53 protein-coding genes and 1 pseudogene (1 of these 54 cut by a window edge) are annotated in these 56344 nt (G+C 54.7%); 27 read left to right on the forward strand and 27 right to left on the reverse strand.

Annotated elements, in window-relative coordinates; genetic code table 11:
- Positions 1-347: 347 nt before the first annotated feature.
- Positions 348-1847, reverse strand: a complete 1500-nt coding sequence (locus ACOTYH_RS00005; RefSeq protein ID WP_045911706.1) for an aldehyde dehydrogenase family protein — start codon at positions 1845-1847, stop codon at positions 348-350.
- A gap of 241 nt (positions 1848-2088) precedes the next feature.
- Here ACOTYH_RS00005 and feaR point away from each other — a divergent pair, with 241 nt between their 5' ends.
- Positions 2089-2997, forward strand: a complete 909-nt coding sequence (gene feaR, locus ACOTYH_RS00010; protein ID WP_015570600.1) for a transcriptional regulator FeaR — start codon at positions 2089-2091, stop codon at positions 2995-2997.
- On the opposite strand, the gene ACOTYH_RS00015 is transcribed toward feaR, so the two are convergent.
- Genes ACOTYH_RS00015 through ACOTYH_RS00025 form a run of 3 tightly spaced genes read right to left on the reverse strand, consistent with a single transcriptional unit; the run spans position 2998 to position 6150 of the window.
- Positions 2998-3315 carry a YdbL family protein gene (locus ACOTYH_RS00015; RefSeq protein ID WP_023296550.1) on the reverse strand — a complete coding sequence of 106 codons (318 nt, stop codon included), beginning with the start codon at positions 3313-3315 and terminating at the stop codon, positions 2998-3000.
- 7 nt (positions 3316-3322) lie between these two features.
- The gene (locus ACOTYH_RS00020) at positions 3323-3514 is read right to left on the reverse strand and encodes a YnbE family lipoprotein (protein WP_003857369.1); all 192 of its coding nucleotides are present in this window, start codon (positions 3512-3514) and stop codon (positions 3323-3325) included.
- On the reverse strand, positions 3511-6150 hold the full coding sequence (locus ACOTYH_RS00025) for a YdbH family protein (protein WP_086626315.1): 2640 nt from the start codon (positions 6148-6150) through the stop codon (positions 3511-3513). Before ACOTYH_RS00025 ends, ACOTYH_RS00020 begins: the two co-directional genes overlap by 4 nt.
- Positions 6151-6360: 210 nt before the next feature.
- On the opposite strand from ACOTYH_RS00025, the gene ACOTYH_RS00030 reads away from it, so the two are divergent.
- A complete protein-coding gene (locus tag ACOTYH_RS00030) occupies positions 6361-7350 on the forward strand; it encodes a 2-hydroxyacid dehydrogenase (protein ID WP_017384525.1) in 990 nt (329 codons plus the stop codon).
- 179 nt (positions 7351-7529) lie between these two features.
- On the opposite strand, the gene ACOTYH_RS00035 is transcribed toward ACOTYH_RS00030, so the two are convergent.
- Complete coding sequence (locus ACOTYH_RS00035) at positions 7530-7703, reverse strand: GnsA/GnsB family addiction module toxin (RefSeq protein WP_006808842.1); 174 nt, start codon at positions 7701-7703, stop codon at positions 7530-7532.
- 291 nt (positions 7704-7994) lie between these two features.
- Entirely contained in the window at positions 7995-8273 is a 279-nt protein-coding gene (locus tag ACOTYH_RS00040; RefSeq protein WP_003857380.1) for a DUF1471 domain-containing protein, read from the reverse strand.
- Positions 8274-8500: 227 nt separating this feature from the next.
- Here ACOTYH_RS00040 and ACOTYH_RS00045 point away from each other — a divergent pair, with 227 nt between their 5' ends.
- Positions 8501-9091, forward strand: a complete 591-nt coding sequence (locus ACOTYH_RS00045) for a DUF4142 domain-containing protein (RefSeq protein ID WP_421637478.1) — start codon at positions 8501-8503, stop codon at positions 9089-9091.
- Positions 9092-9165: 74 nt separating this feature from the next.
- Here ACOTYH_RS00045 and ACOTYH_RS00050 read toward each other — a convergent pair whose 3' ends face one another.
- Positions 9166-11262, reverse strand: coding sequence for a pyrroloquinoline quinone-dependent dehydrogenase (locus ACOTYH_RS00050; RefSeq protein WP_033486759.1), 2097 nt, complete (start codon positions 11260-11262; stop codon positions 9166-9168).
- Positions 11263-11272: 10 nt separating this feature from the next.
- On the reverse strand, positions 11273-11638 hold the full coding sequence (locus ACOTYH_RS00055) for a hypothetical protein (protein ID WP_032104048.1): 366 nt from the start codon (positions 11636-11638) through the stop codon (positions 11273-11275).
- A 632-nt stretch (positions 11639-12270) separates the two neighbouring features.
- Here ACOTYH_RS00055 and ACOTYH_RS00060 point away from each other — a divergent pair.
- Both ACOTYH_RS00060 and ACOTYH_RS00065 read left to right on the forward strand, forming a co-directional pair.
- The gene (locus tag ACOTYH_RS00060; RefSeq protein WP_020480531.1) at positions 12271-13533 is read left to right on the forward strand and encodes an amino acid permease; all 1263 of its coding nucleotides are present in this window, start codon (positions 12271-12273) and stop codon (positions 13531-13533) included.
- A gap of 87 nt (positions 13534-13620) precedes the next feature.
- Positions 13621-13860: a DinI family protein gene (locus ACOTYH_RS00065; protein ID WP_003857390.1), complete on the forward strand. Its 240-nt coding sequence runs from the start codon at positions 13621-13623 to the stop codon at positions 13858-13860.
- Between the two features lie 320 nt (positions 13861-14180).
- On the opposite strand, the gene ACOTYH_RS00070 is transcribed toward ACOTYH_RS00065, so the two are convergent.
- The 3 genes from ACOTYH_RS00070 to fhuE form a co-directional block, all read right to left on the reverse strand.
- Positions 14181-14927, reverse strand: coding sequence for a molybdate ABC transporter permease subunit (locus ACOTYH_RS00070; protein WP_017384530.1), 747 nt, complete (start codon positions 14925-14927; stop codon positions 14181-14183).
- Between the two features lie 14 nt (positions 14928-14941).
- Positions 14942-15856, reverse strand: a complete 915-nt coding sequence (locus ACOTYH_RS00075) for an extracellular solute-binding protein (RefSeq protein WP_047056683.1) — start codon at positions 15854-15856, stop codon at positions 14942-14944.
- Between the two features lie 598 nt (positions 15857-16454).
- Positions 16455-18623 (reverse strand): ferric-rhodotorulic acid/ferric-coprogen receptor FhuE, encoded by a 2169-nt coding sequence (fhuE, locus tag ACOTYH_RS00080; protein ID WP_421637600.1) that lies wholly within the window; start codon positions 18621-18623, stop codon positions 16455-16457.
- Positions 18624-18787: 164 nt separating this feature from the next.
- Between fhuE and ACOTYH_RS00085 the strand changes: the two genes are divergently transcribed.
- Complete coding sequence (locus ACOTYH_RS00085; RefSeq protein ID WP_332999099.1) at positions 18788-19846, forward strand: hypothetical protein; 1059 nt, start codon at positions 18788-18790, stop codon at positions 19844-19846.
- 261 nt (positions 19847-20107) lie between these two features.
- Here the strand turns inward: ACOTYH_RS00085 and dcp are convergent, their stop codons facing one another.
- The gene (gene dcp / locus ACOTYH_RS00090; RefSeq protein ID WP_310865251.1) at positions 20108-22141 is read right to left on the reverse strand and encodes a peptidyl-dipeptidase Dcp; all 2034 of its coding nucleotides are present in this window, start codon (positions 22139-22141) and stop codon (positions 20108-20110) included.
- Positions 22142-22284: 143 nt separating this feature from the next.
- Here dcp and ydfG point away from each other — a divergent pair, with 143 nt between their 5' ends.
- Together ydfG and ACOTYH_RS00100 are read left to right on the forward strand one after the other, a co-directional pair.
- Complete coding sequence (gene ydfG, locus ACOTYH_RS00095; protein WP_015570609.1) at positions 22285-23031, forward strand: bifunctional NADP-dependent 3-hydroxy acid dehydrogenase/3-hydroxypropionate dehydrogenase YdfG; 747 nt, start codon at positions 22285-22287, stop codon at positions 23029-23031.
- Between the two features lie 90 nt (positions 23032-23121).
- Positions 23122-23808 (forward strand): GntR family transcriptional regulator, encoded by a 687-nt coding sequence (locus ACOTYH_RS00100; protein ID WP_003857403.1) that lies wholly within the window; start codon positions 23122-23124, stop codon positions 23806-23808.
- Between the two features lie 35 nt (positions 23809-23843).
- Here ACOTYH_RS00100 and ACOTYH_RS00105 read toward each other — a convergent pair whose 3' ends face one another.
- Complete coding sequence (locus tag ACOTYH_RS00105; RefSeq protein WP_032104056.1) at positions 23844-24275, reverse strand: universal stress protein; 432 nt, start codon at positions 24273-24275, stop codon at positions 23844-23846.
- Positions 24276-24562: 287 nt separating this feature from the next.
- Here ACOTYH_RS00105 and ydfZ point away from each other — a divergent pair, with 287 nt between their 5' ends.
- Positions 24563-24766: a putative selenium delivery protein YdfZ gene (ydfZ, locus tag ACOTYH_RS00110; protein WP_003857405.1), complete on the forward strand. Its 204-nt coding sequence runs from the start codon at positions 24563-24565 to the stop codon at positions 24764-24766.
- Between the two features lie 44 nt (positions 24767-24810).
- On the opposite strand, the gene ACOTYH_RS00115 is transcribed toward ydfZ, so the two are convergent.
- The 7 genes from ACOTYH_RS00115 to ACOTYH_RS00145 form a co-directional block, all read right to left on the reverse strand.
- Complete coding sequence (locus ACOTYH_RS00115; RefSeq protein ID WP_058689352.1) at positions 24811-26274, reverse strand: mannitol dehydrogenase family protein; 1464 nt, start codon at positions 26272-26274, stop codon at positions 24811-24813.
- Between the two features lie 223 nt (positions 26275-26497).
- Entirely contained in the window at positions 26498-28036 is a 1539-nt protein-coding gene (locus ACOTYH_RS00120) for an MFS transporter (protein WP_015570613.1), read from the reverse strand.
- A 27-nt stretch (positions 28037-28063) separates the two neighbouring features.
- Complete coding sequence (uxaC, locus tag ACOTYH_RS00125) at positions 28064-29470, reverse strand: glucuronate isomerase (protein WP_058689351.1); 1407 nt, start codon at positions 29468-29470, stop codon at positions 28064-28066.
- The gene (locus tag ACOTYH_RS00130; protein ID WP_017694076.1) at positions 29467-30852 is read right to left on the reverse strand and encodes an MFS transporter; all 1386 of its coding nucleotides are present in this window, start codon (positions 30850-30852) and stop codon (positions 29467-29469) included. Before ACOTYH_RS00130 ends, uxaC begins: the two co-directional genes overlap by 4 nt.
- 73 nt (positions 30853-30925) lie before the next feature.
- Positions 30926-31945: a Zn-dependent oxidoreductase gene (locus ACOTYH_RS00135; protein ID WP_058689350.1), complete on the reverse strand. Its 1020-nt coding sequence runs from the start codon at positions 31943-31945 to the stop codon at positions 30926-30928.
- A gap of 14 nt (positions 31946-31959) precedes the next feature.
- A complete protein-coding gene (gene manD, locus ACOTYH_RS00140) occupies positions 31960-33174 on the reverse strand; it encodes a D-mannonate dehydratase ManD (protein WP_017384541.1) in 1215 nt (404 codons plus the stop codon).
- Between the two features lie 111 nt (positions 33175-33285).
- Entirely contained in the window at positions 33286-33612 is a 327-nt protein-coding gene (locus ACOTYH_RS00145) for a YnfA family protein (protein ID WP_003857412.1), read from the reverse strand.
- Positions 33613-33762: 150 nt separating this feature from the next.
- Here ACOTYH_RS00145 and ACOTYH_RS00150 point away from each other — a divergent pair, with 150 nt between their 5' ends.
- A complete protein-coding gene (locus ACOTYH_RS00150) occupies positions 33763-34101 on the forward strand; it encodes a DUF1283 family protein (protein ID WP_006808856.1) in 339 nt (112 codons plus the stop codon).
- The gene (gene speG, locus ACOTYH_RS00155; protein ID WP_003857416.1) at positions 34101-34661 is read left to right on the forward strand and encodes a spermidine N1-acetyltransferase; all 561 of its coding nucleotides are present in this window, start codon (positions 34101-34103) and stop codon (positions 34659-34661) included. The genes ACOTYH_RS00150 and speG overlap by 1 nt, the downstream gene beginning before the upstream one ends.
- Positions 34662-34678: 17 nt before the next feature.
- On the opposite strand, the gene ACOTYH_RS00160 is transcribed toward speG, so the two are convergent.
- Complete coding sequence (locus ACOTYH_RS00160; RefSeq protein ID WP_058689348.1) at positions 34679-35389, reverse strand: YnfC family lipoprotein; 711 nt, start codon at positions 35387-35389, stop codon at positions 34679-34681.
- A gap of 192 nt (positions 35390-35581) precedes the next feature.
- Between ACOTYH_RS00160 and ACOTYH_RS00165 the strand changes: the two genes are divergently transcribed.
- The 7 genes and pseudogenes from ACOTYH_RS00165 to ACOTYH_RS00195 all read left to right on the forward strand — a co-directional run bounded on the left by ACOTYH_RS00165 (position 35582) and on the right by ACOTYH_RS00195 (position 41977).
- Positions 35582-36436 carry a benzoate transporter gene (locus ACOTYH_RS00165; RefSeq protein ID WP_003857421.1) on the forward strand — a complete coding sequence of 285 codons (855 nt, stop codon included), beginning with the start codon at positions 35582-35584 and terminating at the stop codon, positions 36434-36436.
- A gap of 102 nt (positions 36437-36538) precedes the next feature.
- Entirely contained in the window at positions 36539-36844 is a 306-nt protein-coding gene (locus tag ACOTYH_RS00170; protein ID WP_003857424.1) for a DUF1161 domain-containing protein, read from the forward strand.
- 130 nt (positions 36845-36974) lie between these two features.
- On the forward strand, positions 36975-39413 hold the full coding sequence (gene ynfE / locus ACOTYH_RS00175; RefSeq protein ID WP_077580273.1) for a selenate/tellurate reductase subunit YnfE: 2439 nt from the start codon (positions 36975-36977) through the stop codon (positions 39411-39413).
- A 10-nt stretch (positions 39414-39423) separates the two neighbouring features.
- Positions 39424-40041, forward strand: a pseudogene (locus ACOTYH_RS00180) (DMSO/selenate family reductase complex B subunit).
- A gap of 1 nt (position 40042) precedes the next feature.
- Positions 40043-40897 (forward strand): dimethyl sulfoxide reductase anchor subunit family protein, encoded by an 855-nt coding sequence (locus tag ACOTYH_RS00185; RefSeq protein ID WP_063413486.1) that lies wholly within the window; start codon positions 40043-40045, stop codon positions 40895-40897.
- 44 nt (positions 40898-40941) lie between these two features.
- Positions 40942-41556, forward strand: a complete 615-nt coding sequence (dmsD, locus tag ACOTYH_RS00190) for a Tat proofreading chaperone DmsD (protein WP_032104932.1) — start codon at positions 40942-40944, stop codon at positions 41554-41556.
- 109 nt (positions 41557-41665) lie between these two features.
- Complete coding sequence (locus ACOTYH_RS00195; RefSeq protein WP_017384548.1) at positions 41666-41977, forward strand: YebG family protein; 312 nt, start codon at positions 41666-41668, stop codon at positions 41975-41977.
- Between the two features lie 114 nt (positions 41978-42091).
- Here the strand turns inward: ACOTYH_RS00195 and ACOTYH_RS00200 are convergent, their stop codons facing one another.
- From ACOTYH_RS00200 to ACOTYH_RS00210, 3 genes are all read right to left on the reverse strand, one after another.
- On the reverse strand, positions 42092-42406 hold the full coding sequence (locus ACOTYH_RS00200; protein WP_063136273.1) for a hypothetical protein: 315 nt from the start codon (positions 42404-42406) through the stop codon (positions 42092-42094).
- A 38-nt stretch (positions 42407-42444) separates the two neighbouring features.
- Positions 42445-43122: a type A chloramphenicol O-acetyltransferase gene (gene catA, locus ACOTYH_RS00205; protein WP_015570622.1), complete on the reverse strand. Its 678-nt coding sequence runs from the start codon at positions 43120-43122 to the stop codon at positions 42445-42447.
- 85 nt (positions 43123-43207) lie between these two features.
- Positions 43208-44092 carry a LysR family transcriptional regulator gene (locus ACOTYH_RS00210; protein ID WP_421637601.1) on the reverse strand — a complete coding sequence of 295 codons (885 nt, stop codon included), beginning with the start codon at positions 44090-44092 and terminating at the stop codon, positions 43208-43210.
- Between the two features lie 114 nt (positions 44093-44206).
- On the opposite strand from ACOTYH_RS00210, the gene ACOTYH_RS00215 reads away from it, so the two are divergent.
- The 8 genes from ACOTYH_RS00215 to clcB all read left to right on the forward strand — a co-directional run bounded on the left by ACOTYH_RS00215 (position 44207) and on the right by clcB (position 52571).
- Positions 44207-45334 carry an alpha/beta hydrolase gene (locus ACOTYH_RS00215; RefSeq protein WP_193548115.1) on the forward strand — a complete coding sequence of 376 codons (1128 nt, stop codon included), beginning with the start codon at positions 44207-44209 and terminating at the stop codon, positions 45332-45334.
- Between the two features lie 57 nt (positions 45335-45391).
- Positions 45392-46576, forward strand: coding sequence for an MFS transporter (locus tag ACOTYH_RS00220; RefSeq protein WP_421637479.1), 1185 nt, complete (start codon positions 45392-45394; stop codon positions 46574-46576).
- A gap of 146 nt (positions 46577-46722) precedes the next feature.
- Positions 46723-47472, forward strand: a complete 750-nt coding sequence (locus tag ACOTYH_RS00225) for a YoaK family protein (RefSeq protein WP_058689345.1) — start codon at positions 46723-46725, stop codon at positions 47470-47472.
- Positions 47473-47722: 250 nt separating this feature from the next.
- Positions 47723-48433, forward strand: coding sequence for an osmoprotectant ABC transporter permease OsmY (gene osmY, locus ACOTYH_RS00230; RefSeq protein WP_032648184.1), 711 nt, complete (start codon positions 47723-47725; stop codon positions 48431-48433).
- 18 nt (positions 48434-48451) lie between these two features.
- A complete protein-coding gene (gene osmX / locus ACOTYH_RS00235) occupies positions 48452-49351 on the forward strand; it encodes an osmoprotectant ABC transporter substrate-binding protein OsmX (protein WP_017694085.1) in 900 nt (299 codons plus the stop codon).
- An 8-nt stretch (positions 49352-49359) separates the two neighbouring features.
- Positions 49360-50007, forward strand: a complete 648-nt coding sequence (gene osmW, locus ACOTYH_RS00240; RefSeq protein ID WP_006808875.1) for an osmoprotectant ABC transporter permease OsmW — start codon at positions 49360-49362, stop codon at positions 50005-50007.
- Positions 50007-51155, forward strand: a complete 1149-nt coding sequence (gene osmV / locus ACOTYH_RS00245; RefSeq protein ID WP_003857446.1) for an osmoprotectant ABC transporter ATP-binding protein OsmV — start codon at positions 50007-50009, stop codon at positions 51153-51155. The genes osmW and osmV overlap by 1 nt, the downstream gene beginning before the upstream one ends.
- A 105-nt stretch (positions 51156-51260) precedes the next feature.
- Positions 51261-52571 carry a voltage-gated ClC-type chloride channel ClcB gene (gene clcB / locus ACOTYH_RS00250; RefSeq protein ID WP_032648179.1) on the forward strand — a complete coding sequence of 437 codons (1311 nt, stop codon included), beginning with the start codon at positions 51261-51263 and terminating at the stop codon, positions 52569-52571.
- Here the strand turns inward: clcB and bioD are convergent.
- The 3 genes from bioD to ACOTYH_RS00265 form a co-directional block, all read right to left on the reverse strand.
- The gene (bioD, locus tag ACOTYH_RS00255) at positions 52506-53201 is read right to left on the reverse strand and encodes a dethiobiotin synthase (RefSeq protein WP_015570628.1); all 696 of its coding nucleotides are present in this window, start codon (positions 53199-53201) and stop codon (positions 52506-52508) included. The genes clcB and bioD overlap by 66 nt on opposite strands.
- 129 nt (positions 53202-53330) lie before the next feature.
- Positions 53331-54551 carry a sugar metabolism global transcriptional regulator Mlc gene (gene mlc / locus ACOTYH_RS00260; RefSeq protein WP_003857451.1) on the reverse strand — a complete coding sequence of 407 codons (1221 nt, stop codon included), beginning with the start codon at positions 54549-54551 and terminating at the stop codon, positions 53331-53333.
- Positions 54552-54672: 121 nt separating this feature from the next.
- Entirely contained in the window at positions 54673-55578 is a 906-nt protein-coding gene (locus ACOTYH_RS00265; protein WP_017694088.1) for a LysR family transcriptional regulator, read from the reverse strand.
- Positions 55579-55699: 121 nt separating this feature from the next.
- Here ACOTYH_RS00265 and ACOTYH_RS00270 point away from each other — a divergent pair, with 121 nt between their 5' ends.
- Positions 55700-56344: the 5' portion of an MFS transporter gene (locus ACOTYH_RS00270; RefSeq protein ID WP_045907537.1), read on the forward strand. It continues 609 nt past the right edge of the window; the window shows 645 of its 1254 coding nt (coding positions 1-645); it begins with the start codon at positions 55700-55702; its stop codon lies beyond the right edge, outside the window.

A 56344-nucleotide genomic window follows, 5' to 3' on the forward strand; every position in this document is an offset into this window, starting at 1 on the left:
GCGGAATCGGTGGTCGCTGTAAGTTACGCCGGGTGGCGCTGCGCTTACCCGGCCTACAAAACCAACCTTTTTCTCGATCCCGTAGGCCGGGTAAGGCGTAGCCGCCACCCGGCGTTTTTTTAATACCGCACACACACCGACTTGGTTTCACACCAGCCGTCCAGCCAGGCGGGGCGGTAAACATCGCCCGGGCCGGTGCGGCGCGGGACAGGGCGAAGGTGGTCGGGCGGGATCGGTGGTCGCTGTAAGTTACTCCGGGTGGCGCTGCGCTTACCCTGCCTACAAAACCAACCTTTTTCCTCGATCCCGTAGGCAGGGTAAGGCGTAGCCGTCACCCGGCGTTTTTTTTAATACCGCACACACACCGACTTGGTTTCACACCAGCCGTCCAGCCAGTCGGGGCCGAAATCGCGCCCGGTGCCGGACTGCTTCATGCCGCCGAACGGCAGGTTGGCGTCTATCAGCGTGTGGCTGTTCACCCACACGGTTCCGGCCTGTAACCTGTCGGTATACGCCAGCGCTTTACTGATGTTCTGCGTCCAGACGCTGGCCGTTAAGCCATATTCAGTGTCATTCGCCAGCTGAAGCGCCTCTTCCCCATCGGCCACACGAACCAGGTTCACCACCGGCCCGAAGACCTCTTCACGCGTCAGTCGCAGATGATTATCCGGGTTGACCACCAGCGTTGGCGAAACGTAATAGCCTTTGCCGTCTGGGCCCCGGTTCCCGGCGATCAGCTCCGCATTGTGCGCCTTCGCCTCATCCAGGAACGCCTGAACCTTATCGCAGTGGGCGCGCGACACCAGCGGGTTGATAAACGCCTCCGGCGACATGCCCGGCCCGACGCTGAGGGATTTCACGGCCTGTTCAAACCCGCTGACCAGCGTGTCGAACAGCGGAGCCTCAATATAAATGCGCGAGCTGGCCGCGCAGACCTGCCCCTGGTTCAGGAAGCTGCCGGTCATCAGCCCTTCAATCACCCACGCCGGATCGGCATCTTTCAGCACGATGGCCGGGTTTTTGCCGCCCAGCTCCAGCGTCACGCCCGTTAGCGTGTCCGCCGCCGCGCGGGCAATCTGCTTGCCCGTCGCCGTCGAACCGGTAAAGCTCACTTTGGCAATGCGCGGGTGCGAGGTCAGCGCCGCGCCACAGACGGCGCCACTGCCGGTCACCACGTTGAACACACCCTCCGGGATCCCCGCCTCGCTCGCCAGTTCCGCCACCCGTAACAGGGTGAGCGGCGTGGTTTCCGACGGTTTGATCACGATGGAGCAACCTGCCGCCAGCGCGGGCATCACTTTCCACATGCCAATCATCAGCGGGAAGTTCCACGGCACAATCCCCGCCACGACTCCCACCGGCTCTTTACGCGTCCACGCCTGATAACGCGCGCCCTGCGGCAGTGGAATCGAGAGATCGAGGGTTTTACCGGCAATTTTGGTGGACAGCCCTGCCGTGTAGCGCATCCAGTTCAGGGTGCAGCCCACCTCGAAGGCGCGGGAAATGTTAATCGATTTCCCCTGCTCCAGGGTTTCGAGCTGTGCCAGCTCTTCGCCATGCTGTTCCACCAGATCCGCAAACCGCAGCAGGATGCGTTCCCGCTCTGCCGGCAGCCGTCCGGCCCAGCTTCGGGCGACAAAGGCGCGCCAGCCAGACATCACCGCACGATCGACATCATCGACGCTGGCATCGGCGGTAGAGGCAATAACCTCTCCGGTCGCCGGGTTATAGACGTTCAGACGCTTTTCGCTATCGGATGCCGCCTGACGCCCTTCGATCCACAGGCCGTGCTGGCGATCTAAAAACTGCTGCACGCCCGGCAGGATGGCGACATGTGATTCGGACATAGAATACTCCTTCGTTATGCTTCGCAGGGTGTGTATGCAGTCTAAGAGGGGATTCGCATTCCTGCTTTTGTCTGTGTGACATTCGCTTTGCCAGCTGTGACAGGGTCCGCAAATCGTGATAATTCCCGCTTATATCGCTGTAACCGTTGAGTGTTCTTTCCTATAGTCAGCCTCGTAGCCCTGACAAAATGCAACATAAATGCAACAATGCGAAAACAGTGACGGTGCAGCGAGAACATCAATGGCGTGTGCAAGCGAACAGGACAATTTTCAGCAGTGGCTGGCGCAAATTAACCAGGTTTGTGGGCGCTTTGCGGCACGTCCGTTAGAGGGGGCGTTTCTCGGCGAGCTGGAAACCAGCTACACCCAAAGTCTGAAGCTGAGCACGGTGACCGCCGCAGGCGTTAACCTGTTTCGCACCCGTCAGGAGATCAAAAACGGCAACGACGCCTGGTTCTACACCGTGTTTCAGCTGGAAGGCAGCGCCGGAATCGAACAGGACGACCAGCGCGCGATGCTGAAAGCCGGGGATATCACGCTGATTGACGCCTCCCGCCCGTGCTCCATTTACTGGCAGGAGCGTTCCCGCCAGATTTCGCTGCTGCTCCCGCGACAAATCATTGAGCAACACGCGCGTTTTCAGGAAGTGAGGTGCGCGCTGCCCCTCTCCCGCAGTCTGCCTACCGTACAGCTGAGCTACCGACTGCTACAGGAGAGCATGGGCAATGCCGATCTCAGCGCCAGTGAAAGCGAAGCGGCGCTTGAGGCGATGGTGTGTCTGCTGCGTCCGGCCTTCCAGCAGCGTGACGAGGTGCTGCCGCGCAAGGAGCGTCAGTTCCGCCACGTTCTGTCCCTGATTGATGATCATATTCAGTCGGAGGCGTTAAGACCGGAGTGGATAGCTTCAGAGAGCGGCATGTCCGTGCGTAGCTTGTACCGCATGTTTGCCGGGAAAGGGCTGGTGGTAGCGCAGTATATTAAGAACCGTCGCCTCGATTTATGCGCTCAGGCGCTGCGTTCCATCAGCGATGACGAAAAGCTGGCGGGGATTGGCTACAGCTGGGGTTTCACCGACCATAGCCATTTTTCCACCGCCTTTAAGCAGCGTTTCGGGGTTTCGCCGGGCGAATACCGCAGGCGTTACCGCTAGCTATTTTTTCAGCCACTTGCCGTTAATTCCCTTCACGTACTCACCCGGCTGCGCGCGGGCCACCAGCTTTTGTCCCGCCATTTTCGCCACCTCGTCGACGGGTAAATTATTACTGTCAGCCAGCTGCTGGTAACTTTCCGTGCGTGCGGCGTTGATACGGTTCACCAGCGCCAGGGTTTCAGCGTCGTGCTGAACGGGCGCAAGATAGCCGCTCAGGGTTTCCCCTACGCGCCCCTGGGCACGCGCATCGTTGAGCGTAAGCGTGGCGGCGTGAACGTTCATCCCCAGCGCCAGTAACATCAGAGCAAATCGTTTCATGACATCCTCAGAACAGATCGCTGCGGGATTTCAGCAGGGCTTCAACGTCTTTATCCACCTTGATATGGATTTCATGCTCGATTTTCACGTTCATGTTGATGGTGATCGGCTCTTTGGGCGCCGCCACTTCAATGCGCGGCGTGCAGCCTGATAGCAGCGCGACGACGGCCACGGTGAGTACACCAGCCCTCTTTTTCATTGTTGTTCCTCACTTTCCTTGCCTGTCGAACTGCGGAGAAGGGGTATCGCCGCATGTTGCTCAAACCATGTTTGCAGATTGTCCCCAAAGCGCAGGCTGCGCCAGAGGGTAAAAATGTTCTCTTCATGGGTGTAATTCAGGTTTACGAAACTGCTTTTACCTTCGACGCGGCTGGTGCCTTTAATGGCCGCCTGCATGGTTAACACACCCAGATTATCCACATTGAGTTTTGTCCACGACTGCGAAATTTCCATATAGCGGAGCCAGTTGATCGCCGCCCCGGCAACCATGTTGTCTTTCACAATGGCATCCGCCGTGTCCTGGTCGATGCGCAGCGTCATCGGCCCCGGGTTGGTCAGCCAGCCATCTTTAATGATCCATTTTTCATTGTCCAGCCAGAACGGCAGCGCGCCGCTCACCGGGCCGGACATGGCAAACTGCTTCGGATTCACCGCGCTTATCAGTTCGCTGGAGGAAATATTATCCACGCGCAGTAAAGCCGGATCGTGCTGCGGCATTCTCAACTGCTGCATGGTGATTTTCCCGCCGAGCGCTTCCACCTTCACGTTGGTGAGCAGGAGCGGGTTCGCTTCGGTCCAGGGATAATCGCCCTGGAGATCCGCGGTGATATTTCGGGCTGTGACCAGGTTTTTCACCTCGTCGATTCGTAACGTTACCGGCCCGCGCGTGCCCAGCGACCAGGTACCCTGGCTTAAGCGGAACGGAAGAACAAAATCCACGCCGTTGATCTCGTTATCCGGCATCCACGCGCTGCCCGCTTTCAGCACCCCGTGCCCCCCGGCCTCAAACCCCTGATCGGGGGCCGCGGAGAAAGCCACCTGCGCGTACATTTCGCCGCCGCGCAGGGTCATTTTCCAGTCTGGCGGGATCAGCGGCTGAAACACCGTAAGAGACTGTTTTGGCCACCAGGCCTGACCGCGAAGGCGTTCGCCGTCCCAGCGTCCATTCACCTGGACCGGGCCGATGTCGTCCGCATGCAGGTTCCCTTTAAACTGGAACACCGTCGGGTCTGTCCCGTCAACACTGAAGGTCAAAACGGACGGCGGCAGCACGCTTCCGCCTGAAAAGCTTGTTTGCCCGGCGTTAAGCGCGAGCGCGCCGCTAAAGGTGGGGTTATCCGGGTCCCGCGACCAGCGCACCGGGTGATCCAGCACCAGGCGTGGCTTGCTGACCAGCATCGTACCATACTGCAATTTGTCGAACCCCGTGGAAAGATCGGTCAGTTCGATAACGTTGTCGCGCCACTCCCCGGTTCCCCGGACATCCCAGCGCGCGTTCATTGGCGTGAAATTCCCTTTACCCCAGTAGCGCCACTGCCACAAACCGTTGTCCGGTAAAAAGTCGTTAGCCTGGCCGTCCAGATGCAGCTCAAAATCGCCCATCTCGTTTTCATGCGCCCGCAGAATGGCTTGCAGGCGGCCGTCCACGCCCTTCTGCGTGAGCTTCACGCCCGCCAGCGGCCAGCGGATCTCATCGATATCCAGCGAGTCGATGATGCGCCCGCGCGAGCGCAATAAAGCGCCGGGTTCAAACGTAAGCTGCGGATCGTAAAGGCTGCCGGTCAGCATCGCCGGGAGCCTGGCATACAGGATCAGATCGTTTTGCTTGGCTTCCCCGCTCAGGTGCAGCGGCATAGCGCTGTTATCCATACTGAGCGAGCCGGGACCGATATTCAGCACCGCGTTGCCCTTACCCGCATCCCCCTGGGTCAGCACGTTGAGCCGCCCCGTGAAGGTGGCTTTCTCCAGCCCCTGCTGCCAGTTATCCACTTTCAGCCCGACGCGTCCGCTCATTGGCACGCCGGAGGCTAACCAGTTCCAGCGTCCGTCGCTGATGGTCAACTGCTGAGCGGTGATCTGCCACGGTAAATCGAGCAGCGGATCGGGGTTGTCCCGCGCCATGACCACCAGCTGGCCCTGATTGTCCTCCCAGTCCAGTTCGGCATCGACCAGCGAGGATAACTGTGGCACGTTAAAGGTCGCGACCGTATGCCCTTTCACCGGCACGCCGTCCGGCACCAGCGGCAGGGTAAATTCACCGACCAGCTTCACGGGCTGCGGCTGATCCGGCAGTTGCACATCGAACTGGCTGATGGAAAGGGTCTGGCCGCGTAACTGCCCCTTAATGCTCACCTGCTCGCCGTTATAGGTGATGTCCTGGCGGGCTGGCGTCAGTGAGGCATGCAACTCACCCTCCCACTGCTGCCAGGGAGAAAGGGTAAAGCGATGGATGGTCAGCCAGGTGTTGGGCAGGATGGCCTGCCACTGCGCCAGCGTTTTCGGCGCCACCGTAGATGGCGCCGATTGCGGTAATTTGCTCAGGCAGACAGAGTTAAGTTCAAGTGCGCCAATATCCAGATCCCAGCGGCTGGGGTGTGACAGAGTCACGTTTTCCACGCGGGCAATTTCACACTCTTCTACCAGATAGCGGAGATCGGGGATGATCAGGGCGTGACGCGTGAGCCGTGGGCTTTTTTCAAACGCGATGCGCGTTCCAACGGGGAGCCAGATCCCGGCGAGCGTGGGTACCCACTGGGCGAGCGTCATCAGCAGCGTCAGCGGCACAAGAAATAGCAGCAGTAATAGCGCGATTGCGGCTTTGTATTTACCCTTCATGGGCAGTTAATATCCTGATTTTGCGAAAAAAATAAGCCGTTCTTGCCGCTCATTGTCGCATGTTTAGCCAGTCAGTTGAAGGTAATGCCATTTTTAAGAGTAGATGCTCTACAATAATTCATAGAACTTATTGATTTCAATGAATTTTGAAAAATTGTAAGATAATTTTAAACATGCTAACGTGGTTCCAAAATCACTGGAGAAAGTCTTATGAAACTCGCGGTATATAGCACAAAGCAGTACGACAAAAAGTATCTGCAACATGTTAACGAGACGTACGGTTTCGATCTTGAATTTTTCGACTTTCTGCTAACTGAAAAGACGGCTAAAACCGCCCACGGCTGCGAAGGCGTGTGTATCTTCGTTAACGACGACGGTAGCCGACCGGTGCTGGAAGAGTTAAAAAAACAGGGCGTGAAATACATTGCCCTGCGCTGCGCGGGCTTTAACAACGTCGATCTCGATGCCGCCAAAGAGCTGGGTCTGAAGGTCGTTCGCGTCCCGGCCTATTCTCCGGAAGCCGTGGCAGAACATGCGGTCGGGATGATGATGTCGCTCAACCGTCGTATTCACCGTGCCTATCAGCGAACCCGTGATGCTAACTTCTCTCTGGAAGGGCTGACCGGCTTTACCATGTACGGTAAAACCGCAGGCGTGATCGGTACCGGCAAAATTGGCGTGGCCGCCCTTCGCATCCTGAAAGGATTTGGCATGCGCCTGCTGGCGTTTGATCCGTACCCAAGCGCCGCTGCGCTGGAGCTGGGCGTGGAGTATGTCGATCTGAAAACGCTCTTCTCGCAGTCTGACGTTATCTCCCTGCACTGTCCGCTGACCCCGGAGAACTATCATCTGCTTAATCAGTCGGCGTTCGACCAGATGAAAGACGGCGTGATGATCATCAATACCAGCCGCGGCGGGCTGATCGACTCTCAGGCGGCTATCGAAGCGTTGAAAACGCAAAAAATCGGCGCGTTGGGTATGGATGTGTACGAGAACGAACGCGATCTGTTCTTTGAGGATAAATCTAATGACGTGATCCAGGACGACGTGTTCCGTCGCCTGTCTGCCTGTCACAACGTGTTGTTCACAGGGCACCAGGCGTTCCTGACCGCCGAAGCGCTGATCAGCATTTCGGAAACCACGCTGGGGAATTTGCGTCAACTCGAAAAGGGCGAAGCGTGCCCGAACGCGATAGTGTAAGCCTGGTAAGCCGGGTGGCGGCTACGCCCTGCCCGGCCTGTGGATTGCGTTAATTGTAGGCCCGGTAAGCGCAGCGTCACCGGGCTTTTTGGGCTTCAATCCTGCCACGCGCAGGATAGTCCTGGCTGACGTTTGCCGCTCTGCTTTATCCAGTGTCCCGAAACAGGTAATAATTTTGATTAAATAAGTTTGATTTTTACCTCATATCCCTCGAGGCCTGTCATGGCTTCACGAGCGATAAACTCAATTTCAGACACTTCCTGCCCTGTTTTTTTACGTAACTCTGAAATTTTTTTGGTTATAAGCGCTGAAATTTCTTCTTCTGCCTTTTGCGTCAGTGCGTCAACGTTCATGTTTACCTCTTGCAACCGTTTACTGTTTCCATTCTCCAGCAGGCGACAGCTAACGATTAACTGCCTTTCACCATAACTGTATGTAAAGAGTAGACTATCTGTGTAACGTATGCTGCCGTCGCATTTAATTGCATTATTTGAACAGGGTGTTATTGTCCCAAAGCCTTAGAGCACAAAACAGATAAACATAAGAAAAGGTTTGACTCACACTCGCCCCGCATCAGGGGCATTTTTTTGGCTGCCTGTAAGCAAAAACCCGCCATAAGCGGGTTTTTGTGTTATTCGAGAAAATTATTTAAAGACTTCTGCGACGGCCTGGAAGTTTGGGCCATGCTCGCGGGCAGCGATGATGACGTAGTATTTCCCGCCCTTCTCGTCTGCCAGTTTTGAGAGTTTTTGATGAAGATCTGAAGGTGAAGAAATTTGTCCACCTGAAGCCCCTACAGATACATTACCAAGGTATTCAAGCTTGAAGTGGTGCGCTTCATCCTTGGAAATCATATCTGCCGCAGATGCGCCGAAGCTTGCTACTGTTAAAGCCAATACACTCCCTAATAGTGCTTTTTTCATATCATTCCTCCTGTTGATGAATCTATATATTTAACATTAGCAGCAAATATGTAAATGATCCGTATCAATATTGTAGAAGGATTGAGCATCACGACCAGCCATCACTGACCTGAACAGCGGGTGCAGCAGGTTCATCTACTATACTGACCTGTGCAGTCGTCATTTATCTGCCGGTTGCGCCTGAAGCAATTGAAACTTACCTGTACCATGACCATCAGGAGAACAATATGCACACGAGTAAAACCCTGAAAAGGCTGCTAGCCGTATCAGCAGTTGCAGCAATGTTCAGCACCGTTGGCGTACAAGCCCAGACAATCAGCGCCGCGCAAACTCAAACTGCGGGCCAGGCTCAACCGGACGCCAGACTCAGCTCCGGCGACGAGAAAGCATTGAAGGACATGGCGCAGGCCAATATCAACGAAGTTGCCGCCGCCAGGCTCGCCCTGGACAAGGCCCAAACCAGTGAAGTGAAAACATTCGCCCAGAAAATGGTCGACGATCACGGCGCCGCGCTGACCAAAGTCAAGACCGTTGCCCAGAAAAAGGGCGTGGAGCTGCCGACCGAACCAGACGCCGCGCATAAAGCCCTGAACTCAAGGCTGGAAAACCAGCGCGGTGACGCTTTTGACAAAATGTATATGGAATATGCTGGCGTGAAGGACCACGAGAAGGTGCTGTCGAAGCTTAAAAGCGACGCCAGTAAAATCGACGATCCGGATGTGAAGGCTCTGGCCAACGAGCACACTCCGGTCGTTGAGCAGCATCTGAAGTCCGCCGAGCAGATGTCAACACGTGCTGGCGCATCAGCCGATAAATAACGCGTCGGTAAAACGACTACTGCAAAATAAAGTGGGGCCCGCAGGCCCCACGCTTATTTCCCCTTCCTGATGAATTATTCCGGCAAGGCGTAGACCACCACCTGATCGCCCACCTGATCCTTCAGGATCGTATTCCCGCCAGCCACGAAGGCCACATACTGGCGACCTTTATATTCATAGACGGACGGGTTCGCTACCGCCGGAGCTTCGGCCTGATCGGACCACAGCTCTTCACCGCTCTCTACCGAGTAGGCACGCACTTTGGCATCCATTGAAGCACCGATGAAGATCACGCCGCCCGCCGTCACTGCCGGACCACCAATGGTAGGCGAACCCCAGCTTTCCGGCATGAAAAAGCCATACTGCTGGGAGGCGCCAACCGGACGACGCCATTTCACATCGCCCGTGTGCATGTCCAGCGCCACGATTTCACCAAACGGCGGTTGCCAGCACGGCATGCCAAGCCAGTTGCTCGCCACCAGCAGACGCATACCGTACGGGGCGCCTTCCTGTGGGGCAAAGCCGCTTTCGTTGCCGGAGTCTTTGTCTGCGTTATCGTAATCCTCACGGCTGTACAGCTTCACGTACTGGACGATATGCGAGGTGTTGACGATGGCGATCTGTTTTTGCGGATCGAACGCCACCCCACCCCACTGGACGCCGCCGGCGCTATCGGGATAGGTGAGCGTGCCTTCGCCTTTGGTGGTTGGCGGGGTATACATTCCCTCATAGGTCAGGTTATCCCACAGGCGGGAGCACTGGCCGCCACCGACGATATCCGCCAGCTTCCAGATTTCCGGTTTTTTCGACTGGTCGAGCAGCGGCGCGGGTTTGGTCGGGAATGGCTGCGTGGGCGAGAGAACTTCACCCTGAACCGACCCATCACCCTGCGGAACCGGACGTTCTTCGATTGGCCATACGTCCTCCCCCGTCAGGCGGTTAACCACAAACAGGAAACCCTGCTTGGTGGCCTGCACCAGCGCCGGGATCTGCTTGCCGTCTACGGTGATGTCCATCAGCGTCGGGGCGGAGTTGATATCGTAATCCCAGACGTCGTGGTGTACCCACTGACGGGACCAGACCACTTTACCGGTGTTGATGTCCAGGGCGGTGGTCGAGGTGCCAAGCGGAATAGCGTCCACGCGGTTGCCGCCCCAATAGTTGGGAGACGGCGATGAGACCGGGAGATAGACCAGCCCGTTAGCCTCGTCGGCGGACATGTGCGTCCAGACGTTGGCGGTACCGGTACGCTTGCGGATCTCTGCCGGGATCGCCTCAAAGGTCCACTCAAGCTTACCGGTCTGGGCGTTGACTGAAAATACGGTGCCCGGAGGGGCTTCGGCATAGGCCCAGTCCTTCCCGGCCCAGCCCACCAGCAGATGGTTGCCGACAACGGTTGGCGGTTGCAGGACAGAGAGCGGATACTTCGCGTTAACGGTGTTCCACTGGTTCAGATCCAGCACGCCGTTGTTCGCAAAGCCGCTGCACGGTTTGCCTGAATCGGCGTCCAGCGCAAAGAGCTTGCCGTCAACGGTGCCCATATAGACCATCTTCTGGCATGCCTCACCTGTCAGCGGATTTTTGGCCTGCCAGTAGGAAACGCCGCGATTTTTCAGCACCGGCTGGGTCAGCGCCTTGCGCGACGATTTGGTGTCATAGTGCCACTTCTCTTTACCCGTCCCCGGATCCAGCGCAATCAGGCGATCGAATGGCGTGCCGATGTAGAGCGTATCGTTGGCGAAAATGGGCGTTGCGGACCAGACGGTAGCTGGCGTATCGCCTTTACCGTCCGAGACGTCGCCGGTATGGAACTCCCAGACTTTCGTTAATTTCCCGACGTTATCCGCCGTAATTTGGGTCAGGGGACTGTATTTCTGCGCGTTAAGCTGGCCGTGGAAGCTGTCCCAGGTGGCGGTGCCGGGCACCAGCGGCGTCGCTGGCTGGCTGGCCGAGGCGACTCTCTTTCCATCACCGTTGCCGGTTGAGGCATCGTCGGTGGTTTTTGTGGTTCCGGGCGCCTGCTGATCGGCCGCATCAATGTTCAGTGATTCCTGTGTCCCCTGAGAGGCTTCAGCGGCCTTATCCTGCGCCTGTAGCGCGAGCGGAGCGACCAGCAGCGCCAGCGCCGTCATGCTGACTTTTATGAAGGGATAATGCTTATCGTTGTGCACGGGCGGCTCCTCAGCTTCTGACGGGATGGTTGTAACGAGCGGAATGGCTGCTCAGCATAATCAGACCAATCAGGCCGACCACCATGGCTGCCGTTATGATGTACTGGTGTAGCAGCGCGGCGGCGAAAGCAATACCCGCCAACACCACCAGGGTGACAATAATCAGAAAAACGCGCGCCCCGCGACGCGATGCCGCACGTAACATAAAGGTCAGGATCGCCAGCACTACGCTGGCAATGACCACGCCCAGTGCGCCAATGGTGCCAGTGACGCCGGTAAGCGGCGTCCACCAGGCGTATAGCGCCACCGCAAAGGCTATTATCGCGGTCAGCAGCAGCAAAATGCTACCGACCCGCGAGGATTGAGAATGCAACATACCAGGAAACCCCCTCTAAAATGCAAAATTGACCATTATTAAGGCGTTTTCGTGAATATATACCCCTGCTGCCAGCCGCTATTAAGGGAACGCGACGTGTGGAGCGGCGGCATATTTCACTAAACGTAACTGAGTATAGAAGAGGATTTTCTTATGGGGCGTTTAATAGCAGGCATACGACGTCCTTAACCCCTTCGCCACCATAAAGAGAGCGTTATGTTACAAGACGGTTCGAAAGCTACGAGCGGGTTACGCGATTGTCTACATTCTGTTTTTTAATTTCAGGCATAACGGGATAATTTCACGCCCAATAAAATAATTAAATAAGCCCCCCTTCAATATGATGGCGCCTTATGGTACTTAATAAAACAGGGTGTTTATTCTTTAATTAACAGACGTGCAGGCAGGGAAAGTCAGTCGTTATTTGTTCGTTAATTTAACAAATCCCTTTCTTAATTAACCGCCTGTTAAAGCATCGTCAAAGAATAACGATAGTTATTGCAGGCATACACATAAGGTTTTCGGTATGCAACATCAAACCCCTCCCACCCGTGACGTAATGGCGCAGCGACGACTACAGACAGATAAAAACTAAATAAGTCGTCGCCCCTCTAACAACGCGGTAAAATATGATGAATAAAGCCACAACTCTCTCAGCTAATATTACAACACGCTCTAACTGGCACTGGCAGGATAATATCTGGACGCTGGGCCTTTATGGTACAGCCGTCGGAGCGGGAACACTGTTCCTTCCCGTGGAAATCGGCACCCGTGGTCCGGTTATTTTTCTGGTTATGCTCCTGCTGGGGCTGCCGTTATCCCTGATCCCCCATTTACTCCTTTGTCGTGTATATATGCGTGAAGAGAAGACTGAAAACGGCACGTTGCCGATCTTCGGCTCCTTCTTCAGCGGAAGGGGTGAAAAGCTGATCACCCTGTTCTATTGTGTGACCTTCTTCCCGGTAACCCTGGTTTACGGGGTGGCGCTGATTAATGCGCTGAGTAATTTACTGGTGGAGCATCTGCATATTACCGCCATCAGCCGTGGGCCATTGTCGTTTATCGTGGTTGCTGCGCTGTATGTGGTGCTTAGCAAGGGCCGGGACAGAGTCGTGGCCATTATGAGCGCACTGGCGCTGCCGTTCGCGGCATCTGTACTGCTGATCGCCGTATCACTTATCCCGGGATGGCATCTGTCTAACCTGACCGATACGGCCGCTGAAATGAACGCCACGCCGCTGCCGGTAACGCTGAAAAATATCTGGCTGACGCTGCCGCTTATTACCTTCTCGTTTTGCTGTGCGCCTATGGTCTCCCCGCTGAGCTCTTACTACCGGGAGAGGAAAGCGGAGGGTGAGAAAAAGGCACTGTTCGTGATCCGTATCGCCTACTTAGCTATCTTCGCCAGTATCCTCTTTTTCGTGCTGAGCTGCGTGCTGGGGATCCCCCATGACAACTTTGTGCGAGCGAAGGCGGAAAACCTGAATGTGCTGTCGGTGATGAAGGGAAACGGTGATTTCAGCCTGATTTACCACATTGCCCCGCTCATCGCTATCATCGGTATGACGAAATCCTTCCTCGGCGTAGGTCTGTCGGTCGCACAAACGTTTGGTCAGCTGGCTGCCAGCGTATCCGGCAAAAAGGCCAACGCCAGCAAGCGGCTGGCCTCTCTGGCGCTGTTCCTGCTGACCTATGGCATTGTTTATGCCAATCCGGATGTGCTCAGCCTGATTGAAATGTTCTGCGGACCACTGATCGCGGTGATCCTGTTCCTTATCCCGGCGTACCTCATATACACCCGCCCCTCGCTGGCAGAGCTTCGCGGCGTGACGGTGTTTTTGGTTGTTCTGGGCGGGCTGGCAACGCTGTCTGCATTGCTCTGGACAATGCTTTAGTCTGAACGCCGTTTGACTGTACCCATATACAGTAGTATTTTACGTTCAGGCTGAATCACATGCGTAATATCCATGAGGTAAACAATCATGTTTGTGGAACTGGTTTATGACAAGCGAAACGTACAGGGGCTGGAGGGAGCCAGGGAAATCATTCTGGCCGAACTGACAAAACGCGTGCACCGGATTTTTCCTGATGCCAGCGTGACGGTTAAGCCAATGCAAGCGAACGGCCTGAACAGCGACGCCAGCAAAAGCGACCGTGAAAAGCTCAACCGCATGCTTGAGGAGATGTTCGAAGAGTCGGACATGTGGTTAATACAAGAGTAACCGGGCGCAAAGCCCGGTCCTGGCTTCGGGAGACAAAGAGCATACAACGTTAACTTTGCGTAATTTCTTCCGCTATCGCGATGTACCGATTTACGCCTCCATGGTTCCCCCAGCATAATCCCACCGATCCGATTGTAAGACATATCCAGCGCGCGCCACATTTTCTTCCTACCCTGCACTTTCAGTCTGACTGACTGGAGGTTTCTGTGTGTGGCCTTTTGTGAAGAATCCGGTTTGGGGTTATTCGAGGTAGCCCGCTGAAATGGAAACGTGAGCAAGCTCATCCGCTATGAACGAGGAACGGACGATCTAAGGGGTGTTCATTTCCTGGCCATTCGTTTGCCAAGAGCAAAGCAGACCATTGGCAGGGGAAGCGTCACTACCAGCAGCATCCATAGCAAAGTATATACTGTGTCCACCCCGTCATTTTGCAGATTGGTATACAGCTTTACCGGTATACCCTGCGGGAAATAAGCAAAGATCATCACGATCCCGAACTCGCCTACCGCGCGAACCCAGGCGAGTGTTACGGCAGAAGCCAGCCCAGGCAATGCCAGGGGTAATGTAAGAAAACGAAAGCGGTTCCAGGGAGAAGCTCCCAACGTTTGTCCCGCTTCAAGAATATTTTTGGGAACAGTGGCAAACGCCGAACGCGACACCACGATAAAATAAGGCAAAGCGCCGTAAACCTGAGCCAGCACAAACGCCGCCGGATTATTTACCAGCGTAGCTCCCAACAGTGAAAGCCAGCGGCCAATCACGCCATAAGGCCCGAAAGCCGAAACCAGCAAAATCCCCATTGCCAGCGGTGGCGTCAGCAGAGGGATCATCACCAGCAGTTCACCGATCAATCGTTTTCGACCCGTGGCTTGTGACAGCCACCATGCCACCGGCATGCCGATAAGAATGATAATTCCGAGCGCCAGCACACCCAGTCCCATTGAGACGGCAATGGCGCTGTCGTCGCGCCAGGCCAGCTTCAGATGATGCCAGGGCGTGACGCTAATCAGCGTGATAAAGGGGATACTTAACAGCAGGATAGCGGGCAGAGATAACCACCCCGCCACCCAGCCCGGTTTTCTTAGCGGGCGTATAAGCTGTCTCCTTTAGGTTCGGCGTAGCCAAACGCTTTGAACAATTTCTGCCCCTCGGCGCTTTGCATGAACGATACGAACTTTTGTCCCTGTTCTACACCATTCGGCGCGTTTTTCAGCACCGCCGCATAGAACACCATTGGTTGAGTGTGCAGAATTTGATCCTGGCCTTTGCTGTCTTTAATGGTAAAACTGACGGTGTCATACCACTGTTTCGTCATCGCCGGGTTGCTGAGGTTTATTTCATCCGGCAGCGCGACATACGGCAAATGCGCTGAGCGAACTTCACTCTCGTATCCCGCTGCTGCATCCACCTGACCGCTTTCCAGACGCGCCAGCAGCCCTCCTTCCTGATGAGTCTGCTGTGGGTTTTGCAGCGAGCCTAAAATTTTATCGGTGATGCCCGGCATGTTGTAATACTTTTCCGCCAGCATCAGGCTAAACACAATATTCTGGCCTTTTGGGTCGACATAAGGATCGGTGCGGCCAAATAAGACATCTTTCTGCGTCAGCAGAGTCAGCCACGAGCCGTCTTTCTTTCTGTTGGCCTGTTCAAACTGCGCTGCATATTTACCCTCAGGACTGTAAGCGACCACCATGCTGGTACTGGCGACAGGGACCGCCTCATCTATCAGCCCGGCGTCTTTGAGAATTTGCATCGGCCCCGGGGTGATGGAGACAAACACATCGGCCTCAATTTTGTGGCTTGCAAGCAGGCGTGCCATCCCGTATGCACCCTGGCCCTGCCCCTGATAGCCGTCGTTATTTGCTCTGGAAAAAGCCGGACCTAACCCCTGGTCCATTACTTTGCCCATGGAACCGGCATAAGTCACCCTGATATCCTTTGCCAGCGCCATGGATGGCATTTGCAGCAGCGCAACCGCCACCAGCACAACCTGCATTCGTTTCCTGGCCATAAACACCCTCTCGTTATGTATTCTTTTATATATCGAATTTTCCAGAAAAATCACCGCAATGACAACCTCCTCAAGCGCGCCGTTGATGCAAGGTTGAATTAAAGGAAATCGGTCTGGGTGGTGCATGGTCAACTTAGTCAGATGTTGTCATCCAAATGTGGGCAATTGTTCATGAAACATGCTGCGTAAACTCCTCGTGGCTTTGCGTAGAAGAATCTTGAACTCATTGTCATCAAGGTCTTTTGCACAGTTGTAGCCCAACTCGCTATATAGATAGATAGATACATAGTGATTAAATAACTTGAGGAGTTGTGTATTGCTCAGGATTACCCTCGAGTCTGAGGGCGTCCTGTTCATTGAATATTTACGCTTTTGCGTCTGGCTGTTTTACTGCATATCCAACATACGTCTTCTTTAACTGATCCAATGTTTCCGGCACCAGGCTCGTCACCCGTTCAAACCGGCACATTATTCGTTACCAGGATGGCAATGGCATGGCGGCCATCGCCGTGTCGTTGCCGCTGGTGGGGCCGAAGCGCATTTCGGAACAGGTGATGGCCAGGGTAGCGATAAGCTGATTAGATCAGAATGTGTAACTCATGCTTACCGAGACGCTACGCGGTTCGCCATAGACGGCAGAGTCATCGAGGTAGGAGTAGTATTCGCGGTCGAACAGGTTACGAACGTTTGCCTGCACCGCCAGCTGTTTCGTCAGCTGATACTGCGCGAACAAGTCGACGAGCGGATAGCTGCCCTGATAGAGGCGCTGCTTCTCGCCGTCCGGACCGGTGACATCTTTGTACACCTGATTCTGCCAGTTTACGCCGCCGCCTACTGTCAGATCCGGAAGCGCCGGGACGCGGTAACGGCTGAACACCTTAAGCTGCGTCTGCGGCGCAAAGCTGTTGAAGCGGCCATCTGAATCACGGGCAACATAGCGGGTCGCGCTGAAGGTAAGCTGTAGATTGTCGGTAACGGCACCGTTCACCTCAAATTCCGCCCCTTTGCTCACTGCGCCTTTGGTTGCGCGATAAGCTTGTTCGCTGGATCCATTAACGAATACCCCGCTGATTTCCTCCCCCGCGTTCTCCTGTTCTATGCGGAATACGGCAACGTTGGTGGTCAGTCGACCGTCCATCCAGTCTGCCTTCAGGCCGGTTTCATAATTTTTACCGGTGACGGGAGAGAGCCATGCACCCTCTTTCGTGCGTTTGGTTTGCGGGGCAAAAATTGAGGTATAGCTGGCGTAAGCGGAAAGGCTGTCGTTGATGTCATACACCAGCCCGCCGTAAGGGGTGGTGTTGTATTTACGCATATCGCCGCTGCTGCCATCTGAGCTGTACTGGGTATAACGTGCGCCAACGATTAGCGACAACGGATCCGCCAGCGACAGGCGTGCCGCCGTATACGCCGATTTTTGCCGCACGATATCATCCGCATTTTGATACCAGTCGCCCCACTCCGGCTCGGCCACGCTGCCGTCCCAGCTGTTGTTGAAGATGCCAATCTGAGCACTGTCCATTGGCCCGTCTTTGCTGAAGGTAGCATTGTGCTGTCGGCTATAGTTGGCTCCGGCCATCAGCTGATGTTGACGCCCGAGAAGTTCAAAAGGCCCGCTGGCGTAGGCATCAAGGGCGTCCAGAGTGCGCTTGCCGCGATCCTTACTACCCCAGCCTGATGCGCCTTCTCCGGTGGTGGCGTCCGGATTACCCATCACATAAAGCAGGGTATCATTGAACGTTTGCTCGCCGTGGGTTCCATTGAAACGCACCGACCAGCCGTTATCCCAGTTGTGGGTGAGGTTAGCAAAAACTTTACGCGACTCAACGGAGTATCCCGTCCAGTCTGCCGAGGTATTGACGTTGCGATCGTAATGGGTACGACTGCCGTTATTGTACAGGCTGGGTAATCCGCCCCAGGTCGGGTTGGCTGTGTTTGTTTGCTGATAGTCCCAGCCCAGCGAGGCCGTCGTGTGTTCCGTTACATCGCCTTCAATGACGCCATAGAGAAATTTCTTGCGCTTGCCATATCTGTCAAGCCAGCTGTCCTGATCCTGATAACCTGCCACGACGCGCCCACGCAGGCTGCCGTCGGAATTGAGGGGCGCGGAGATGTCGCCCACATAACGCTGTTTGTTCCAGCTTCCGTAACTTGCGCTGACGTTGCCCCTGAAGGTTTTACTGTCGGCACGTTTACGCACCATGTTCACCGTTGCTCCCGGATCGCCAGCGCCGGTCATCAGGCCGTTTGCGCCACGCACAATCTCTATACGATCATAAATGGCAGTATCTTCCTGCGCATCGCCAAAGTTCCACGCGTCGCCCATTGATGTGGGGATCTCATCGTAGGCGAAATTGGTGATTTCAAAGCCGCGGGAAAAGTAGCTGGAACGCTCGCTATCAACCTGCTGCGACGAAACGCCGGTGGCATTGGTAAGTACCTGGTCAATGGTTTGCAGGTCTTGATCCTGCATACGCTGGCGCGTCACGACGCTGACTGACTGGGGGATATCGCGCGGGGTCAGCAGCATTTTGGTGCCTGAACGCGTGGTTTTTACCGCATAATCCTGCTGCGAGTCGGCGCTCCCGTTCCCGTCACCGTAGACAACCATCTCTTGTTCTTGCGTATTTTCATCCGCCTGTGCCGGGTGCATGACGGCGGACATTGCCAGCGCAAGCAGTGAAAGTGAGAAGGAAGCAGGAATTAATCCTGCGGGCGCTTTCGCGCGATTAGCCCTGCCTTTAAAAATCATCATGTTACCTGTCTGTTGTTGTCGTTATGTGCAAATCATTCATACAAATAAGAATGGAAATGATAATTATTTGCTTTATTATGCACAGGTAATTTTGTAAGTTAAATGTAAATAAATGTATATTTATCAAAATCAGCGCGGCTCGCGCATGACAGGAACAAAAAATGAACACATTCCATTGGCTAAAAAGAAAGACATGGGGCTTAAGCATTCTTACCGCGGCGTTAACCCTGAGCGCAACGGCGTCAGCAGCCCTCCCGGATTCGGCTGAGCTCAAGCAGCGCGAACTCGCTGACGGTCTGTATGAGATGGTTTACTCCCCAACGGCAAACGCGTTGTACGTTGCGAGCGCACAGAGTTTCAAAAACGTCAATGGCGGGGTGCTCTTTAAACTGGATCCCACAACGCTTGCCACGCAAGGTGAAACCCACACCGACCTGAAAAACTTCGGCATGGCAGCGGACGATAATGGCAAGGTCTACTACACCACCAACACCCTTGATGGCGGGGTATCGAAAGTGGACGTGCAAAGCGGCAAGGTGCTACAGCGCCTGATGTTTGAAGGCAAAGACAAGGATGGCGACCCGGTTGGTGCGCGTGAAATCCTCTTCCACAAGGGACAACTGTTTATCGGCGGCGTTGCCGACCCTGGGTTTATCTCCGTGGTTGATGCCAACACCATGACGCTAAAAGCCCGAATCGAAAATGCCGGGAAATGGGTGACGGGGATTATTTATTCGCCGCTGACAGACCGCCTTTATGCCGCCAATGGCGGCGGTGAAATTCTGGTGATTAACCCGGAGACGTATAAAATCGAACAGCGCTGGACGCCGGGAGATAAAAAAGCGTATTTGTTCCTGAATATGGCAGAAGATCCGGCCACCGGGCGCCTGTTCGTGACTGATGATTCAAAAGCCAAAACCACACTGGTATTTGATGAGCGCAGCGGGAAAGTTATCAAGCGTCTTAAAGGCGATGCGCTGGGAATTAAGTTTAACGCTGAGCGCAACGAAATTTTCATCACTCAGCGCGAATCCAGGAAGGTGTTGCAGCTTGACGCCGGGAGCTATGCAGTGAAAAACAGCTGGACGTTCACCAGCCATCCCAACAGTCTTCTGGTAACACCGGACGGTAAAACGTTATACGTAACCGTGAAGCAGGACTTCAATGACGACAACACGACGAAAGGCCCGGATAGTGTGGTTCGTATTTCATTAAATTAAACAATATACAGCCATCCTGTGAGGGATGGCTGACTTATAAACGTGGACGCTGAAGCAGTATATTTAGTCCGGCCAACGGATAAAGCCGGGTTAAAGCGCCAGATGTTCTAAAGTCGCGGGGATCCTGACTGGGTAAAAGTAAAGGTGTAGGTACGTGAAGCTGACCCCTATTCTCCTGCAAATTTCGCAGAATTAAGGATTCATTTTGGGAAAGAAAAAACCGGGCCTCGCGCCCGGTTCTGTTCCCACACTAAAAAAGCCTTACGCACTCAATCCGCGATTCTCCAGCATCGGTTCGATCTTCGGATCGTGCCCGCGCCAGTTCCGGTAAAGTTCAGCTAAATCAGTGCTGTTGCCGCGGGACAAAATCGCCTCGCGGAATTTCTGTCCGTTCACGCGCGTCAAACCGCCCTGCTCGACAAACCACTGGTAGCCATCGTCCGCCAGCATCTGCGTCCAGAGATAGGCGTAATAGCCCGCCGCGTAGCCGCCGCCGAAGATGTGGGCGAAATAGCTGCTGCGATAGCGCGGCGGTACGGCTGGAAGATCCAACCCCTCTTTTTTCAACGCGGCGGCTTCAAAGGCTTCCACGTCTTCAACGGGCTCCTGAATGCCGTGCCAGTTCATATCCAGCAGCGCGGCGCTCAATAGCTCCGTCATGTCATAACCCTTATTAAACTGGGTCGCATTGAGCATTTTTTCCCGCAGCGCATCCGGCATCGGTTCGCCTGTTTGATAGTGACGAGCAAAGTGCGCAAACACCTGGGGATGGCTGGCCCAGTGTTCATTGATTTGCGAAGGAAATTCAACGAAATCACGTGGCGTGTTGGTGCCTGAAAGCGTGGCATAGCGCTGGCTGGCAAACAGGCCATGCAGGGTATGGCCAAACTCGTGGAACAGGGTAATCACATCATCCCAGGAGATTAGCGCGGTCTGCCCGTTCGCCGGTTTTTGATAGTTGCAGACGTTATAAATCACCGGACGCGCGGCAAACTCATAAGACTGCTCAACAAAATTCCCCATCCACGCGCCGCCCGCTTTGGAATCACGCGCGAAAAAGTCGCCGTAGAACAGCGCCATGCCTTCACCCGTGTGGTCGAAAATCTCCCACACGCGAACATCCGGGTGGTAAACCGGAATATCAAAACGCTCGACAAAGCGGATACCGAACAGCTGCGTGGCGGTCCAGAATACGCCATCTTCCAGCACGGTATTGAGCGCGAAATAGGGTTTGATCTGCGACTCATCCAGCGCGTATTTCGCTGAGCGCACGCGTTCGGCATAAAACGCCCAGTCCCAGGCCTGTACCGTAAAACCACCCTGCTCGTCGTCGATGACCTTCTGAATATCCGCCTGCTCCAGCGCGGCCCTGCCGCGTGCCGCAGGAACTATCCCGCGCATGAATTCGAGCGCGGCTTCCGGCGTTTTCGCCATCTGATCGGCAATGCTCCAGCTCGCATAGTTGTCAAAACCGAGCAGCTGCGCCTGTCTTGCCCGTAACGCGGTAAGCCGACGGATCAGCTCGCGCGTATCGTTTTCGTCGCCTTTCTGAGTGCGTTCCCAGCCCGCGCTGAACAACTTTTTACGGGTCTTGCGCAACGACAGCGCCGCCAGCGCGGGCTGTTGCGTGGTATTCAAAAGCGGGATCAGCCAGCGATCCGTCAGCCCTTTTTCTGCGGCAGCGTGAGCCGCGGCAGCCACCTCCTCCGCACTGAGCCCGTCAAGCTGGTGAACATTGTCCACCACCAGCCCTCCCGCCTTGTTCGCCGCCAGCAGGCGCTGGTTGAACTGGCTGGTCAGGGTGGCGGCTTCGGTATTCAGGGCTTTCAGCTCGGCTTTTTCATCGGCGTTCAGACGCGCGCCAGCAAGAACAAAGTGCTGATACATCTCCTCCGTCAGTCGTCGGGATTCGGCATCCAGCGCCTCGCGATCCTGCCAGACGGCTTCCACGCGGGCGAAAAGCGTATCGTTTAGCCAGATATCGTTCGCCAGCCCGGCCAGTTCGGTGGAGAACTGCTCGTCCAGCGCCTGAAGACCATCGTTGGTGTGTGCGGACGTCATGGCGAAGAACACGCTGCTCACGCGCGACAGCATGGCCCCGCTCTTTTCCAGCGCCAGCACGGTATTGTCGAAGTCCGGCGCGGCGCGCTGCGCGATAATCGCGTCAATGTCTGCACGCTTCAGGCGCATTGCTTCATCAAATGCCGGACGATAATGGCTGTCGTTAATCGCATCAAAACGTGGCGCCTGATAAGGCAACAGGCTAATTTCAAAAAAAGGATTGTTGACCGACATCGTTTACTCCTGAGCACGGTATTTCTCCCCAGAGTAGGCCAGCCTGCGCCGGCCTGCAATGGCGTCATACAAATGTTGCCTTAACGACGTGCCGGAGAGCGTGCTATGTTAGTACAACACAAAAAGCGTTGAGGAACAGTGAGATGATTATTTTAGTTACCGGGGCGACAGCGGGTTTTGGTGAAAGCATCACGCGTCGCTTCGTCGCCAACGGACACAAAGTGATTGCAACAGGGCGTCGTCAGGAGCGTTTGCAGGAGCTAAAAGACGAGCTGGGTGACAGCATTCTGACCGCACAGCTGGACGTGCGCAACCGCGCCGCCATCGAAGAGATGATTGCCAACCTGCCTGCCGAATGGCGTGAAATTGACGTGCTGGTCAATAACGCTGGCCTGGCACTGGGCATGGAGCCTGCCCACAAAGCCAGCGTGGAAGACTGGGAAAACATGATCGACACCAACAACAAAGGGCTGGTGTACATGACCCGCGCCGTGCTGCCGGGCATGGTTGAACGTAACCGTGGCCATATCATTAACATCGGTTCCACCGCCGGAAGCTGGCCTTACGCGGGCGGCAACGTCTATGGCGCGACCAAAGCCTTTGTCCGCCAGTTCAGCCTGAACCTGCGCACCGACCTGCACGGAACCGCGATCCGCGTGACCGATGTTGAACCGGGTCTGGTAGGCGGAACTGAATTCTCCAACGTGCGTTTCAAAGGCGACGACGCGAAAGCGGATAAAACCTATGAAAACGCGAATGCGCTGACGCCGGAAGATATCACCGAAACCGTCTGGTGGGTCGCGAATCTGCCGAAGCATGTCAACATCAATACGGTTGAGATGATGCCCGTCAGCCAGACCTATGCCGGACTCAGCGTGCATCGCGGTTAATTTACCCCACCCGGCCTGCGGGCCGGGTATGTGATGGCAGGGAAAAGAATGGTAGTATGTTCAGGTTAACTCTCTGAGAAATCACAACCCATGGCCGCTGAATCGCAACTTAATCCTACCCAGCCTGTTAATCAGCAAATATATCGCATCTTACGCCGTGATATTGTTCGCTGCCTGATCCCACCGGGAACGCCACTCTCAGAAAAAGAGGTTTCGGTACGTTTTGACGTTTCCCGTCAGCCCGTACGTGAGGCGTTTATTAAGCTCGCAGAAAACGGCCTTATTCAGATCCGCCCTCAGCGCGGCAGCTATGTAAATAAAATTTCGCTTTCGCAGGTACGGAATGGCTGTTTTGTTCGCCAGGCCATCGAGTGCGCCGTGGTGCGTCGCGCCGCGTCGCTCATCAACGATAACCAGTGCTACCTGCTGGAGCAAAACCTGCATCAGCAACGAATCGCCATCGACCGCAAACAGTTAAACGACTTTTTCCAGCTTGACGACGAGTTCCACCAGAAACTGGCGCAGATCGCCGAGTGTCAGCTCGCGTGGGATACCGTCGAAAACATCAAAGCTACCATCGACCGCGTGCGCTACATGAGCCTAGACCATGTTTCTCCGCCAGAGATGTTGCTGCGCCAGCATCATGATATTTTCAGCGCGCTGGAAAAACGCGATGTGGAAGCCGTAGATAAAGCGATGACGCTTCACCTTCAGGAAATTAGTGAGTCAGTTCAGTTAATTCGCCAGGAAAACCGCGAGTGGTTCAGCGAAGAATAAAACCTCGCCGCCCCCTTTCGGTTGCGGCGAAGTAATTAGCGGACCACTAATACCGGAATAGTGGCGTAGCGCAGGATAGTTTCAGCATTCGAACCCAGCAGATGGGTTGTAATGCTCGGATTTTTTGATCCGATAACAATGACATCATATTTCCCCTCTTTGCTGAGCTTGATGATTTCATCGCGTACGTTGCCGAAGCGAACTTCACAGTCAATATTGTCCGGGGACATATCAAAGAGCCGTTTCAGCGCCTTCATCTTCTTATCAGACTCGGCGGTCATATACTCTTCGAACTTCTTAATATCGGCATTGAACCCCCGCAGTAACGAACGGCTGCTGTTCGGGAGAATGTTGACCAGGGTGATCGTCGCGCCTTCCGTCTTCGCGAGGTTGACCGCGTGGCGTACCGCTTTATCGCTCAAATCCATTTCAAACACGTCAACAGGCATCAAAATTTTCTTATACATAAGCCTGACTCCTTTTCCGATGAAGGGTTATTTTCTGCCTCCAGAATGACATTGTGGATATAAACAAAGCCTAAACACTTGTACCCGGAAACTATCAATTAAGGAAAATAACTGTCCGCTTTGTAAAGTGGTGTCCTGAACCGTCAACGCCTGCATGAAATAAGAAAAAAGTGTGAGCTTGATCAAAAGCAAATAATTTCGTTAAAGAGAGGCGTATTAATAGTGCCCCGTGAACGGCAGCCGTTGAATTACCGCCGTAACGGATAAGTACGAGAGGAGAAAATACCATGATGACATACGACCGTAACCGAAATGCAATCACCACTGGCAGCCGCGTCATGATTAGCGGCACAGGCCAGTTCGGCGTGATTAAAGCGATCCACAGCGACGGCCTTAATGCCGAGCAGGTGCGTCGTGGTAAAACGGTTGAAGTCGAGGGATGCGAAGGTAAGTTCGAACCGATTGAGCTGATTCGCCTGGGGATGCACTAAGCTGCGCCCCGACATGCCGCCGCGGACGGCGGCATGTCATCGCGTTAAAGCCGGGAGGCGTACTCAGCAACCGTGGCCTTCGCGCCTTTTTGCAGCAACGTTTGATAGGCCTGCATGACCGCAGCCACAAACACCGCGTCCTTCGGCAGCTCGTTACCGAAAATAGCCTCAATGCCCAACAGCGCGCTAACGCGGCTTTCGCCTTCAGCGCTACCGTTTACCGCCGCCTGAATCACCGCCAGCTGCGGATCGCTCACCTCAATCGCGTTACCCTGCTCATCCACACCGCCGACATAACGCATCCAGCCCGCAACACCGAGGGCCAGCAGCGGGAAGGGTTTCTGGTGGACAAGGTGCCAGCGCACGGAATCGAGCATCCGCTGCGGCAATTTCTGGCTACCGTCCATGGCGATTTGCCAGGTGCGGTGACGCAGGGCCGGATTGCTGTAACGTGCGATCAGCTGGTCGGCATAGTGAGCTAAATCCCCCCCCTTCACTTTCAGCGTCGGCGCCTGCTCTTTCAGCATCAGCGCATGCGCGGCTGCGCGATAATGTTCATCTTCCATGCAGTCGTTAATGTGCTGATAACCGGCCAGGTAGCCGAGATAGGCCAGGAACGAGTGGCTGCCGTTAAGCATACGCAGCTTCATCTCTTCAAACGGAATGACATCAGAAACCAGTTCCGCACCGGCCTTTTCCCACTGTGGACGTCCGGCGACGAAATTATCTTCCACCACCCACTGGCGGAACGGCTCGCAGGCGACACCTGCCGGATCGCGTACGCCGGTCAGCTGTTCAATTTTATCCAGCGTTTCAGCCGTGACGGCGGGCACAATACGGTCCACCATGGTTGACGGGAAGGTGACGTTCGCTTCAATCCAGTCGGCCAGTTCGCCGTCAACAGCGCGCGCGTAGGCGCAGGTGACATTGTGCATCACGTGGCCGTTTTCCGGCATGTTATCGCATGACATCACGCTGAATGCTGGCAGCCCCGCCGCCTTACGCCGCGCCAGCGCTTCAACCACTACGCCTGGCGCAGATTTCGGCTGATGGGGGTTTTGCAGGTCGGCAACGATTAACGGATGATCGAACATCAGTTGTCCGGTTGCCGGGGAGTGGCAGTACCCTTTCTCGGTGATGGTCAGGGAAACAATGGCGACCTGCGGATCGCACAGCGCCGCCAGCACGGTTTCAAGGCCGTCGACCTGCGCATGCAGCGCATTTTTGACGACGCCGACCACGCGCGCCGTCCACGCATCGGCAGACATCTCTGCTACGGTATAAAGGTTATCCTGTGCCTTCAGATCGGCGATCTGCTGTTCGCCGCCAATCAGGTTAACTTCGCAGTAACCCCAGTCGCTGCCCTGTTCTGCGGCGAGTATATCGGTGTACACCGCCTGGTGCGCACGGTGAAACGCGCCAAACCCTAAATGAACAATGCGTGCCTTGAGGCTGTCGCGATCGTACTGAGGACGCGTTGCCTTCGCCTGTAATAAACGGTTTTCCATGATTGAGACTCGTTAATTATGAACGCTGAGATCCGCAGCCGCTCTGGTCACAGTGCGGCTGCGCCGGTTGACTAAACCAACTAGAATGGCAGTGTCATTACTTTATCCTGCCGATCACAATACTGGTTATGCTGCCATGAACATTGATTTACATTAACTTTCGGCCAAGTGGTGTGATATAAAAATAAAGTTGTGTGACATCTGGCAAAAGATATAAACCAGATCATACAGGGGTGCGTACCGTCTGCTCGCCGGACCGGACCGTCGGCTCACGCCACAACCTGTCGTAGGAATAGCCTGTTAAATCTTCCACGACCCGGCGAGCTTCGGCGGATACGCGTTGGGGAGAGCCGTTGGCTTTCAGGCGATCCAGCTCATCCACAAAGATTTTGTGCGTACGCTTGTTCAGGTTGAATGTCAGAGCCTGCCACAGGGCCAGGATAAGCAAGGCAGCAGTGCCGATGAACATCAGCATTGCGATGGTATGGATGGCTTCGGTTGGCTGCGTCTGGCTCCCTTTTACAAATCCGCCGCTTTGTAACAGGAGACCCACAATAAAGGTGGCAATAGCGACCGTGGTTTTTCGGGAGAATGTCATTACCGCGGCAAACAGTCCCTCACGACGCTGACGGCTGACCATTTCATCGATATCTGGAATGAACGGGAACACATTCCACGGTGTAAACTCAAGGACGCAGCGCCCCACCTGATACACCCCGGCCAGAATGACCAGCGTCGCGACGGTATTCAGCGCAGGGATCTGGTACACGGCAAAGAAGCCCCCCAAACAGAGCAACATCAGTGAATAGGCAAATACATATAGCTTTGATGGCCCATATCTGATGATCCCTATACCCGCAATTAACGTGACGGGCAGCCCCACAATACTCATCGACAGCAGCGTGCCTGCCAGTGAGGAAGAGACATTCAGACAGTACACGCAGAAAAATACAAATACCGTGTTGTAGACATCTTTGCCGGTAAACGACAGCAGATAGATGGCGAGATGTTTCCTGAAGGCCCGGATTTTCAAGGTGGAACCATACTCCTTAAAAAGTCGTCCAAAGGCAGCCAGCTTCTCCCCTGCTGTTTGTGGGCGTGTGTTTTTTTCCAGCCCGGAGAGCATTTCCGGCGTCAACTCGCGTTCCCAGGTCACTTTCCACGAGATGAATACACATACCATAAACAGTACAGCAAAAATAACGCCGTTTATGAGGTAGGCATGGGCGCTGTTTTCCCCGAAATAGCCGATCAGTAATCCAGGAATAAATGTCGCCAGAAACGTCCCGGACGCTGAAAGAAACATGCGACAGGTAGAGAGTTTGGTCCGCTGGTTAAAGTCTTTTGTCATTTCTGACGGTAACGTTTCCCACGGGATCAGTACCATTGCAGCAATAATTTCAAATGCTAGATAGACGGCGAGATAAAAACCGTATGTCATGCCATCAAGCCACAGCAATGCATAGACCAGCATCAACGGTGCACCGATCAGCAAAAAGAAACGTCGGCGACCAAATTTTTTACCAAAATAGTTTTTGTAAAAATGGTCAGTGAAACTTCCCATAAACAAACTAACGATAGCATCGACAATGCGCGCTATAGCAACAATAGACGCCGCTTCAACCGGTGACAACCCAACAAATGTCGTATAGAAGAATAATAACCAGGCGCCGATAACGGTAAAGGCACCGCCGCCCATAATATCCGTTAGTCCGTAGCCGATACTAACCGGAATAGTAATTTTTTTTGCAGTACGAGACATGTTCCATCCCCACTCAGTGAGTAGAATTTAGAATCTGAAATAGTTTTCAGCATTATCATGGCAAATATTTTTAACCATCTTCGTTAGGATGGCGTTATTATCCGGAACTTCACCACGCTCCACCCAGCCACCAATGATATTGCACAAAATACGTCGGAAATAATCGTGGCGAGTATACGAAACCAGACTACGGGAATCGGTTAACATACCGACAAAATTCATTAATAGCCCCTGATCCGCAAGGCTATGTAGCTGGTTTTCCATTCCGCGTTGAGTGTCGTTAAACCACCATCCGGAGCCAAACTGTATCGGCGATTTAACGCCCAATTCCGCAGTCTGAAAATTAGCGATAGTCGACGCGACAATATCGTTATAGCTGGCGTTGAGGTTATATAGAATGGTTTTGGGCAAAGCTTCAGCCTGCGTCATTGCATCCAGGAGTTGGTTGAGATTGGCCGCAAGATTCGACTGATCGGTCAGCGAGTCAAAACCAGTATTACTACCCAAAGAACGGTACATGCGGGAATTATTATTGCGAATCGCACCGAAGTGTATCTGCATTGCCCAGTTATGCTGCCTGTAATTATGCGCCAGCATAATAAAAATGGCACTGTCAAGAATCGCATTATTACGGGCGTCCAGATTTTCACCCCGGCGCTTTCGGGCAAACACGGATTCAACCTGTCTTTCATCTGCTGACTGAAAATGGATCTCCACGGGTCCGTGATCGGAAATTCGGCACCCCATTTCGTGGAACCAGGCAATACGCTGGCTCATTCCCTTAACAAAATCGCTGAATGTCTGGATTTTAGATCCTGTCGTCTCACCTAATCGATCGATAAAGTCGGCAAACTGTTCCGCGTTTTGCGCAAAAACATCGTCCGGACGAAAGGTCGGTAATACCTTAACGTTGAACGTCGCGTCATCACGCAATAATTGATGGTAGCGTAAATCATCAAGCGGAGCATCTGTCGTGCAAATAACTTCTACCCTGGAGCGTTTAATGAGTTCCCTCGGCGTAAAATCAGGCTGCTGCAATAGCAGATTACAGCGCTCCATTATTTCACGCCAGTTATGCCTGCCCAGCGGTTCGTCACAGTTAAAATAGTGGTGAAGTTCTAAATGAGTCCAGTGATAGAGCGGATTTCCATAGCTCGCTTCGACCGTTTCAGCCCATGCCGCAAATTTATCCTCCGCCGGGGCATCGCCCGTAATGTATTTTTCGTCAATACCGTTGGCGCGCATGGCGCGCCATTTATAATGATCGCCAGCCAGCCAGAGTTCGGCAATATTATCGAGATTTTTATTCTCGAAGATATCTTTCGCGTCCAGGTGACAGTGATAATCAATAATTGGCAGCGCTTTCGCGACGTTGCGATAAAGTTCAACACCTCTCGCATTGCCAATCATAAAGTTATCGTTAATAAAACTCATGACAGGGCTCCATATTTCCGCTGCTTCGCTGCGGTATCGCTCTGGCGCAGGGGTTCAGCTGCATCTTCCACCAGGCTCAAATCGCGGTCGCGCACTTCTGGCATCAGCAAAGCGGAGACCAGCCCAATCAGCGAGTACGCCACCAGCATCGCCACAATCGGCCACCAGGACCCGGTCATATTGCAGAAGATCCCCGCCAGCACTGGACCAAAGCCTACCGCCACCAGACCGCCCGCCTCTTTGGAGATCGCCATGCGGGTAAAGCGGTTTCGCGAACCAAACATCTCCGCCATGGTGATGTTTTCCAGCGCAAACAGCCCGAGCACCGCAAAGTTATGAATAACGATGATAGAGAGCATAATCACGCCCGGCGCGTAACTCTTATCGACGATAATCGACAGCATCGGGTAAGCCAGAATAATGGCTGAAATGTTAAGGATGATATATGGCAGACGGCGCCCCACTTTATCGGACAGCCAGCCCAGCAGCGGGATGGAGACGAAGCCAAGAATCGAGCTGATCATCAGCGCATCGGTTGGGATCGCCTTATCAAATAACAGCGTCTGTACCAAGTACCCGGCAAGGAAGGTCTGGATAAGCCCAGAGTTACCGGCCTGACCAAAGCGCAGCCCCGTCGCCAGCCAGAACGATTTGCTCTTAAACATCGCGCCGACCGAGGTATCCTGCGCAGCAACCGGCGCAACGGCTTCGGCATCGTTTACCTTCTCAAACACCGGGCTCTCTTTAAGGTTCATACGCAGCCAGATGGCGAAGATCATCACCACCACGCTGGCGAGGAACGGCACGCGCCAGCCCCAGGCAATAAGTTCTTCACGATCGAGGGCAAAGAACATCACGGCCCAGATCGCCGTGGCGCTCAGCGTCCCGCAGTTGGTGCCCATGGCCACCAGCGAGGAGATGATGCCGCGTTTACCCTTCGGGGCGTATTCGGCCAGCATGGTGCCTGCGCCGGAGATTTCAGCCCCCGCGCCCAGCCCCTGAATAATACGCAGCGTCACCAGCAGCACCGGTGCGAAAATCCCGATCTGCGCGTAGGTTGGCAGGACGCCGATTAAGGTGGTGCAGATCCCCATCATGGTGATGGTGATAAACAGCACTTTTTTACGGCCAATTCTGTCGCCCATTCTGCCGAAGATAAATGCCCCGACAATACGCGCGATGTAGCCTGCGCCGTAGGTGCCCATCGCCAGGATCAGCGCCATGGCCGCGGACTGCTCAGGGAAGAAAATTTCATGAAACACCAGCGCGGCGCCAAGGGAGTAGAGCTGGAAATCCATAAACTCCAGGGCGGTGCCCAGCCAGCCAGATACGGCGGCTTTCACCAGATCTGACGTACTTCTTTGAGGTTGTGCTTGAGTCATAATGGCTATCTCTGCAAGGTAAGATGCGTACCACTGAGAGCCTGTCTTCGCAGGCTCTTAACCGCGTGAATTATTATTGGTCGAACGTGAGCAAGACTTTGCAGCACTGCCGCTGGTCTTTTTCAAACAGTTCGATGGCGTCTGTAACGTGGTGATAGTCAAATGTATGGGTGACCAGTTTTTCAGGGTCGATCAGCCCTTTTTCCAGCCAGTCAATGACCACCGGGAATTTGTTGGCATTCAGGCGCGAAGAGAAGATCGACAGCTCTTTGCCGGTGATCCCCTGCTGCACAATCTGGCTCGGGTCGCAGGAGAAGCCCATCAGCACGATGCGCGCCGCCGGAGACGCCAGCGTAATCGCTTCCTGTAAAATGGACGGATGACAGGCAGCATCGATGATTAACGTCGGCTTGATGCCTTTTTCATCCAGCGCGGCCTGTAAAGAATGCTCGCCGTTGTTGAAAACCCAGTCTGCGCCGCTGCGTTGCGCCATCTCCAGCCGCTCATCAATGCGATCCACCACGATGACCTGCTTCACCTTGTAAACGCCCTTCAGCGCCTGCACGGTGACCAGCCCCATCGGGCCTGCGCCGTAAATCAGCGCCACATCCTGTTCGGTGGGTTTCGCCTGCCCCGTCACGTTGGCGGCAATGGTGAATGGCTCAACCATCACCGCGTGGTGGTCAGGGATCGCATCCGGAATGCGCCAGGCATTTTTCGCCGGCACCACGGCGTATTCGCTGAAGCCGCCGTCACGGTGGACGCCCAGCACCACCAGCGAAGTACAAACGTTCGGTTTTCCAACGGAACACGGGTAGCAGTGCCCGCAGCTGATCACCGGATCAACCGAAACGCGCTGGCCCAGTCGGGTGCCCTCCACGCCTTCGCCAACCGCGTCTATTTCGCCAAAGAACTCGTGACCGATTACCCGCGGGTATTTCGCAAACGGGTTATGCCCGCGATAGATATGGCTGTCTGAACCGCAAATACCGGCGAGCTTAATTTTGACGCGGACGTCGCCTGCGCCCGGCAACGGGAGAGGACGCTCTTCAATCACCAGCACATCCGGCTGTTGGATCACTACGCTTTTCATCATTCGCTCCTCGTTTACCAGTTCCAGAGGGTGCCGTCTTCCAGACGAGCCACCGGCAGATAAGCCGGATCGTACGGGTATTTCGCCGCCAGCTTCTCATCAAACTCAATGCCCAGCCCTGGCTTGTCGCCCGGGTGCATATAGCCGTTATCGAAGCGCCAGCTGTGCGGGAACACTTCCAGCATCTGCTCCGAATACCCCATATACTCTTGCACGCCAAAGTTCGGTACCCACAGGTCAAAATGCAGCGCCGCGGCGTGGCAAATCGGCGACAGATCCGACGGGCCGTGTGAGCCGGTACGCACCTGATAAAGTGAGGCAAAGTCCGCAATGCGACGCATCCCGGTGATGCCGCCCGCATGGGTTATGGTGGCGCGGATATAGTCAATGAGCTGCTCTTCAATCAGCTGCTTGCAGTCCCAGATGCTGTTGAACACTTCCCCCACCGCAATTGGCGTGACGGTGTGCTGGCGGATCAGGCGGAAACACTCCTGGTTTTCAGCGGGAGTCGGATCTTCCATCCAGAACAGACGGTACTCTTCAATGCTTTTGCCGAATCGCGCCGCTTCGATGGGCGTCAGACGGTGGTGCATGTCGTGAAGGAGATGTTCATTGAAGCCGAACTGACTGCGCACTGCGTCGAACAGTTTCGGCGTGAAGTCGAGGTATTTTTCAGTGGACCATAGCTGCTCTTCCGGCCAGGCACCCTTGGTCGCTGGCTCATACGCCAGCCCTTTTCCTTTTGCCATGCCGTAGGTGGTTTTCATTCCCGGCACGCCGCACTGCACGCGAATTGCCTTGAAGCCCATCTCTTTATGACGGGCATAATCTTCCAGCACGTCGTCAATGGTGTGCCCGGTGGTGTGACAATAAACCATCACCCCTTCCCGGGAGGCTCCGCCCAGAAGCTGATAGAGCGGCATGTTCGCGGCTTTCGCCTTAATGTCCCACAGCGCCATATCCACGGCAGAAATCGCTGACATGGTGACCGGACCACGACGCCAGTAAGCGCCTTTATAGAAGAACTGCCAGATATCTTCGATGCGGTGCGCATCGCGGCCAATCAACTGAGGGCACAGGTGATCTTTCAGGTAGGAGGCAACGGAAAGTTCACGTCCGTTCAGCGTGGCATCACCCAGGCCGACAATGCCCTCATCGGTGGTGATTTTAAGGGTGACAAAGTTACGCCCCGGGCAGGTGACAAATACTTCAGCCCCGACAATCTTCATAATCCATTTCCTTACATCGCTCGTTGTGATGCAGGAAATTTACGCAACTACACTACTACCATACAAGTATAATGATCGTAAAATCAGCGGGCGATCACACTATAAGGACGCTTATGCGCGTCCCCAACCGGCCACGATGATCAACATGCCGCACAGGGCAATCAGCGCGCCTGCCCAGTCATACAGGCTTAGCCTGACGCCATCGACAACGCGCAGCCACAGCAGCGCGGTACAGACGTACACTCCGCCGTAGGCCGCATATACCCTCCCGCTGGCGGCCGGATGCAGGGTGAGCAGCCAGACAAAAAGGGCCAGGGACACACCCGCCGGGATCAGCAGCAGCGCGGAAGCGCCCCGCTTTAGCCAGAGCCACGGCAAAAAGCATCCGATGATTTCGCACAGCGCGGTCGCGAAAAAAAGCAGCGTCGTTTTGAACATTTTTCTCGTTTCGTGAGGATTGATTTAGACATCATACGCGATAATGTTCACATCGTTCCCATACCTGCCGCGCGGGTATGACACCCTTTCGGATTGGTGTAGAATCCAACGGGGTAATCCGATTGTCTGCACCCGTTTAAAGGAAACGCTATGACTACATTAAGCAAACGCCTTTGTCTGACAGCCGTACTGGCGCTGTCATCGTTCGCCTTCGCCGCAACGGCATCAGCCGAAACCAGCAAACTCATCATTGAGTCTGGTGACAGCGCGCAAAGCCGTCAGAACGCCGCCATGGACAAAGAACAATGGAATGACACCCGCAGCCTGCGTCAGAAAGTGAATAAGCGCGTGGAAAAAGAGTGGGATAAAGAAGACGTCGCGTTTGATGCCCGCGACAAATGCCAGCAAAGTGCCAACGTCAACGCCTATTGGGAGCCTAACACCCTGCGCTGTCTGGATCGTCGCACTGGCCGCACGGTAGCACCGTAATGTCGACGCCGTGTGACGTTAAGCTCCGTCCGCTGGAGCGCGAAGATTTACGCTTTGTTCACCAGCTCGACAACAATGCCAGCGTGATGCGCTACTGGTTTGAAGAGCCTTATGAGGCGTTTGTCGAGCTGTCCGATCTCTACGACAAGCATATCCACGATCAGAGTGAACGCCGGTTTGTGGTGGAGTGCGAAGGTGAGAAAGCCGGGCTGGTTGAACTGGTTGAGATCAACCACGTTCACCGTCGGGCAGAATTTCAGATCATTATTTCACCGGAGCATCAGGGGAAAGGTCTTGCGTCGCGGGCGGCAAAGCTGGCGATGGATTACGGGTTTAACGTCCTGAATCTCTACAAGCTTTACCTTATCGTCGACAAAGAGAACGAAAAAGCGATTCATATCTACCGTAAGCTGGGCTTTATGGTGGAAGGTGAACTGATCCATGAGTTCTTTATTAACGGCGAATACCGTAACACCATCCGCATGTGCATTTTCCAGCATCAGCATCTGGCCGGGCATAAGTCCTCCTCCGCCAGCCTGCTTAAACCCACCGCGCAGTAACCTGCGCGGTTTTATTCTCAATAATATTCAATGTTGTTTTTTATGGTGTACTTGTGCTCAACGGCAGGTTTGACGCTGTCATCGGTGATCACCAGCTCACAGCTCACCGGGTTATTGTGGCGATCGTAATCACAGCTCTGCTTTACATTGCCCATCGGTTTATCGTTCAACAGGCTTACCGCCGTATAATCCATGCGCTTGCGCAGATCTTTCGACGGCACCGACTTGACCGATAAACGCTTGTCGCCGGAAACTGTAGTTTTACCCAGCGGGTAGCCGTCGGCGTCATACTGGTACTTCACTTCCATCTCTTTGCTGTGCGCGGCAACCACAAACCCGTTATCGTCGGTGTCCCACGTCAGGCCGGCAGACGGCAGTTCCGCCAGCTGACATTTTCCCTGCAACTTTACCTTCTGCTGCTGGGTTTCCGCATCGACGTAGTAGTTAGCATCCAGCACCAGCGCAACGCCCGTATTAGCGTCGAGATCGTGCAGTTCAAGCGTATCGAAACACCCTTCCGTTGACATCGTGCCGGTCACACGTTTAGAGACTTCACCCTTATCGTTGAACAGCGTCTGGGTAAAATCCTTCACCGGCCCGCGCAGAGGATCAAAGTCAAACTCGTTCGAAAAACTCGCCATCTCCGGCGTAAATGACAGCGGCGCGGTGTTGTTGTCGCATCCCACCAGTACCGTTGCCAGTAGCGTTATCGCTGCGTATTTGTTCACATCATTTACCGTTCAAAGAGAGATACAATCATATTAGCAAATACAGCAACTTACATAACAGCACTTCATTTGACTCTTTGCGCTGTATAAATCCGTCGTTTGCATTGACGAGACCTGCCAAAGTGGCTACTTTGGGCGCGGAAGATTCCACACAATTATAAAATTAGATTCTTAAATTTTCGGGTTAACATCATGATTTACGACTGTTTTTTATACTATGACGAAGATATGTTGCTCGACATCAGATTACATACTCTCGCTGATGTCGTTGACCGTTTTGTCATTGTAGAAGCAACACACTCTTTTACGGGCATACCGAGAGAATTGCATTTCGATATTACAAAGTTTGCCAAATTCAAAGACAAAATCATTTACGTGCCTTTTGACGCGCAGCCTATTTTAAACCGTGCGGATAATAACCAGGTTGATGCCTGGGCAAATGAAGCAGCGCTTCGCAACTCCATTATGAACGGGTTAAAAGACGCGGCAGACGACGATCTGATTCTGGTGTCAGACGTTGACGAAATCTTCTCTCCCGACACGGTCAGGGCCATTAATCCGCGCGCGCTCTGCACGACTATTCATCAAAACGTGTTCAACTATCAGTTTAATCTCCAGGTTCACAACACGGATGGTACGCCGAGAAAATGTACCTTGCCCCGCGCGACGTCCTATTACAACCTTAAGCATTTCTTCCACGGTGAGCCTGAATCTTTCAGAAACTGGAAGCGTGCGCGCAAAGATAAAAACTGGTCATGGTTTAAATGGAACTGGCTAAAAATCAATAATAAAATTGTGAAAGATGGCGGCTGGCATTTCTCATGGGTAATGACTCCAGAAAGAATTTCCGAAAAAATGTCTACCATTTCTCATACCGAATACGATCTGCCGGAATTTAATAACCCGGAACATATTATGAAGGTTATTACCAACGCCGAAGATATCTGGGGACGAGACCGAAAACTGGTCAGGCAAGAGGTATCAAAACGCACCCTGCCTTCTTATCTGGTAGACAATCAGCACCATTATTCGCAATTTATTTTATGACGCAGGCAGGGCTCCAGGACAATTCAGAAAGACAGGTCCAAAAACAAAAGCTTACCCTAACCCTGCTATGCTTACAGTCCACACAGTGAAAAGGAGCTACAGATGAAACGGTTACCCTGGATTACCGCCCTGCTGTTAATGAGTGCTTCACCCGCTCTTCTTGCGGCCCCGGACTCCTGCGAGCGCGTGAAAAGCGACATTCAGCAGAAGATTATCAACAACGGCGTACCGGAGTCTGGCTTTACCCTGAACATCGTCCCGAACGATCAGGCCGATCAGCCGGATGCGCAGGTCGTTGGGCATTGTGCCAACGATACTTTCAAAATTTTGTACACCCGCACCAGTAGCGGCAACTACCCGGTGAGCGGCGCAGGTACGCAAGAGAATGCGCCCGCTGAGCCGCAATGATTTTCCCACTCAATTCCCCTGATTTGACGAGGATTAATATTTAATACCTCTAAATAAGTAACACTCCCCCCATCATTAGCCCGGTTGTAGTCACGGGTGAAAATAATTATTAACAATGATGGGGTGAGTTATGTCCGAAGTTGAACATCACGGCGGTATAAGCCGTCGAACTCTGGTTAAATCTACTGCCATAGGATCCCTTGCGCTTGCCGCCGGTGGGATCGCATTACCTTTTGGTCTGAAAAGCGCCGCCGCCGCTGTGCAGTCCGCTATTCAGCCCGCAGAAGACAAAGTTGTCTGGGGCGCCTGCTCGGTAAACTGCGGTAGCCGCTGCGCGCTACGTCTGCACGTTCGCGATGACGAAGTCTACTGGGTTGAAACGGATAATACCGGCGAGGATATTTACGGCAACCATCAGGTTCGCGCCTGTCTGCGAGGCCGTTCAATTCGCCGTCGCATTAATCACCCAGACCGTCTGAACTATCCGATGAAACGCGTGGGCAAACGCGGAGAAGGCAAGTTTGAGCGTATCACCTGGGAAGAAGCGCTGGACACCATCGCCGCGAGCCTGAAAAGCGTGGTCGAAAAATACGGCAACGAAGCGGTCTACATTAACTACTCCTCCGGAATTGTAGGCGGCAACATCACCCGCTCCTCCCCTTATGCCTCGCTGGTCGCGCGCCTGATGAACTGCTACGGCGGCTTCCTCAGCCACTACGGCACCTACAGCACCGCGCAGATCGCCTGCGCAATGCCCTACACCTACGGCAGCAACGACGGCAACAGCACATCGGATATCGAAAACACCAAACTGGTCGTGATGTTCGGCAATAATCCGGCGGAAACGCGCATGAGCGGCGGCGGGATCACTTACTACCTTGAGCAGGCGCGCGAACGGTCAAACGCGCGGATGATCGTTATCGATCCGCGCTATACCGACACTGCCGCAGGGCGTGAAGACGAGTGGATCCCGATTCGTCCTGGCACCGATGCCGCGCTGGTGGCAGGTATTGCGTGGGTGCTGATTAATGAAAATCTGGTCGATCAACCTTTCCTCGATAAATACTGCGTGGGTTATGACGAAAAAACCCTGCCGGAAGGCGCACCGGCTAATGGTCATTACAAAGCCTATATTCTCGGCCAGGGTGATGAGAAAACCGCGAAAACCCCGGAGTGGGCGTCTCGCATAACGGGCATCCCTGCCGATCGCATCATTAAGCTGGCCCGTGAAATCGGTTCGGCGAAACCGGCCTACATTTGCCAGGGCTGGGGCCCACAGCGTCAGGCTAACGGGGAGCAAACGTCCCGCGCCATCGCCATGCTGCCGATCCTGACCGGCAACGTCGGCATTAACGGCGGCAACAGCGGCGCGCGCGAATCGACCTACACCATCACCATCGAACGCATGCCGCTGCCGGAAAATCCGGTGAAAACGCAAATTTCCTGCTTCAGCTGGACGGATGCCATCGTGCGTGGACCGGAGATGACCGCCCTGCGCGACGGCGTACGCGGCAAAGATAAGCTCGATGTGCCGATCAAGTTCATCTGGAACTACGCGGGTAATACCATCATCAACCAGCACTCCGATATCAACAAAACTCACGACATTTTGCAGGATGAGAGCAAGTGCGAAACGATCGTCGTCATCGACAACTTTATGACCTCGTCCGCGAAGTATGCCGATATTGTTCTGCCGGACCTGATGACCGTCGAGCAGGAAGATATCATCCCCAACGATTACGCCGGCAACATGGGATACCTGATTTTTCTCCAGCCGGTTACCGCCCCGAAGTTCGAGCGCAAGCCCATCTACTGGATCATGAGTGAAGTGGCGAAACGCCTCGGACCGGATATCCATCAGAAATTCACCGAAGGCCGTACGCAGGAGCAGTGGCTGCGCTACCTGTACGCCAAAATGGTCGCCAAAGATCCGCTGCTGCCATCCTACGATGCGCTGAAAAAAATGGGTATTTATAAGCGCAAAGATCCTAACGGACATTTTGTGGCCTATAAAAAATTCCGTGACGATCCGGATGCCAATCCGCTGAAAACCCCGTCGGGCAAAATCGAGATCTACTCCAGCAAGCTGGCGGATATTGCGGCAACCTGGGAACTGCAAAAAGACGAAACCATCACCCCGCTGCCGGTCTATACCTCAACCTTTGAAGGCTGGGACGCGCCCGAGCGCAGCAAGTTCCCGCTGCAACTGTTCGGTTTCCACTTTAAAGCCCGTACCCACTCCAGCTACGGCAACGTGGATGTGCTCCAGGCCGCCTGTCGCCAGGAGGTGTGGCTTAACCCTGTGGATGCGGAGCAACGTGGAATCAAAAACGGGGATATGGTGCGCGTCTTCAACGACCGCGGCGAAGTGCGTATTGCCGCGAAAGTCACCCCGCGCATCATGCCCGGCGTAAGCGCGATGGGCCAGGGCGCCTGGCATGACGCCAACATGAATGGCGATCGTGTCGATCACGGCTCCTGCATCAATACCCTGACCACGCACCGCCCGTCACCGCTGGCGAAAGGCAACCCGCAGCACACGAACCTGGTGCAGATCGAGAAGGCATAAGGATTAACCGATGACTACCCAGTATGGATTTTTTATTGATTCCAGCCGCTGCACCGGGTGTAAAACCTGCGAGCTGGCCTGCAAGGATTACAAAGACCTGACCCCGGACGTCAGCTTCCGGCGTATTTATGAATATGCGGGCGGCGACTGGCAGGAGGACAACGGCGTCTGGCATCAGAATGTCTTCGCCTATTACCTGTCGATTGCCTGCAACCACTGCGAAGATCCGGCCTGCACCTAGGTCTGCCCGATCGGGGCATTGCTCACGCGCGAAGACGGTTTTGTGGTGGTGGACGAGGATGTCTGCATCGGCTGTCGCTACTGCCACATGGCCTGCCCGTACGGCGCGCCGCAGTACAATGCCGCCAAAGGTCACATGACCAAGTGCGACGGCTGCCATAGCCGCGTGGCGGACGGCAAAAAGCCCATCTGCGTCGAGTCCTGCCCGCTGCGCGCGCTGGACTTTGGCCCGATTGAGGAGCTGCGCAAAAAACACGGTCAGCTTGCTGCCGTCGCGCCGCTGCCGTCTGCGCACTTCACGAAGCCGAGTATTGTGATTAAACCTAACGCCAACAGCCGTCCGACGGGTGACACCACCGGCTACCTGGCAAACCCGAAGGAGGTGTGAGATGGGAAGTGGATGGCATGAATGGCCGCTGGTGATCTTCACCGTTTTCGGGCAGTGCGTGGCCGGCGCGTTAATCGTGATGGGCTTCGTCTGGCTTAAGGAAAATGATGACAAGGCCAGAATGCGCATCGTGCGCAGCCTGTTTTTTCTCTGGCTGGTAATGGGTATTGGGTTTATGGCCTCGGTACTGCATCTTGGCTCCCCGCTGCGTGCCTTCAACTCGCTTAACCGCGTGGGCGCGTCAGCGCTGAGTAATGAGATCGCGGCGGGTTCGATCTTCTTTGCCGTGGGCGGTTTCTGGTGGCTGGTGTCGGTTATCGGTAAAATGCCCCCAGCTTTGGGCAAAATCTGGCTGGTTGTCAGCCAGATCCTGGGCATCGTTTTTGTCTGGGCGATGACCCGGGTCTATCAGATTGAGACTGTCCCGACCTGGTATACGGGTTACACCACGCTGAGCTTCTTCCTGACGATGGTTCTGGCTGGTCCTCTGCTGGCCGCGCTGCTGCTGCGCGTTGCAAACGTGACATTCAAAAGTACTCTTGCCGCGTCAGTCAGCGCACTGGCACTTATCGTCTGCGTGGCGGTCGTCGTGTTGCAAAGCAATACGCTGGGGACAATACAGAGCTCCATCCAGCAGGCTAACGCCCTGCTTCCGGATTATGGTTCGCTTCAGGTATGGCGCATCACGTTGCTGGCGGCGGGTTTAGGCTGCTGGATCTACCCGCTGATTCGTCGTCAGGAGCCAAAAACGCTCGGCCTGTTTGCAGGTGTCGTGCTGGTGGCGCTGGGTGAACTGATTGGCCGTGGGCTATTTTATGGTCTGCATATGACCGCAGGGTTAGCAATTGCAGGTTAACACAGGTGCGCGGGGCTACCCGCGCGCAAGTAAGGAAAGTTGTAATGAATGACGTCTCACACCGCGAATCGTTCGCGTTCAGCGCCCGGGTACTGGGCGCGCTGTTTTATTTCGCTCCAGACAGCGAGCAGACCGCGCCGCTGGTGAGTGCCCTGACCGCAGGTGACTGGGTTCAGGACTGGCCGCTGGCGGAGGGAAATCTGCTGCCTGTCGCCAGTATGTTTAAGACCCCATCGGATGAAGCGTTGAAAGACGCCTGGCAGCGTCTGTTTATTGGCCCGTATGCCCTGCCCGCCCCCCCGTGGGGCTCGGTCTGGCTTGATCGCGAGTCCGTGCTGTTTGGCGATTCGACCCTCGCGTTGCGTCAGTGGATGCGTGAAAACCATATCGCCTTTGAGATGCAGCAGAATGAGCCTGAAGATCATTTCGGAACGTTGCTGATGCTGGCGGCATGGCTTGCCGAGAACGGTCGCGAAACAGAACGCGACCAGCTTCTTGCCTGGCATCTGCTGCCATGGAGCATGCGTTTCCTTAGCGTATTCGTTGAAAACGCGGCCCATCCGTTCTACACCGCGCTGGGTAAACTTGCCCAGCTGACGCTGGCGGAATGGCAGTCCACTTTGCTGATCCCGATTGCCGAAAAAACGCTGTACCGATAACAGCACCTGGCTTGTCCACCCGTTGTGCAGGCCAGGCTCGCACATTTTTGCTGCAACACAACGTCACAACTGCTATACTGTATATAATTACAGTATACGGGGGTGCACAATGGCTGTTGAAACAAAATTTGTTGTCGTAAGAAAAGGTGAAGAAAAAATGACATTTGCCAGTAAGAAAGAGGCTGACGCTCACGACAAGCTGCTCGATATGGCAGAAGCGTTTACCGACTGGCTGTTGCAAAGCGGAATGCAGATGGATGAAACGCAGGCGGAGAACCTAGGTCTTTATCTCGCCGAGCAGAAAGAGTCCGTGCAGCATATCCTGCGTACCAGCAAGCTTCCCGAGCTCAATGCTGAAACGGATAAAACAGCATCAGATGCGGACAGCAGCAAAAAAATCCGGGCCGTCAAAGCCGCCTGATCGTCAGAACGTCTCATCACCTGTCCTGCCGCCGCGGGCCGGAAACGGCTCGCGGCTTTATTAAGGTCGGCTGAACCTTATATTCATCAACCGTAACCCTGAAAATACGTCCTGTTATCTTGATTTGTCCGCCTCAACGTTTACGCTGATATTCAGCCTTTTTGCTTCCATGGTTATCATTGTTTTGGCCAGGTCCTTATCGCCCCCGTGCACTTTATCTATCAGATCCTGTACAAGGGTCATCATCAGGAAGTTTTTATTTGCAGGATAGAAATCTGTCGTAGTGATCCCGTTATCCTTCAGGCGCTGATGCGCCAACGTCTCTGTATCTGCGATTATTTCAGCCACTTTCTCATGCATGATCTCGATCTGCTCGAAAACAATGCGGTTAATCATTTCAATCTGTTCTGGCGTAAAATTCGGTTCCATTATTTCCCCTCGTCAGGCGTATGTTAAAAACACGTGAATCACACGTTGAGCGCCTCTGAATGGTGCGGTAAATTATCACACAACTCTTGTAACTCGTTGATCAGCCTGGCCACATGGAAACCGTCACAGACAGAATGATGGACCTGAACGGCGAAAGGCAACAAGACCTTTCCATCCTGGTTATAGTATTTTCCAAACGTGAACATGGGCGCAAAAAAATTCCGCATGTTAGCGACGTTGACGTTAAAACTGCTAAAACTGACCCACGGAATATCCGATATGAAGAATATATTCTCCCGGGACTCTTCTTTAGGCCAGTAAGCAAGGATATTGCCATAGCGGGCAACATCTTCTGCATAAACGCGCTGAAAATGGTGAATATTTCCATCGTAATGACTCCATAACGATGAAAATGTCTCCGTTTCTTTATGGAAAAGGGTATAGCTTGGATGAACCTCATTCCATATTACAAGCTCATCATCCTTCATGGCCATACGGAATTCCGGATGCCGGTTTACGACGTCAGAAATAAGGGAAATAATCGCAGGATAAAATTTCCAGCCAACCTCTTTGATATGCTTTAGCAGCACGGTAATGTCCAGCTGAACCGTTTGGTTAAATGTAGATTGAGCAAAGCCCTGAAATACTTCAAAGTGTTCCTTTCTTGCCCAACGTGATAAGTCAACTACCGTATATTCTGGCATTATTTTTGTCATTTCAGAGCCTTAGTTGAGCTGCGCTATATAAAATAGTAGCGTATCACAAACGTAGGGGCTGTATAGACCGTAGCGAAGAGGCACCCTAAATTTTCAGCGTATCAATCACCGCTCTCAACGCCGGGGATACGTTGCGGTGTGGATAATAGAGGTACAGTCCGTCCATCCGCAGGCTGTAGCGCTGTAAGACGCGTATGAGCGTGCCACGCTCCAGATCGTCAGCCACCAGCTCAACCGGGACATAGGCCAGCCCGAGTCCCAGCCGGGCCGCTTCGGCCTCCATGTAGCTGTCGGAAAAGGCCCATTGCCCCTCCGGGCGGTGAATAACATGCTTCCCGTCCTGAACAAGCTCCCATTGATAGTGGTTACCGTCGGCAAACTGGTAGGCAATGCAGGGATGAGCATCCAGATCGGCGGGCGTCTGCGGGAAACCATAGCGCCGAAAATGCGCCGGAGCGGCAACCACAGCCATCTCCATATCGGGCGTGATACGCACGGCAATCATGCCTTGTCCCACCTCCGGCCCAAGCCGGACGCCCGCGTCGAATCGCTCGGCAATGATATCCACGAACCGGCTCTCATTCATCAATTCCAGACGGATATCCGGGTAACGCTGTTTGAAGATAGAGAGCTTTGGCAGCAGGCATTTTTCGATGGCGTGCTGGCTGGCATTAATACGCACCGTGCCGGATGGCGTCTGGCGGTAATGCGCCAGTCTGGTCAGCCCGGTATCGAGCGCATCAAAGGCTGAACCAGCGGTCTGGTAAAGTTGCTCCCCGGCGTGGGTCAGCGACAGTTTGCGCGTTGTACGCACCAGAAGCCGAACGCCCAGCCGCTCTTCCAGCTCGCGAACCGATCGACTGATCCCGGATTGTGCCAGCCCGAGCCGTTGCGCGGCTGCCGTGAAGCTTCCCTCCCGCACCACCTGGATAAACAGATACAGCTCATTGTAGTTTTCCCGCTTCGCCATCATGCCTCATCAATTCATAACAATATGATATTAATTCTAGCAGCCTTTGGCCTCTAATCAGCACTATTTCTGCTAACTATAATGACCGCATTACAACAACACACGGTACCTCTTATGCAAACATTCACCCAAAAACTGTCCGTTGCGCTGCTGCTATGCGCATCATTAAGTGGAGTGACAACAATGAGTTATGCAGAAACACGAAATCCTGCCGCCCCCGTTTCGATGGTGACAACCTGGGATAAGACCTTCGTCGAGAGCAATAAAGTCGACCACCGCAAGGTGACGTTCGAGAACCGATACGGGATCACCCTGGTCGGCGATCTGTACATTCCCAGGAACAGCGGCGACCAGAAGCTGGCGGCGATTGCCGTCAGTGGACCGTTCGGTGCGGTAAAAGAACAATCCAGTGGTCTTTACGCCCAGACTCTGGCTGAACAGGGGTTCGTGACCCTGGCCTTCGACCCATCCTACACGGGTGAAAGCGGCGGCCAGCCGCGTAACGTTGCCTCCCCTGACATCAACACCGAAGACTTTAGCGCCGCAGTGGATTTCCTCGGATTACAGAAAGAAGTCGACCGTAACCGTATCGGCATTCTCGGGATCTGCGGCTGGGGTGGTATGGCGCTGAACGCGGCATCCATGGATACCCGCGTGAAGGCGGTCGCCACCATCGTAATGTACGATATGAGCCGCGCGATGGGTCACGGCGTGGGCGACGGGAAAGATCGTTATTCAGCGGCCGATCGCCGGGCCGTGTTGCAGTATCTGAACGCGCAACGCTGGAAAGATGCTGAAAGCGGCACCTTCGCCCATGGCGGCCACGATATTTATGTCGATGAAAACGGTAAGGTAACGGCGGCCGGGCGTATTCTGCCGGAAGCATTGCCCGCCGATCCGCATCCGGTACTGAAAGAGTTCTATGATTACTACCGTATGCCGCGCGGCTTCCATGCCCGTTCCGTAAACTCCACCGGCGCATGGACCGCGACCATGCCGTTGTCCTTTATGAATATGCCGCTGCTGAGCTATGCCGGGGAGATCACCATCCCAACGCTGATTGTGACCGGTGAAAACGCGCACTCACGTTATTTTGCGGAAGATGCGTTTAAAGCTGTCGGCAGCAAACAGAAGGAACTGGTGATTGTTCCCGGTGCGAATCACGTTGATCTCTACGATAACGTCGCAGGGAAAATCCCGTTCGCGCAGTTCGGGCAGTTTTTCAAAACCAGTCTGGATTAATTCTCTTAGCCCCCGGCAATCAGGGGGCTTATCTTCTCTTCGCCGTGAATTACACCTATGTCCACACTGAATCAAACCTCATCCCGTGATGCTGAGCGTGCACACTGGGGCGGTATTTTTGCCATGACCCTGTGCGTTTTTGTCCTCATTGCCTCGGAATTTATGCCCGTCAGCCTGCTCACGCCCCTCGCCAGAGATTTAGGGGTGACAGAGGGGACGGCTGGCCAGGGGATCGCCCTCTCTGGTGCGCTGGCTGTCCTGACCAGCCTTTTTCTTTCCCGGCTTGCCGGGAATATGAATCGCAAACATCTTCTTTCAGGCATGACCGTCCTGATGGCGCTGTCAGGGATCATTATCGCCTTCGCCCCAAACGCTTTGATGTATATGGCAGGCCGGGCGCTGATCGGCATCGCCATCGGCGGTTTCTGGTCGATGTCTGCTGCCACCGCCATTCGGCTGGTGCCTCAGCATCAGGTCTCTCGTGCGCTGGCGATTTTTAACGGCGGCAACGCGCTGGCGACGGTGGTCGCCGCCCCGCTGGGCAGTTATCTCGGCTCGACCATTGGCTGGCGCGGCGCGTTTCTTTGCCTGGTTCCCGTGGCGATTGTGGCGTTCATCTGGCAATATTTTAGCCTGCCCAACATGGGCGGGAACCAGCGGCCGTCGCCACGTAAAAGCGTATTTCGCCTGCTCCACCAGCCTGCGGTTTCGGTGGGTCTGATGGCGTGCGGCCTGTTCTTCATAGGACAGTTTGCGTTATTTACCTATGTGCGCCCCTTCCTCGAAACCGTCACCCACGTCAGTCCTTCCGGCTTATCGCTGATCCTGCTCACTATCGGTATCGCAGGTTTCATCGGCACGCTGATCGTCGCGCTGGTCCTGAATGCCGCGTTTTACCTCACCTTAATGGCCATACCGCTGCTTATGGCGCTGATTGCAGGGGTATTAATGCTCACCGGGGACAGCCTGTGGATCGTGGCCCTGCTGTTAGGTTTCTGGGGAATGCTGGCAACTGCGGCCCCTACGGGCTGGTGGACGTGGATCGCCCGTACGTTACCGGAAGATGCCGAGGCTGGCGGCGGGTTAATGGTCGCGGTGATCCAACTCTCCATTGCGCTTGGCTCAACGGCGGGTGGCGTGGTGTTTGATACCTTTGGCTGGCAGAGCACCTTCGCTTTAAGCAGCATATTACTCCTGAGTGCAGGGGTGCTGACTTTTACGACGTCGCGCCATCGGAAATAAGGCATTATATTAACAGGGTTGTTTTATTTAATTACAAAACCTCGCTCACCTCCCGTAGAAATAATAATTAAGCAATATCCTGGTCAGCCAGCGACATCGCTTTGTTAGCTTGAGCATTCAGGCAAAGCTCAAACCGGAGGTATTCTTTGCTGATTAAATTAAAGAAAGAACGAACGCATCAGGAGGATCGTCGTCTTGCCCTCTGGCTGGCGACCTCCGCGGGACTGCTGAATGCCATTGCGCTGGGCGCGTTCGGTTTTTTTCCCTCGCATATGACGGGCAATACCTCGCAGCTATCCAGCGAAGTTTCCTCCACCGATCTCAGCGATATTCTTTTCTTTGGCGCCATTATTCTTTCGTTTGTCTCAGGCGCCATCGCTGCGCGGATTATTGTTATCTGGGGGATTATCCATAACGTCAGGCTGGTATTCAGCCAGGTTCTGTTTGTTGAAGGGCTATTATTGGCCGGGGTATCCCTGTACGAAATGTATTTTCACTCCTTCGCCACGAATCATGAGATTATTATTTTCCTGTGCGGGTTGATGGGAATTCATAATTCCACCTCCACTCAACTATCCGGCGGTCGGGTGAGATCCACGCACATCACCGGCACGCTGACCGATGCGGGCATTTCGCTGGCCTCCGTTATGGTCGCCATGCTGCGCCGGGATTACTCCAAAGATACGGCCGCGCAAAAGAGTCAGCTCAAAACCCATTTAACTACCCTTTTCTCCTTTATCAGCGGCGGGATCGCGGGGCTGATCCTGTTCAGAGAGTTTGGATTCCACGCGATGCTGGCGCTGGGCCTGTTGCTGGTAATCGTCGCCGCCTTCTCTATCGTCCGCATTTCGTGGCGCGTACGCAAGGTGCGCGCCGCGCTCAGTCGACAGGTATAATCAGCACGCCTTATGTGACGTTGTCACGTAAGGCGTGCTTCTTTAAGACTATTCTGCCTGCCCACTGACAGCCCTTATGCCATAAGGCTTCACTCAGGTTGTCACTAATTTCATAGGGTTACTGATTTACCCCCTTCGCTGGAACCCTTCCGTTTCGCTTGCTATAGGTGAAGTACCCCTGCCGAAACATGGCATAACAACAGGCAACCGGTGGTTGCTATAACGCATGCGCACAGGGAGACACACCGCAATGCACCCATTACTTAAACGTTCGCTGCTTTTTGTCGGCGCGATTATCGTGGTTCTCGCTCTCCTCACCTGGGGAATAGGACTGGAAACGATTAAGGCGCGCCAGGTTGACCTGATTTACCTCGGGCAACAGCACCTGATTCTGGTCTTTTCATCCATGTTCTTTGCCCTGCTGGTGGGCATTCCAAGCGGTATTCTGCTGAGCCGTCCGGCCGCGCGTGGTATCGCCGAATATGTGATGCAAATCTTTAACGTGGGCAACACCCTGCCGCCGCTGGCCGTTCTGGCACTGGCGATGGTGGTGATTGGCATCGGTGATAAACCGGCCATTATCGCCCTCTTTCTGGCCTCTCTGCTGCCGATTGTGCGTAACACCTATGCCGGGCTGTGCTCTGTTCCCGCGTCGTTGCTGGAAGCGGCAAACGGTATCGGCATGACCAAATGGCAGCGCCTGAGTCAGGTTGAGATTCCAAACGCTTGGCCGGTGATGCTTTCCGGTATTCGCATTGCCACTGCGATTAACGTCGGTACCGCACCGCTGGCATTCCTGATTGGCGCCAGCAGCTACGGCGAGCTGATTTTCCCGGGGATCTATCTGAATGATTTCCCGACGCTGATCCTGGGCGCGGCGGCCACCGCTCTGTTCGCCCTGATTCTGGATACGCTGCTGGCGGCACTGGGCCGATTACTGAGCCCGCATCTCGCGCGATAATTATAACAAGGAGCTTCTATGAGACTGTTTTCCGGGCTGACGGCGCTATGCGCCGCCGCGCTCTTCACCAGCCAGGCGCTCGCCGCGCCGCTGATCCTGGCCACCAAGAGCTTTACCGAGCAGCACATTCTCTCGGCCATGACCGTGCAGTATCTGCAAAAGAAAGGGTTTCAGGTACAGCCTCAGACCAATATTGCAACGGTGATTTCCCGTAACGCGATGATCAACAAGCAGATTGATATGACCTGGGAGTATACCGGCACCTCGCTGATCATCTTCAACCACATCAACAAACGCATGTCGCCGCAGGAATCGTACGAGACGGTGAAACGCCTCGATGCGAAGCACGGTCTGGTGTGGCTTAAACCTGCCGATATGAACAATACCTATGCCTTTGCCATGCAGCGCAAGCGCGCCGAGGCTGAACATATCAATACCATGTCTGAGATGGTGGCAAAGATTGAGCAGATCCGTAAAACCGATCCGGATAACAACTGGCTGCTGGGCCTTGACCTGGAATTTGCCGGGCGCAGCGACGGGATGAAACCGTTGCAGGCGGCCTACAACATGGAGCTGGACCGCCCGCAGATCCGCCAGATGGATCCGGGCCTGGTCTATAACGCGGTGCGCGACGGGTTTGTCGATGCGGGGCTGATCTACACCACCGACGGGCGCGTAAAGGGCTTCGATCTTAAAGTGCTGGAAGATGACAAAGGCTTCTTCCCGAGTTATGCCGTGACGCCAGTTGTTCGAAAAGACACGCTGGAGGCTAATCCGGGGCTGGAGGAGGCGCTGAACACCCTATCAGCCCAGCTCAATAATGACGTTATCACCGAACTGAATAAGAAGGTGGATATCGACCATCAGTCACCGCAGCAGGTCGCCCGTGATTTCCTGCGTAGCAAACAGTTGCTGTAGGAGGCGCTATGGAGACGATTCACTATATTCTCGACAACTGGGACTATCTCTTAACCCTGACGCTGCAACACCTGTGGCTGGTGGCGCTCGCCGTGGGCCTGGCGATTATTATTGGCGTGCCGCTGGGCATTTTAATTGTCCGCCATAAATGGCTGGCAACGCCGGTGCTGGGAATTGCCACCATTGTGCTCACCATCCCGTCAATTGCGCTTTTCGGCCTGATGATCCCGCTCTTTTCGCTGATCGGTCAGGGCATTGGCGCCCTGCCCGCGATTACGGCGGTGTTCCTCTATTCGCTGCTGCCGATTGTGCGTAACACCCACACGGCGCTCGACAGCCTGCCGCCGGGCCTGCGTGAAGCGGGACGCGGCATCGGCATGACCTTCTGGCAGCGTCTGCGCTGGGTGGAAATCCCGATGGCGTTGCCGGTGATTTTTGGCGGCATCCGCACCGCCGTGGTGATGAACATCGGCGTCATGGCGATTGCCGCCGTGATCGGTGCGGGCGGGCTGGGCCTGCTGCTGCTTAACGGTATTGGCGGGAGTGATATTCGTATGTTGATTGCGGGCGCGCTGATGATTTGTCTTTTAGCGATTGTGCTCGACTGGTTGCTGCACCGTTTGCAGGTGGTACTGACTCCGAAGGGGATTCGATAATGATAAAACTGGAAAACCTCACCAAACAATTTTCACAGAAACACGGCCAGACGTTTAAGGCCGTCGACAACGTCAACCTGAACGTGCCTGAAGGGGAAATGTGCGTGCTGCTCGGCCCGTCCGGCTGCGGGAAAACCACTACCCTGAAGATGATCAACCGTCTCATTACGCCAAGCAGCGGGACGATCCTGATTAACGGCGAAGACACCAGCGGAATGGACACCGTGACCCTGCGTCGCAACATTGGCTACGTGATCCAGCAAATTGGCCTGTTCCCGAACATGACCATCGAAGAGAACATTACCGTCGTGCCGCGCATGCTGGGCTGGGATAAAGCGCGCTGTAAATCCCGTGCCGAGGAGCTGATGGATATGGTGGCAATGGATCCGCATAAATTCCTTCACCGCTATCCACGCGAAATGTCCGGCGGTCAGCAGCAGCGTATCGGCGTTATCCGCGCGCTGGCAGCGGATCCCCCGGTCCTGCTGATGGATGAACCGTTCGGCGCGGTCGACCCGATTAACCGTGAGGTGATCCAGAACCAGTTCCTGGAGATGCAGCGCAAGCTGAAAAAGACCGTGATGCTGGTGAGCCACGATATTGACGAAGCGCTGAAGCTGGGCGACCGTATTGCCGTCTTCCGTCAGGGACGTATCGTGCAGTGCGCCAGCCCGGACGAGCTGCTGGCGAAACCCGCGAATGAGTTTGTTGGCTCGTTTGTTGGTCAGGACCGGACGTTGAAACGCCTGCTGCTGGTATCGGCGGGCGACGTCACCGACCAGCAGCCTACCATTACGGTACGCGAATCGACGCCGCTGCCGGAGGCCTTCGCCACCATGGATGACAACGATATTCGCGCCATTACCGTGGTTGATGAGCACGGCAAACCGCTCGGCTTTGTGAAGCGCCGCGAAGCGCGTAACGCCAGCGGCAGCTGCGGGGATATTCTGCATCCGTTCCGCATGACCGGTAAGGCCGAGGATAACCTGCGCGTGGTGCTTTCTCGCCTGTATGAGAGCAACACCAGCTGGATGCCGATTGTGGACGAGGACGGACGCTATAACGGCGAGATATCCCAGGATTATATTGCGGAATATTTGAGTTCAGGGCGTACGCGCCGGGCATTAAATATTCATAGCGAGAGTTAAGCATTCAGGCCGGGTACTGCCCGGCCTTTTTCCGCACGCATACCTTTTGCTAACCTCCCGATTTACCGCCACAATATTGTATCGTCCCCGTTAAATCACGACTTCATGCAACGTCTTCACGCTTACCCCGACATCCGCGCGATGTTTCGTCGTCTCCTGATTGCTACCGTCACCGGCGTGCTGGCGGCGCTGGCCGTTGCGGTGTTCCGCCACAGCATGTATCTGCTGGAGTGGCTATTTCTCAGCAACGAAAGCGGAAGTCTGGTGAACGCCGCAGCTGCGTTATCGCCCTGGCGGCGGGCGCTGACGCCTGCGCTGGGTGGTCTGGCCGCGGGAATGCTACTGTGGGGATGGCAGCGCATGACGGCACAACGTCCCCACGCCCCCACCGATTATATGGAAGCGCTTGAGACGGGTGATGGCCAGTTTGATTACGGCGCCAGCCTGGTGAAATCCCTCGCGTCGTTGCTGGTGGTCGCCAGCGGCAGCGCCATCGGCCGTGAAGGCGCCATGATCCTGCTTGCTGCCCTCGCCGCCTCCTTTTTTGCACAACGTTGTACGCCGAAATCCGAATGGAAACTGTGGATCGCCTGCGGTGCCGCCGCCGGGATGGCCAGCGCCTATCATGCGCCGCTGGCGGGCAGCCTGTTTATCGCAGAGATCCTGTTTGGCACGCTGATGCTGGCCTCCCTCGGCCCGGTGGTGATTGCTGCTGTAGTGGCCCTGCTGACCACGCGCCTGTTAAGTCCCGGCGCGAATACGCTATATGATGTCTATCTCAGCGAGATGCTTACGGCGGTGGATTATTTCCTGATCGTTGGCGTGGGTCTGCTGGCTGGCGTTTGCGGCCCGCTGCTGATGTGGCTGATGGCGGCCAGCCACAGGCTGTTTCTGCGTCTCAAACTTTCACCGCCGTGGCAGCTGGCGCTGGGTGGTCTGATCGTCGGGCTGCTGTCGCTGCTGACGCCGAAGGTATGGGGGAATGGCTATAGCGTGGTTCAGGCGTTTTTGCAGTCGCCGCCGCTGCTGTCGGTGATTGCTGGCGTCTTTATTTGCAAACTGCTGGCGGTGCTGGCAAGCAGCGGGTCCGGCGCGCCGGGAGGCGTGTTCACGCCAACCTTGTTTGTCGGTATGGCAACGGGAATGCTGTTTGCGCAGATCTTTGCGCTGTGGTTTCCTGGCTCTGAGACGGCGATCCTGCTCGGACTGGCGGGTATGGCGACGCTGCTCGCCGCCACAACGCATGCGCCAATCATGTCGGCCTTGATGGTATGTGAGATGACCGGGCAGTATTTTTTACTTCCCGGTTTGCTGGTTGCCTGTGTTGTGGCGTCGGTATTGTCGAGAACGCTACGCCACGACTCGATCTACGGCCAGCATACCGCCGAAAGCCGAGAGATCGATGTAGTGCGCTAATTCGCGCTGCTCGGCGCGGGGCAGATAAGGCAGTTCGCCCACCAGCGGGCCAGGCAGCTTTTTGCTCAGCACATCGATGATTTCAGCGTAGTGCGCAAGGCCCGGGTTAATACGGTTCGCCACCCAACCAATCAGCGGCAGGCCGTCATTAGCGATAGCCTGCGCCGTCAGCAAGGCATGGTTGATGCACCCTTCCTGAATGCCCACGACCATAATCACCGGCAACTGCTCCTGCACCACCCATTCGGAAAGGGGACGTAAATCGTTCATCAGGCTGCGCCAGCCGCCGGTCCCTTCAACGACAACGTGGTCAACCTTTTCACTCAGATTTGCCAGGCCATCAGAAAGCAGGCTGTAGTTGATAAGCCCACTGTGAGCGACGCTGCTTTCCTCTTCGCTTAAGGCGATAGGATTAACGGCATCATAAGGCAGTTCCAGAGACGAGACGCTTTGCAGAACCAGGGCATCCTTATTGCGCAGCCCTTCTGGCGTCTCTTTACTGCCTTTTGCAACCGGCTTGTATCCTGCAACGCGTTTACCGCTTGCCGCCAGGGCCTGAAGTAACGCGCGGGATACGACTGTCTTCCCGACAGACGTATCCGTACCAGTAATAAAGAAACGCTTAAGCATGACTCATTCCACCTCTTGGGTATGCTTCAAAATATAAACCAGGTAAATAATTCAGTGGGGAAAGTCTACGGGATGCGTGCGCTACCGGGCTTGAGATAGCGCAATTTTTCGTACATCTCTGGAAAAGAGTTAGCCCTGTAGCAAACGAATCAGTAACGAGCCGTTGTACATCGCATCTTTTACCAGCGCGGCGCCGGCCATCGTACCCTGGTTGGAAAATTGCGTACTTTCGACCACGATGTTTTTACTGTACGCGGGAAGCGCCTGCTGATTGATGCAGGCGGAAATCGCCGGAAAGAGTATATCCGCCGCCTGACTGAGCGGGGAGCCGATCAGTATTTTTTGCGGGTTAAACAGGTTCACCATAATGGCCAGAATGCGCCCGACATTATTGCCCACGCCGGTAATAATGTCCTTCGCCAGCAGATCGCCCTGCCTTGCCGCAGCGCACAGTGCCTCGACGCTTAAGGGTTGACCGTGCAGCGTGGAGCTCATCGACTGGCTGAGCCGCACCTGCGCCAGCTCCAGCACGCTTTCGACGCTGGCAATCGTCTCCAGACAGCCATGGTTACCGCAGTAGCAGCGTTTTCCATACGGATCGACCTGCGTATGGCCGATCTCCACCAGGCTACTGCTGCCAGCATGCAACAGACGCCCGTCGGTGATCACACCTGCGCCAACGTTATGATCAATCACCACCTGAATTACGTCGCGTGCGCCCCGGGAGGCACCAAACAATGCCTCCGCCATCGTCCAGGCGCTGATATCATGCTGAATGTAGACCGGCACACCGGTGTGGTTTTCCAGCACGTCGCCCAGCGGCATCTCTTTGACGTTTTCATAAAACGGCATGCGGTGAACAATGCCATTTTCGGTATCAATAATTCCCGGCAGGGTGATCGCAATCGCCGTTAAACGTTCAAGACGCTGCTGGTGACGAATAAAGAACTGGTCGATGTGGGTCAGAATGGCATCGAGAAGTGGTTGCTCTGCATTAAGCGGGAGTTCCAGCCGGTCCTCCACCACCAGCTTGCTGCTGAGGTCGCGCAGCGCGAGGAAGATTTCCCCGCGGCTAATCCGCAGCGACAGGTAGTGCCAGGCTTCCGTTTCCACCACCAGCCCTACCGCCGGACGGCCACGGCTGCCCGGCTCCTGAATTTCTGTCTCCTGAACCAGATGGGCTTCCAGCATTTCGCGGACAATCTTGGTAATACTGGCGGGTGCCAGTTGTGCCAGGCGCGAAAGATCGATACGCGAAACCGGACCAAGCTGATCAATCAGGCGATAAACGGCACCCGCGTTGGTCTGCTTGATCTGATCGATATGCCCTGGCTGACTATCAGCAACCACCTCGTACTCCCTTATTTTCGAGCTTCGAAATAAACTGAGGGCTATGGTGAAGCACTTCAATGGCTGACGTCAAATTTTTACTTAGCCATGTGATTTACTGCACATTTTCGCCCACTTTTCCCTATAAATAATGCCCGCGAGAAGCGGTAATTAATTGTTCTTTGAAACGCTGTGCCGCATGGCTCTGTTCATGATGTTTAGACCACACCAGCCACATCTCTGAGACTGCATCCTGCTCGGCTATCTTCACCCAGCGCATTTCCGCCAGTTGTACCCGTTTAAATGAGGCCGGGAGAATCGATACGCCAAGCCCTGCGGCAACGAGACCAATGATCGTCATGGCTTCCCCCACCTCCTGCGCGATAGTCGGGACAAGGCCATATCGCCGCATCAGACCAAGAATATCGTCATACAACCCGGTACCCACCTGTGGGTCAAAAAAGACAAACGGCTCTTTCGCCAGTTCAGCCAGCGTGACGCTGTGCTGCGCGGCGAGCGGATGATCCCGGGGGATCATCGCCATCAGCGGTTCGCGGAGGATCACCTGCCACGCCAGGGTATCAGGCAACTGCGTGTTACGCATCAGCCCCAGGTCGAGCGATCCTTCGTTAAGCGGCGATATCTGCTCCCGGGTATTTATTTCGCGCGTCTGAATATGCACATCCGGAAAGTTACGGCGAAACGAGGATAGCGTTTGTGAAACAGCGCTGATAAAGGGGGCCGATGAGGTAAACCCGATGCGCAACTCTCCCGTCTCCCCAAGATAAAGCCGTTCCGCTCTGGCGGCGGCGTCCTCCACCATACTCAGGATCTGCCGGCTATCGGCGAGAAACTGTTTTCCCGCCGCCGTCAGGCTCACGCTGCGGTTGGTTCGCGCCAGCAGACGCGCCCCGACCTGCTGCTCCAGGATCTGGATCTGCTGGCTTAGCGGTGGCTGAGAGATATTCAGCCTTGCCGCCGCACGACCAAAATGCAGCTCTTCGGCGACGGCGACAAAATAGCGCAGATGGCGCAGCTCGATATTCATATTTTTAAAGTATCATTTGAGATTATTAATATATTAGACAGAATATTTACATTTTCCTACCCTAATCTTGTGGTCATACCCGTCACCAGAAATCACGGGGATGTTTAAGCAAGGATTATGTGTGAGCCGTACAACGACCGTTGATATCGCGCCGGCCAGCGACATTGATGATTTACCCGCAGCACCGCAGCCGGTTCAGTTTATTAAACGTGGTACCCCCCAGTTTATGCGCGTCACGCTGGCGCTCTTCTCAGCAGGTCTCGCCACTTTTGCCCTGCTCTACTGCGTTCAGCCGATCCTGCCGGTCCTGTCGCATGAATTTGGCGTGTCGCCAGCCAGCAGCAGTATTTCGCTCTCCATTTCAACCGGGATGCTGGCGATCGGTCTGCTGTTCACCGGGCCACTTTCGGATGCCATCGGACGTAAGCAGGTCATGGTAACGGCGTTAATGCTGGCCTCCGTGTGTACCTTGCTGTCCACCATGATGACCAGCTGGCACGGCATTCTGGTCATGCGCGCGCTGATTGGGTTATCCCTCAGCGGCGTGGCGGCGGTCGGGATGACCTATCTCAGCGAGGAGATCCACCCGAGCTTCGTGGCCTTCTCCATGGGGCTATACATTAGCGGGAACTCTATCGGCGGGATGAGCGGACGCCTGCTCAGCGGTGTGTTTACTGATTTCTTTAACTGGCGCATTGCACTGGCCGTTATCGGCTGCTTCGCCCTCGCTTCGGCGCTGATGTTCTGGAAAATCCTGCCGGAATCG

The organism is Enterobacter cloacae complex sp. SHL001 (assembly GCF_049236825.1).
GTDB lineage: Bacteria > Pseudomonadota > Gammaproteobacteria > Enterobacterales > Enterobacteriaceae > Enterobacter > Enterobacter hormaechei_C.

What these genes read in the sequence shown, in the direction of transcription:
- ACOTYH_RS00165 (WP_003857421.1), top strand. Translation starts at nt 35,582, where the DNA reads ATGATTTACGACTGTTTTTTATACTATGACGAAGATATGTTGCTCGAC.
- osmV (WP_003857446.1), top strand. Translation starts at nt 50,007, where the DNA reads ATGATAAAACTGGAAAACCTCACCAAACAATTTTCACAGAAACACGGC.
- ACOTYH_RS00055 (WP_032104048.1), bottom strand. Translation starts at nt 11,638, where the DNA reads ATGTTGCATTCTCAATCCTCGCGGGTCGGTAGCATTTTGCTGCTGCTG.
- ACOTYH_RS00120 (WP_015570613.1), bottom strand. Translation starts at nt 28,036, where the DNA reads ATGTCTCGTACTGCAAAAAAAATTACTATTCCGGTTAGTATCGGCTAC.
- ACOTYH_RS00075 (WP_047056683.1), bottom strand. Translation starts at nt 15,856, where the DNA reads ATGCAGGTTGTGCTGGTGGCGGTTGCGCTGCTGCAAATGCCATCCATG.
- osmY (WP_032648184.1), top strand. Translation starts at nt 47,723, where the DNA reads ATGCACCCATTACTTAAACGTTCGCTGCTTTTTGTCGGCGCGATTATC.
- ACOTYH_RS00130 (WP_017694076.1), bottom strand. Translation starts at nt 30,852, where the DNA reads ATGACTCAAGCACAACCTCAAAGAAGTACGTCAGATCTGGTGAAAGCC.
- ACOTYH_RS00045 (WP_421637478.1), top strand. Translation starts at nt 8,501, where the DNA reads ATGCACACGAGTAAAACCCTGAAAAGGCTGCTAGCCGTATCAGCAGTT.
- ACOTYH_RS00200 (WP_063136273.1), bottom strand. Translation starts at nt 42,406, where the DNA reads ATGGAACCGAATTTTACGCCAGAACAGATTGAAATGATTAACCGCATT.
- ynfE (WP_077580273.1), top strand. Translation starts at nt 36,975, where the DNA reads ATGTCCGAAGTTGAACATCACGGCGGTATAAGCCGTCGAACTCTGGTT.
- ydfZ (WP_003857405.1), top strand. Translation starts at nt 24,563, where the DNA reads ATGATGACATACGACCGTAACCGAAATGCAATCACCACTGGCAGCCGC.
- ACOTYH_RS00215 (WP_193548115.1), top strand. Translation starts at nt 44,207, where the DNA reads ATGCAAACATTCACCCAAAAACTGTCCGTTGCGCTGCTGCTATGCGCA.
- catA (WP_015570622.1), bottom strand. Translation starts at nt 43,122, where the DNA reads ATGACAAAAATAATGCCAGAATATACGGTAGTTGACTTATCACGTTGG.
- ACOTYH_RS00135 (WP_058689350.1), bottom strand. Translation starts at nt 31,945, where the DNA reads ATGAAAAGCGTAGTGATCCAACAGCCGGATGTGCTGGTGATTGAAGAG.
- dmsD (WP_032104932.1), top strand. Translation starts at nt 40,942, where the DNA reads ATGAATGACGTCTCACACCGCGAATCGTTCGCGTTCAGCGCCCGGGTA.
- ACOTYH_RS00185 (WP_063413486.1), top strand. Translation starts at nt 40,043, where the DNA reads ATGGGAAGTGGATGGCATGAATGGCCGCTGGTGATCTTCACCGTTTTC.
- ydfG (WP_015570609.1), top strand. Translation starts at nt 22,285, where the DNA reads ATGATTATTTTAGTTACCGGGGCGACAGCGGGTTTTGGTGAAAGCATC.
- uxaC (WP_058689351.1), bottom strand. Translation starts at nt 29,470, where the DNA reads ATGAGTTTTATTAACGATAACTTTATGATTGGCAATGCGAGAGGTGTT.
- speG (WP_003857416.1), top strand. Translation starts at nt 34,101, where the DNA reads ATGTCGACGCCGTGTGACGTTAAGCTCCGTCCGCTGGAGCGCGAAGAT.
- ACOTYH_RS00020 (WP_003857369.1), bottom strand. Translation starts at nt 3,514, where the DNA reads ATGAAAAAGAGGGCTGGTGTACTCACCGTGGCCGTCGTCGCGCTGCTA.
- ACOTYH_RS00015 (WP_023296550.1), bottom strand. Translation starts at nt 3,315, where the DNA reads ATGAAACGATTTGCTCTGATGTTACTGGCGCTGGGGATGAACGTTCAC.
- ACOTYH_RS00035 (WP_006808842.1), bottom strand. Translation starts at nt 7,703, where the DNA reads ATGAACGTTGACGCACTGACGCAAAAGGCAGAAGAAGAAATTTCAGCG.
- bioD (WP_015570628.1), bottom strand. Translation starts at nt 53,201, where the DNA reads ATGCTTAAGCGTTTCTTTATTACTGGTACGGATACGTCTGTCGGGAAG.
- ACOTYH_RS00220 (WP_421637479.1), top strand. Translation starts at nt 45,392, where the DNA reads ATGTCCACACTGAATCAAACCTCATCCCGTGATGCTGAGCGTGCACAC.
- ACOTYH_RS00195 (WP_017384548.1), top strand. Translation starts at nt 41,666, where the DNA reads ATGGCTGTTGAAACAAAATTTGTTGTCGTAAGAAAAGGTGAAGAAAAA.
- ACOTYH_RS00145 (WP_003857412.1), bottom strand. Translation starts at nt 33,612, where the DNA reads ATGTTCAAAACGACGCTGCTTTTTTTCGCGACCGCGCTGTGCGAAATC.
- dcp (WP_310865251.1), bottom strand. Translation starts at nt 22,141, where the DNA reads ATGTCGGTCAACAATCCTTTTTTTGAAATTAGCCTGTTGCCTTATCAG.
- ACOTYH_RS00030 (WP_017384525.1), top strand. Translation starts at nt 6,361, where the DNA reads ATGAAACTCGCGGTATATAGCACAAAGCAGTACGACAAAAAGTATCTG.
- manD (WP_017384541.1), bottom strand. Translation starts at nt 33,174, where the DNA reads ATGAAGATTGTCGGGGCTGAAGTATTTGTCACCTGCCCGGGGCGTAAC.
- feaR (WP_015570600.1), top strand. Translation starts at nt 2,089, where the DNA reads ATGGCGTGTGCAAGCGAACAGGACAATTTTCAGCAGTGGCTGGCGCAA.
- ACOTYH_RS00025 (WP_086626315.1), bottom strand. Translation starts at nt 6,150, where the DNA reads ATGAAGGGTAAATACAAAGCCGCAATCGCGCTATTACTGCTGCTATTT.
- ACOTYH_RS00105 (WP_032104056.1), bottom strand. Translation starts at nt 24,275, where the DNA reads ATGTATAAGAAAATTTTGATGCCTGTTGACGTGTTTGAAATGGATTTG.
- ACOTYH_RS00170 (WP_003857424.1), top strand. Translation starts at nt 36,539, where the DNA reads ATGAAACGGTTACCCTGGATTACCGCCCTGCTGTTAATGAGTGCTTCA.
- ACOTYH_RS00005 (WP_045911706.1), bottom strand. Translation starts at nt 1,847, where the DNA reads ATGTCCGAATCACATGTCGCCATCCTGCCGGGCGTGCAGCAGTTTTTA.
- ACOTYH_RS00210 (WP_421637601.1), bottom strand. Translation starts at nt 44,092, where the DNA reads ATGGCGAAGCGGGAAAACTACAATGAGCTGTATCTGTTTATCCAGGTG.
- ACOTYH_RS00265 (WP_017694088.1), bottom strand. Translation starts at nt 55,578, where the DNA reads ATGAATATCGAGCTGCGCCATCTGCGCTATTTTGTCGCCGTCGCCGAA.
- clcB (WP_032648179.1), top strand. Translation starts at nt 51,261, where the DNA reads ATGCAACGTCTTCACGCTTACCCCGACATCCGCGCGATGTTTCGTCGT.
- ACOTYH_RS00040 (WP_003857380.1), bottom strand. Translation starts at nt 8,273, where the DNA reads ATGAAAAAAGCACTATTAGGGAGTGTATTGGCTTTAACAGTAGCAAGC.
- ACOTYH_RS00100 (WP_003857403.1), top strand. Translation starts at nt 23,122, where the DNA reads ATGGCCGCTGAATCGCAACTTAATCCTACCCAGCCTGTTAATCAGCAA.
- fhuE (WP_421637600.1), bottom strand. Translation starts at nt 18,623, where the DNA reads ATGATTTTTAAAGGCAGGGCTAATCGCGCGAAAGCGCCCGCAGGATTA.
- ACOTYH_RS00060 (WP_020480531.1), top strand. Translation starts at nt 12,271, where the DNA reads ATGAATAAAGCCACAACTCTCTCAGCTAATATTACAACACGCTCTAAC.
- ACOTYH_RS00115 (WP_058689352.1), bottom strand. Translation starts at nt 26,274, where the DNA reads ATGGAAAACCGTTTATTACAGGCGAAGGCAACGCGTCCTCAGTACGAT.
- osmX (WP_017694085.1), top strand. Translation starts at nt 48,452, where the DNA reads ATGAGACTGTTTTCCGGGCTGACGGCGCTATGCGCCGCCGCGCTCTTC.
- ACOTYH_RS00065 (WP_003857390.1), top strand. Translation starts at nt 13,621, where the DNA reads ATGTTTGTGGAACTGGTTTATGACAAGCGAAACGTACAGGGGCTGGAG.
- osmW (WP_006808875.1), top strand. Translation starts at nt 49,360, where the DNA reads ATGGAGACGATTCACTATATTCTCGACAACTGGGACTATCTCTTAACC.
- ACOTYH_RS00150 (WP_006808856.1), top strand. Translation starts at nt 33,763, where the DNA reads ATGACTACATTAAGCAAACGCCTTTGTCTGACAGCCGTACTGGCGCTG.
- ACOTYH_RS00085 (WP_332999099.1), top strand. Translation starts at nt 18,788, where the DNA reads ATGAACACATTCCATTGGCTAAAAAGAAAGACATGGGGCTTAAGCATT.